Raw genomic sequence first — 57,671 nt, forward strand, 5'->3', positions numbered from 1 at the left:
TATGGTCAGCACTTCTTTCATGATGGTACGGTTTTATCCAATGATCATGGTTATAACCTTATGCGTTGCTTCTTTTTACTCACTTTTGCTGCGGCCATTCCTGCCATTATTTCTGGCGGTATTGCAGAACGCGCAAAAATGCGTTCACAAGCGATTGCCACACTCGCATTGGTTGCGCTGGTTTATCCGTTCTTCGAGGGAATGGTCTGGAATGGCAACTACGGTCTGCAAAAGTGGTTAGAAACAACTTTTGGCGCAGCTTTTCATGATTTTGCCGGTTCAGTCGTAGTACATGCTATGGGCGGTTGGATTGCACTTGCTGCTGTCATATTGTTGGGCGCACGTTCTGGCCGTTATAAGAAAGATGGTCGTGTAAGTGCTCACCCACCTTCTTCTATTCCATTTTTGGCACTTGGTTCATGGATTTTGATTGTAGGCTGGTTTGGCTTTAACGTCATGAGTGCTCAGCGTGTTGATGCAATCTCTGGTCTCGTTGCGATTAACTCACTTATGGCAATGGTCGGCGGAACGATTACAGCAAATGCGATTGGAAAAAATGACCCTGGTTTCTTACACAACGGTCCACTTGCGGGTTTAGTCGCTATTTGCGCAGGTTCTGACATTGTTCATCCAGTCAGTGCACTTGTGATTGGTGGTGCAGCGGGTGCCATGTTCGTGTATCTATTCACCTATACACAAAATAAACTCAAAGTTGATGACGTTCTTGGTGTCTGGCCGCTACATGGTGTATGCGGTGCATTTGGTGGTATTGCCGTAGGTATTTTTGGTCAAAAATGGCTAGGTGGTTTAGGCGGCGTATCATTCATCTCTCAGCTCATCGGTACAGCACTCGCGATTGCCATTGCACTGGCTGGCGGTTTCATTGTTTATGGCATCCTTAAAGCGACCATAGGCATTCGCCTATCTCAAGAAGATGAGTTCCGTGGTGCAGACTTATCTATTCATAAGATCTCAGCAAACTCTGAAGAAGGTATGTTTTAATACTTTCTAAAGTGCTTAAGGCGACGATACTATTCGTCGCTTTTTTATTTTTTATGGAAAATTGAACTTCTTTCACCAGTATAGTTTAAGAGCAATTTAAGGTTAATTTTATGTAATTAGTCATACCTATTGTCGATTGATATTGCATCAGAATGACTAATCAAAAACTTTTTTTCCAAATTAATATTCTCTTTCTTTTTTTCAGTTTTTTTATTCTTCTATTTGTATTTCCAGTCGGTGGGAAGATTGATATGTACCTCATCCAACCTTGGATTGATTCAACAGGTCATTTTTTCAATCGGGACAATTGGTATCTTGAAAGACTTAATCATGAAATTGTAAAACAAATCATCACCGCCGTTTATGTTATCTTTTTTGGTTTATGGCTTGCGTCATTTAAATTAAAAAAATTAAAACCTTATCGCTGGCAATATGGCTATATGTTTTTTGTCAGTATGCTCGGTAGCAGTATAGTTGGCCTAATAAAGTCACAATCTGCTCACGCCTGCCCTTGGAATATGGTTCATCCTAATACTTTAGGAAGCTATATTTGGGACTTTAGCGCTAAACATGGCCATTGTTTTCCAGGCGGTCATGCAAGTGCAGGTTTTATTTTAATGACAGGTTATTTTGTTTATCGTCTTGAACAACCTAAACGTGCTTACTTTTATTTATTCTCCGGTATTTTATTAGGTTTCATGATGGGTTGGGCGCAAATGATGCGAGGAGCACATTTCCTAAGCCATAACTTATGGACAGGTTGGGTCATTTGGGCAGTAAATATCTTATTTTATGCCGTTTGTATTCGCCGCTTTGAGTTTGAAAAACGAATCAAACAAGAACTTGTCTAACTCAAGTCCTTGTTTCGTGAACATGTAAAATCTTTGGAAGTTTAACCAAAACTGAAAGTCCACCAAGCTCTAAACTTCTGTCTAGTGTCAAAGTCCCACCTAAACGTTGAGTTGCTCGGTCAACAATGGATAGACCTAAACCACTCCCTACTTCAAGATGGTGATGTACACGGTAAAAACGTTTTAGAACTTTATCATAATGTTCTGGGTCTATTCCTGCACCGCTATCTTCAATTTGAATACATGCGTAGTGATCTGGATCGGTATAAACTGAAATATTAATAACACCCTGATGCGGGGTGTACTTAATTGCATTATCAATTAAATTAAAAATAATCGAATGTACAGTAGGTTCAATACTATGCATTTCGATGGGTTCATTTCTGACAAAACCTAAATCGATTTCTTTTTGCATAGCCAAGTTGACCAATTGCTCCACACAATTTAATGCCACATCATTGAGTTGAAAATATCCAGTAGGCTCGACCATACTTAAAGTTACATCTTGCTTTGCCAATGCTAAAAGCTGAGTCACCAAATGCTGAATACGTGCCAAACCCTTGCTTAAGTTTTGCAATGATTCATGCTCAGGGAACTGGCTTAGCAAAATCTTGGTTTGTAAGTTCAATGCAGTCACAGGTGTTCGTAGTTCATGAGCAGCATCGGCAATAAATTGCTTCTGTTCATTTTGAGCTTTAGAGATGCGCTCAAAAAGACGATTCATTTCGTCAATAGTAGGTAAAAGCTCTTGAGGATAATCATGTACTTCAATTGGGGTGAGTTCTTCGGAATCGCGTTCTTTTAACTCATTTTTAAAATCATCTATTGGTTTTAAACCACGACGAATAATGGCTGCTAAAGCAAATATTGCAAAAGGTAAAATAATTAAATATGGAATAAACATACTGCCCGCAAGCTCCCAAGCGAAAGCTTCACGAACCCTCTCTTGCTGACTGACCTGAATCTGGTAATCCTTCAAAGGTAAAACATAAGTTCTGACTATACCTTGAGCGGTTTTATGAGAATAAAATCCCGCTTGCTCAACAGGTGGAACCAGCAAATGTAAATGATGAGACAAATGGGCCTGATCCTTATAAGCCCAAATATCGATAAACAGATCTTCTTCGTGGTAAGTTTTATGAAAATCAAACTTACTGCTTACAGTTTTTAAAGGGTGCTCAGCTGTTCTTTCCGCTAAATACTTCATTTGAGTATCTAGAATTTCATCGACTTCTTGAAGTGCAACCTTATAAGCACTAAAAATTAAAATACAACCTAAGATGACACTGAAAATTGAGGTGCCCCAAATCAGTCGTTTTTTTAATGAATAATGCACTTTTATGAAGTCCCGAAATTTTAAATTATGATTGCCCCAAACGGTAGCCCAGTCCTCGGATGGTTCGGATAAAATCTTTACCCAGCTTCGCTCTTAAATGGTGAACATATACTTCAATAGTATTACTGGTCACATCACTATCAAAATCATATAACTTATCTTCTAAGTTGGCTTTAGAAAAGATTTTATTTGGGTGAGTCATAAGTGGAATTAAGATTGCCCATTCACGATTTGATAGATCAATGCGTTGACCTTTAAACGTCGCAATATGCTGTTCAACATTTAAAACCAGATCACCACTTTCTAATAGTTGATCTTGACTCGCAAGTTGAGCTTCTACTCCACTACGGCGTAGTAATGCATGAATACGGGCAAGCAACTCATCAAACTCATAAGGTTTAATTAAATAATCATCTGCACCCAAATTTAAACCATCGACACGGTTTTGTAATTGATCTCGAGCAGAAATAATTAATACTGGTGTTGCTGCTCTTTGACGGATCTGCTTTAAAACTTGCATACCATCCATCATAGGCAATCCTAAATCCAAAAGAATAAGATCAAATTTAGTCTTCGCCAATTGAGCCAAACCATCTAAACCGTTATTGACCCATTCCACCTCAAATTGATGATATTGCAGCAACGTGATCGTTGATTCTGCAATCATAAAATCATCTTCAATCATCAAGATTTTTGTCATGTTCTAGGCTCGCTTTAGTTTACATGGGCACAAGAGTGCAACATGTCCAGTTGAGGGTTGATGACCTGAGTTTTTACATCCAGCAAACTTAACAAACTTGGGAATAAATTATCCTGACTTAACTTTTGTTTAGTTTGTTGGCTTAAACAATTCACTTGAGCAAGATTATGTTGTTTCCAACTTTCAGAGAACCACATAATCATTGGTACATGTGTTTGTTGGCTCGGTGCGATTGCATAAGGTGAACCATGTAAATATAAACCATGTTCTCCGGTTGATTCGCCATGATCAGATAAATACCATAAACCTGTCTGATACTTTGATATTTCTTTTAGAGTATTAATCATTTGGCTTAATACATGGTCTGTATATACGATTGTATTATCATAACTATTTAGCAATTCGGTTTGCGAACAGCCCTGTATCGCATTCGTATCACAAGTGGGTTTAAAGGGTTGATATGCCTCAGGCGCACGCTTGTAATATGCAGGTCCATGACTACCCACCTGATGCAAAACAATCAAACGTGGGCGATCATCATCTTTGGCAATAGTAGCCAAATACTGCTTTAAGCTGTCAATGAGAATGTCATCATAACATTCGCCATCTTTACACCATTTTCTCTTTAAGTTTTCTGGAATCTGGTATTGTTCAACGCGATCACATGCACCTTTACAACCCGAGTTATTATCAATCCAAGTCACTTGGTAACCCGCACGTTTTGCAATATCTAATAAACCTTCGCGGTGACTAGCTAATTGCTCATCATAATCTACACGTGGCATACCCGAGAACATACATGGCACAGAAACTGCTGTCGCCGTACCGCATGAGCTCACTTGCGAAAAGTTGAAAATATCTTGTTTAGAAAGCTCCGGATTCGTATTTTTTGCATACCCATTTAGAGAGAAACTTTCGGCACGTGCCGTTTCACCCACAACAAGTATCATTAACTTAGGGAGGTTCTTTTGTACGCGCTGAACTTGATGAGCATCTTGTCCATATATCACAAGAGGCAGATTTTTCTTCGGAGCCTTCTTATGATAGTAAGACATAAGCGATGAAATACTATTTTGCGGTGAAATCATCCCTTTTAAATCACGATGCTCACGAAATATTGCAGCAAAATCGACATAGTAAGTAAAAAGTAAAACACCAACCACAGCAAATGAAGCTACCAGTGAAAATACTTTCTTCAATAACAACCGTGATACTTTTTCTTGTTTAAATTTAACCTGAGTAATTAAAAAAATGGGTAAAATAACAAAAAAAACTGTCCATAAAACAAAGCGTAAAGAGATTAAATCGGTAACTTCCGACACATCGGTCTGCACCATATTTTGAATTTGGTCGGGTGAAATAATGACACCCAATGTATTTACAAAATAAGAGCTAAAACCACCAATAAATATCAATAGAATTGCAAAGATTTTGGCAGTCCATTTCCAATTTAAGATTTGTAAAACCGCATAATAGGTAGCAACAAGAATGACGAGAGTAGCCGCTAAAAACAAAATAGCCTTTACTCCAAAATATGGAGTTAAAGTATGAACTTGATGATAAAAACCAATATTTAAAATTGCACCTAGCCAAATGGCTATAATGAGATTAAACATAAACAGGGAAATCTGTTTATTTCTTAAAGTTGAAAAAAAATTCAGCATCGTGAGTGACTACAATCTTTTTATGATGCTTTAATGTAGAAATTGAAACTTAAAAATGACTTAAATAAAAAATGATCTAATTCAAAGGCCTTAATACATCATTTTTTTTAAATTTAACAAATAAAAAGACGAGGTTAAGTTTAACCTCGTCTTTTCTATTTTTAGCTAAAAATCGTTCTTAGAAACTATATTTAGCCATTAAACCAACACGGTTATCTTTGTAAGACTTACCAGCAAAGGTATCACGCTTACCGTTTACATACTCAACGCCTAAATCAATTGGTTTAACTGGCGTATAGATAAAGTTGATCCACGCTTGTTGAACTTTTTCATTTCCATCTTTATATGCTGTTGCATAATCAGTGCCATCATCAGAGAACTGAGCACCATACGCTAAAGTAGAACGTAAGTTAGGCAGAATCTTATAAGTTCCACCCACTTGTACTGCTACAAATTCATTTTGCTCAATAGAATTCCCATCTACTGCGTAAGGAGAGTTACTACCATACAAGTAACTATTATCACCCACAACATATGATGCATCAGCAAAGAGTTTTAAAGGATCAGACACTTTAAAGTCAGTACCAACTGCAACGCCCCAACCAGTTTTATCATCATCAGCAAGTTGTGATTTATAATTTTCTACAAGAACACGAGCTGAAGCAGAACCTCTGCCTTCTGCATAGCCTTGAGTGATTTTAGCAGTTAATGCTGGTAGGCTATACTTAATACTATCACCTGTTACCGAAGTAGTACTATCACCTTTTTCAGCAGAAACAAATAATTGTGTAGTTGGGCCTAGTTTGTAGTTATAGCGTACTTGAGGTACACGTTTAGTACCACCACCAATGTTTGTCGAGAAGTCGATCATTTCTGGTGCATGGTTAGATAAGAAGTTTGAAGTCGTTTGACCAAACAACCAGTTGTTATAGGTTAAATAAGCATGGCGAATACGCAATGAGCCATTTGAATCTGTGGTTGAACCAGCAAAATCGACTTCGATTTTACCACCAACTTTGTCGTCTCCAACAGGTGTATTAAAATCTAAACCGAGGCGTGTTGTTTTAGCAGTCGCACGTAATTTATCATGTGTTTTACCGTCTGACTTACTTACATCACCAAAGTCGTTATCTGCACCTTCAATAATATAGTTAGCATCACCACGAACAAAACCATAAAGGTTCACATCAGCGCCAGCTTTAGATTTAAATCCTGCTAATGGAGACACTGGTGCTGCCACAGGTTGAGGTTGTGCTTTTACTTCAGCTAACTGTACTTGCTGTTGCTGCTGTACTTGTTGCTGTTGTTGCTGTACTTGACGTTGTTCTTGAACTAATGCTTTTAATGCTTCAACTTCTTGACGAAGCTTTCGAATTTCCTCTTTATCAGAAGTTGCCGCATTTGCCCCACTCATCATTAAAGCTGTTACTGTAATAGCTAAACTTTTAACAACAAACGATTTACGATTAAGGAATAGATCCATCAAAGACTCCTAAAAATATATTTTATGCTGCCTGTCCATGCCAAGTTGACTCGTGTGACCATTAAGCACTAAAGAATCAACCATCCTCCAAATTTGATTGCATTAATTTTATTACCGCAATCAAAACCAATTTTAACGCTGGGTAAGATTAAAAATTCCGGTCCAAAAGAATCAGCATTTACTTTTTGGTTTACAGAACCTTTACCTTAACTTCATGTTGTAACGAATCCTACACAACTCTCTTATCTTATAGAATGATTAAATCATTATTTCATTATTCTTTTTTAGACTTTAGGCTAATATCCAATCTAAATGAATATTTTTTTGCCAGTCTTATTTGATTCACATGATTTTTCTTGTTATTTGCATCCACTTCTCTCCTTGCAGCTTCCTTTTGCTTTCCAAACAAGATGGCACAATTAATAAGTCATTTAAATAGCCAAAAATATACATTTTTAAAAGATTGGCTAAAAATATAAGTATGATTTTTTAGTGCAGCTTAGTTATATTTAAGTCTCTTTATTTCATCTACTTAATATTATTTTTTATACAGTTTTGGCAGCTTTCCATAAGTAAATAGGAATTAAAAAGAGTACCGCAATACTGACAATAGCTATCAAATAATGGAAATAACCAAGCGCATCTGCAATGACTCCACTAAAGCTATAAAGCCCTCCGCTGACTGTCGCCATGACTGAAACCTGAAAAGTAAAATCGGTACCCGCATAGTTTTTTCGACTGTAATGCATAACCAAAGTTAACATCACGACCAGTAGCATGGCAGCAAAGGCATCTTCCAGGGCATTTACGGCATAGATAAGCCATACATTTATCTTTACCTTTTGTTCATAAGCATAAGCCAAATACACATAGCCCCCTAAACTCATAATTTTTAATATTGAAAAAGCCATTAATGCTGTAGACCTAGAAATATGTTTTAACATCCAGCCAGCACTAAGTGCTCCCAATAAAGCAGCAACAGCCCCAAGCATGGTGATGTAAATACCAATCTGAGTAAAACTTAAACCCATATCCACCATTAAAGGTTTAAGTAATGGCCCGGCTAAACCATCTGCAACCTTAAAAGTTATAAGGACGATTAACCAAGAACGAAGTTCCTTATTTTGAGAGAAGTACCCCAAGTAAGCTTTAATCTTTGTAACTAGACTTGGTTGGCTATATTGATGAGGTGAATGAGAAGTATGAGATGGCTCTTTAAATAGTAAAATAGGTAAGGTATTAATAAAGACTAAAGCGGCTAATAATAGAAAAGTCGGCTGCCATGATAACCAGTCTAGGCACCATAACACGGCTCCCCCGCCCACAATAAAACCAAGTCGTGAACCTACAACTTGAAAAGTATTTCCCCAATGTTGCTGATCGTGTTGCAATAAATTGACCGCTAAAGCATCGGTCGCGATATCTTGAGTTGCGCCTGTTAAGTTCATAAATAACAGCGTAATAAAAAATATAAAGAGATAAAGAGGCTGATCTAAAACTTGTATAGGGAAAAAAGATAAAATACAAAGTACACCCACCGTCAAAAACTGAGCAGGTAAAATCCAGCTACGATAGTGACCTAAATGCGAGATAGCATGTCGATCTACCCACGGCGCCCAAAATATTTTGATTGACCAAGGCAACATGAGCAGCCCAAAACCACCAATATGGGCAAGAGATACACCTTGAGCTCTTAATATGACAGGTAAGGCATGCGTCATAAAACCTACAGGCAAACCTTGTGCCCAATATAAGGAAAAGAGCAAAAGATAAAGATTTTGCTGTCGGAACATATATACCTACTTTTATTTATTTGTGCGGTAATAACATGAAATACCATGCGTGGTCTTACATTTTGCCAATGAAGCGCAGATTTCAAAAGATTAAGATAAAACAAAGGATGATTTAAAACTTAAAAATATGGAACAACATTTCCCTAATCTACCGTCTCAGGTTCCCCAACGTGGTAATGCTTTAAGTCGAGCATTATTTAAAAAACTCTTTTTGGCACAAGGCTGGACTATAGAAGGTGAAGTTCCCAACTTTCCTAAAGCTGTAGCCATTATTTCTCCCCACACCTCCAATATTGATGGCTGGTATGGTTTTCTTGCCATTTTTGGACTCGGTATTCAAATTACGGTGCTAGGTAAAGACAGTTTATTTAAGCCACCTTTTAAACGGGTTTTAGATTGGGCGGGCGTTATTCCTGTAAAACGTGACTCGGCCAATGGTCTGACTGAACAAGTCGTTGCGACTATTCAACAGTATGACAAGATCTGGATTGGAATGGCGCCAGAAGGCACACGTAAGAAAGCAAAAAAAATGAAGAGTGGTTTTTACCATATTGCTGCAAAAGCCAATATTCCTATTGTGATGTTTTCTTTTGATTATGACCGTAAGACTATTCACTGCTTAGGCTATTTAACTCCAAGCGGAAATTATGATGAAGATCTCGCCAAGATTTTTGAACGTTATGAAGGAAAAATATCACCGAAAAATCGTAATTGGCTTGCAGAGCCTTTACAAAATCTTGTGAAAAAAACCTAGCAAAAATTGAACGAATCTGGTCTGATGGGCCATCTTAATTTATCTTGCCATAGATTGTTTTTCAAAGATGAAAATTGCTCAATTTGCCAGTATCGGATTTATCTCTTTAGCCCTATTTGGCTGTGATAAGTTCAGCAAAACACCAACACCGACCACTTCAGTTAAAGCGCGCGAACCAGTGATTGCACTTGCATTGGGTGGCGGTGGAGCAAAAGGATTTTCACATATTGGTGTTATCAAGGTTTTAGAATCACATGGTATTAAACCGAAAATTGTTACGGGTACAAGTGCCGGTAGCTTTGTAGGCAGTATCTATGCCAGTGGACAAACGCCTTATCAACTCCAAAATCTTGCGCTTAAATTGCAAGAGTCTGATATTCGCGATTTAACCCTGAATCGCCAAGGTATTATTCTTGGGCAAAAGTTACAGGACTATGTTAACCGTAACGTAGGTAACAAGCCTATTGAGAAATTCCCAATTCGTTTTGCAGCGGTAGCAACCCGTCTTGATAATGGACAAAAAGCAGACTTTATTAAAGGTAATGCAGGACAAGCTGTTCGTGCATCATGCAGTATTCCCAATGTATTTGTACCAGCAACCATTGGTAAGCAGAAATATGTAGATGGCGGACTGGTTAGCCCAATTCCGGTCAAAACAGCACGTGATATGGGTGCTGATATTGTGATTGCAGTTGACATTTCTGCACGTCCGGCAGGAAACCGACCTGCGAATATGTGGGGATTGCTTGATCAAACTATTAATATTATGGGTCAACAAAGTATTAATGAAGAGTTAAAGCAAGCTAACGTGGTGATTCAGCCTAAAGTTGGGCATTTAGGTACACTCGATTTAAAATCAAGTAATGAAGCTATTTTAGAAGGCGAAAAAGCTGCTCAAGGTCAAATTCGCCAAATTGAAACTGCAATTGCAAATTTCAAAAAATCTCCAGCCGCATTTAAGCCTGCGCCACGTCCTAAATTTTAATTGAGGTGGTTTTTTTCTATCCACACTCTCCATCATCTGCTACAGTGGTAAAAGTGATATGAAATCACTTTTACCCATCATAAAGACATATAAAAGAGCAGATCTATGGAGTTTGTTGTAGAACCTTGGCACTGGTTTGTATTGGGTATCTTACTTATTCTTTCTGAGCTGATTCTCCCTGCCTTTGCCGCTCTCTGGTTTGGTATTGCAGCCATAATGGTTTGCTTTCTCTATTGGTTATTTCCAGATATCAGCCTTACTACTCAAATAGTGCTGTGGATTGTGTTATCGGTGCTATGTACCCTTCTCTGGTTTAAATTTATTAAGCCTTTATCTATTGATAAAACTAAAGCAGGTTTACCTCGAGAAGCGACTATTGGGCAAATTGGTATGGTGATTCAGACCGGACTTGCTCATGACCAAATTATTGTTCGTTTCCCTATGCCTATTTTAGGGGCCGATGAATGGAACTGCCGAAGCACCATCCCTGTTAAGGTCGGTGATCGGGTTCGAGTCATTGATATTTCGGGTAATGACTTAATTGTTCAGCCCCACAGCACTTCATAAACATTAAAGATAAAGAGAGGTTATTTTCATGCCAGTTGGTACTATTATTGTTTTAGCCTTTTTGGCTTTTGTTGCTGTTACCATTTTTAAAGGGGTACGTATTGTTCCTCAAGGCTATAAATGGATTGTTCAGCGTTTAGGAAAATATCATTCTACGCTTAACCCGGGGCTTAACTTCGTTATTCCTTATATTGATGATGTAGCATATAAAGTCACCACTAAAGATATTGTGCTTGATATTCCATCACAAGAAGTCATTACCCGTGACAATGCTGTATTACTCATGAATGCCGTGGCGTATATCAATCTGACTACACCTGAAAAAGCGGTGTACGGTATTGAAAACTATACATGGGCCATACAAAATCTTGTACAGACTTCACTACGTTCAATTGTCGGTGAAATGGATCTAGATGATGCCCTATCTTCACGAGATCACATTAAAGCTAAACTAAAAGCTGCGATTTCTGATGATATTTCAGATTGGGGGATCACCTTAAAAACAGTAGAAATTCAAGATATTCAGCCATCTTCCACCATGCAAGCTGCCATGGAAGCTCAAGCCGCTGCTGAACGTCAACGTCGTGCTACAGTTACCAAAGCTGATGGTGAGAAACAAGCTGCAATTTTAGAAGCAGATGGTCGTTTAGAAGCATCTCGCCGTGATGCCGAAGCGCAGGTTGTTTTAGCAGAAGCTTCTCAAAAAGCGATTGAAATGGTAACAAGTGCCGTAGGTGATAAAGAAATTCCTGTTGCTTATCTGTTAGGTGAACAGTACGTCAAAGCAATGCAAGAGATGGCGAAATCAAGCAATGCTAAAACTGTTGTGTTACCTGCAGATGTTTTAAATACAATTCGTGGCATTATGGGAAAGCATAATTAATTTAATTGCTTCAAATAAGCCATTGAAATCAAAACGGCGACAATCATGTCGCCGTTTTTCTTTTATATTATTGGTTGTTTAATCTTTTCTGATCTTTCAAAGGAAGCTTTTTTACGACCAAGTCATAAGAGTCGCCAATTAAATCTCGGAGAAAATCGCTTGTTAAATTTTTATGCGGTTTAATCGAAATCCAGTGTTTTTTATTCATGTGATAGCCGGGAATAATAAATGGATAGAGTTCCTGATATTCCTGACTTTTATAAGGGTCACATTTGACATTAATCATTTTTACGCCAGACACTTCCACTGTCAGCATAAACATTTTTTCTAAAATTTTAAAAACTTCATACTCTGGACCAAATGGATGAGTTTGCTCACTAAAAGGGAGATTACGCGCCGCCTCTATTGCGAGTTGATGAAGCTGTTCACCATTCATTCTTTTCTCCTGTATTCATTAAGTCTGAATAGAAGTAGGAAGATTGATTTATGTTTTTATTAATTAGTACGAGCTAACAGGAATTGTGAAATCTCAACTAATTCTTTTGCATTTTCACCGAAATGCGCTAAAGCTTCGAAAGCTTGATCATGCAATTCTTTAGCATAAATCTGTGCTTGCTCTAGTCCCATTAGAGCAGGATAAGTCGATTTTTGTACTTGTTCGTCTTTACCAGCGGTTTTGCCTAAAGTTTCAGTGCTTGACGTAATATCCAAAATATCATCTTGGACCTGAAAAGCCAGTCCAATCGCTTGTCCGTATTGACGTAGTTTTGGAATTGCCTGATCTGTACCCGAGAAAATTGTCACTGCACCCATCATAATGGCAGCCTGAATAAGCGCACCCGTTTTATTACGGTGAATATTCTCTAGTTCGTCTTGAGAAATTTGCTTAGCTTCGGCTTGTAAGTCTAAAACCTGTCCACAAACCATTTTAGAACTAGCGGTAGCTAAAATTTGAATTTGCTTTAAGACAATTGCAGCATCCGTTCCCTGCCCTTGTTCATCAAACAAACGGCTACCTAAAACTTCAAAAGCCATTGATTGTAAAATGTCACCCGCAAGTAACGCGGTATCTTCACCAAATGCAACATGACACGTTGGCTGACCACGGCGAAGCAAATCATTGTCCATACAAGGCAGGTCATCATGTGCTAAGGAATAACAATGGATGAGTTCAACAGCAACCGCAGCACGGCGAGCAGCCGCAAAATTTGGATTATCTTGTAAAGAAGCTGTAGCGTAACATAAAGCCGGACGCACACGTTTTCCACCGAGCATAACTGCATGGTGTACAGCACTTTTTAAAGGTTCGGGAATTGAGAATGCAGCCAGTGTCGTCAATAAATCTTGTTGAATACGTTGTTGAGCTTGTTTTAAAACATCCGCATTAACTTGAGAGAGTGATGACACAGTCGCCTCGATAAAATCAGTAGAGAAATTTTATTGAATGTGATGAAACATTCATGTGCTACATCATACACGATTCACTGTAAAAAGTGCGTGATGAGTTATGGATGTCAGAAGTAAAAAAGCCTCTCTAGGGTAGAGAGGCTTTCATTTAAATGGCTTTTAGAAACTGTCACCCGGAACGCGTACCCAACCTTCCATTAACACACGCGCACTACGACTCATAATGGCTTTTTTCACTACCCATTGGCCATTTGTAAGTTCAGCTTGGGCACCAACACGTAATGTTCCAGATGGATGTCCAAAACGCACTGCTTCACGTTCTCCACCACCAGCCGCTAAATTTACTAAAGTGCCTGGAATCGCAGCCGCTGTACCAATTGCTACCGCTGCTGTTCCCATCATGGCATGGTGAAGTTTGCCCATCGACAAAGCTCGAACGAGTAAGTCGACATCTTTCTCTGAAACGTTTTTACCGCTTGAAGCTGTGTAATTTTTTGGTTTAGAGACAAAAGCAATTTTTGGTGTGTGCTGACGTGCGGCTGCTTCTGAAATATCTTTAATTAAGCCCATCTGAACTGCACCATAGGCACGAATTTTTTCAAAACGTGCTAATGCTGCTGCATCACCATTAATATGATCTTGTAATTCAGTACCTTCGTAGCCTAAATCTTCTGCATTTAAGAAAATGGTTGGAATACCGGCATTAATAAATGTGGCTTGAAAACTACCAATCTCTGGAACATCTAATTGGTCAACAACATTCCCTGTCGGGAACATATCACCGCCCTCTTCACCATCATCGGCAGGGTCTAAAAACTCAATTTGAACTTCAGCGGCAGGGAAAGTTACCCCATCTAGTTCAAAGTCTCCGGTTTCTTGAACTTGGCCATTGGTGATAGGTACATGCGCAATAATAGTTTTTTGAATATTTTTTTGCCAAATTCGAACAGTACAGAGGCCATTTTCAGGAATACGATCGGCATCAACCAAACCATTTGAAATTGCAAATGAACCAACCGCAGCTGTCAAATTACCGCAGTTACCACTCCAATCTACAAAAGCTTGATCAATTGAAACCTGCCCAAACAAATAGTCGACATCATGGTCTGGCTGTGTACTTTTAGCGAGAATAACGGTTTTACTGGTACTCGAAGTCGCTCCACCCATTCCATCAATTTGTTTTCCATAAGGGTCTGGGCTACCAATGACACGTAGCAAGAGTTGATCTCTTGCTTGACCTGCAACTTGAGCTTTTTCCGGCAAATCATCAAGTTTAAAGAATACACCTTTACTGGTTCCACCACGCATGTAAGTTGCTGGAATTTTAATTTGCGGTACGAAGCTCATATCAACTGTTATCCTTACTATTGTGTTTTTATATCTCAAAACAAGCAGACTTGTTTAGTCATTCGCTTCATCTTAAATCGTTTTATGATCAAGAGATAGCACTGTACTTTTATACATCAATCGTATTGACGCAGGTTTATTTTGGAAATTTCAATTCATGCCTGCAATGACCGAATAAAGCAAAATCATAAGAAAAAAAGTCTATCAAAAAATATATTTTTGGAAGATTTTTCAACCAATTTAACACGATTAAAAGCAAGTTTATGATTTTAAATATTTTTTATAGTTACTTTACAGTCATCCCTTGTTCAATTGTAGTCTAGGCTAAAATAAATCCATCTATTAGAATAATTTACTTATTCATTGTGAGTGAAGACCTTTGACCAACGAATCTTCTACACTTCAACGAGGACTAAAAAATCGACATATCCAATTAATTGCTATGGGTGGAGCAATTGGTACCGGATTATTTTTAGGCTCGGCGCAAGTGATTCAATCTGCGGGACCATCCATTATTTTAGGATATGCCATTGGTGGCTTAATTGCTTTTTTAATTATGCGCCACCTGGGAGAAATGATTGTTGAAGAACCTGTTGCAGGATCGTTCAGCCATTTTGCGTATAAATACTGGGGGAAATTTCCCGGATTTTTAGCTGGATGGAATTATTGGATGCTCTATGTTCTGGTTGCGATGAGTGAACTCACCGCGGTAGCCAAATATATTAATTACTGGTGGCCTCATATTCCAGCATGGACTTCTGTCTTATTTTTCTTTGTCGTGATTACGGCAATTAACCTAACAAACGTCAAATTTTATGGTGAGTCCGAATTCTGGCTCGCTATTATTAAAGTTGCTGCGGTTATCTCTATGATTGTTTTTGGTCTTTATTTGCTATTTACAGCAGATGTAGGTTCAAGCATTTCGTTTAGTAACCTTTGGTCTCATGGTGGATTTTTTCCAAATGGCTTTAGTGGCCTCTTCTATATGTTGGCTTTCTTGATGTTCGCCTTTGGTGGTATTGAACTGATTGGTATGGCCGCGGCAGAAGCAAAAGATCCGAAAAAAACCATTCCAAAAGCAATTAACCAAGTTGTTTTCCGTATCTTGATTTTCTATATCGGTTCACTAGCGATCTTACTTTCATTAGTGCCGTGGAACCAATTAGATCTTGGCGGGCTCGATAAAAGTCCATTTGTTATGATTTTTAGTCAAATGGGTATTGGTTGGGCTGCACATTTACTGAACTTTATCATTTTAACCGCTGCTCTCTCTGTTTATAACAGTGGGATGTTTGCAAATAGCCGTATGCTTTACGGTTTAGCTCAACAAGGCAATGCACCAAAAATTTTCAAGAAAGTAAATAAACAAGGTGTACCTGTACCAGCAGTTTTGCTATCGGCATTACTCATTTTTGGCTGTGTTCTTTTAAATTACTTTGTACCAGAAGATGCTTTAAGCCACTTAATGTACATTGTTGTTGGAGCACTGGTATTGAACTGGGCGATGATCAGTATGACTCACCTTAAGTTTAAATCAGCAATGAAAAAACTCGGTCAAAAAACTCACTTTCCTGCACTTTGGGCACCGTTTAGTAACTATTTGGTTTTAGGTTTTATTGCTGTAGTACTCTACATTATGTGGAGTCAAGGCTTTAAAGAATCAGTGATGATGATTCCTATTTGGATCGTTCTCATGTTTATTTTGTTTAAAGTACTCAATGCCAAAGAACAGTAATCTAACAGCTTGTACTTAAAACTATAAAAAGTCATTGCCTCGGCAATGGCTTTTTTGTTTATAATCAGAAAATTATGCGCCCTTAGCTTAACTGGATAGAGCAGTTGCCTCCTAAGCGACCGACGTGGGTTCGAGTCCCGCAGGGCGCACAAACCTAATAGCAATATATAAAATAATTTAGTTAAAATTATTTTATATTCAATTATATAGATATTAATCATAGAAGAATATAGATAAATATATAAGGATATAGTTGCAATGTTTAAGGATATATGGAGTTCTACTCAATATGTATCCTTATTCTGCCATGGCTAAGAAAACTATTCCGCTATCCGACTCCAAATGCACTGGTGCAAAGCCGCAGGAAAAGGATTATTCCTTATACGATGGTCATGGGTTGATTCTATTCATTCGTAAAAGTGGCTCAAAAGTATGGCGATTTAAATATAAAAGAGCTAATGGTAAAGATGGCTTAATGACTTTGGGCAACTTCCCTGCTTTAAGTTTAAAAGCTGCCAGAGATAAGCGCCGTGAATTGGAGACACTATTAGCTAATGGAATAGATCCAATTGAATACAACGAAATACAAAAGGCTAAACTAGACAATAAATATAATTTTGAATCTATAGCTCGAGAATGGCATACAGCATATAAAAGTACTGGACGTTGGGGAACTGAAACAGCAGAAAGGGCTCTTAAGAATATGGAAGAGTATGTTTTCCCAAAACTTGGGAAAAAGCCTATTGATGCAATCAAGCCAAAAGAACTAATTCAAGTAATCAAAAGTATTGAAGACTTAGGTTATACCGAAGTTGTAAAAAAAAACCGGCAACGGCTAACAAGTATTTTTGCATTTGCAATGTCGAAAGGATTTATTGAAAATAATCCAGCCTATGGTCTTCAAGATATTTTCATCCTTTCAAAGAAAACCAAACATCATCCTCAATTACCATTAGAAAGATTGCCCGAGTTACAAGCTAAATTAGCTTCCGACACTGGTCATCCACTTACTCGGCTATGTGTTGAATTTGCCTTACATACTTTTGCTCGTTCAAGTGAAATCAGATTTGCAAGGTGGGAAGAGTTTGATTTTGAAAAAGCTATTTGGACCATTCCCCCAACTAGAGATTTTGTAGAAGGTTATAAATACTCTTATCGCGGTGCGAAAATGAAAACACCTCATTTAATTCCTCTATCAAACCAAGCACTAGCTATAATAAAAGAGGTCTACAAATACAGCGGACACACTCAAAATGTTTTTCCTAAAAACGGTGATCCGCATGGCTTTATGAGTGAATCAACTATCAATAAAACTCTACGCCGTCTCGGATATGATACAAATACAGAAGTTTGTGGGCACGGCTTTAGAGGTATGGCCTGTGCAGCCCTAATTCAAAGTAAACTATTCCAGAAAGATGCTGTTGAAAAACAAATGAGTCATCAAGAGCGTAATAATGTACGACTTGCATATACCCATAAAGCAGAGTTCTTAGAAGAAAGAAAAACAATGCTCAATTGGTGGAGTAGTTATTTAGATGTGACTAAAGAAACAAGTATTAGTCCATATGATTATACAGCACAGATTTTAGGTGAAGAGATCATACAATTTAAGTATGCAAAATTGATGAAATAATCAATTTTAACAGTTTGCTAAGCCTAGCTCGACGGAGCGAAAGTCAGATACCCAATCTGATTGGCTTAGCTCCTATTTTGGGATGCCTTGGGAGGCAGAATGAAGAATTTCTATACTTTAGAAGAGGTGTTATCTGCCTCAGATGAGCCATTATCTCTCTTAGATATTATTGATTATTGCCGAAGAAGCATGCTGCATCCGTGTGTATATCTTGATGGTAATTTAGTCTGTATAGAAGAAACTCGCGAACACCATAGTGAGGATAAAAGAGATTATCCTGAACATGTAGTGGAGGCTAAATGGCACGTACCATTTCAAGGATATGTTTTTAGTCAGGATCTGATTGAGCAATTACGATCAAAAAACCAAACTTTTAATCTATTAAAAATTGATCAAATTATATCTCAATATTCTGAAATACCACTTAATGAACCAGAACTTAACCAATCTCTTCACGTATATGAGCGTAGGTATGATGATGACGTTAAGGATTTTTTTTGGATTAGGGATATGAAGGATGAGGAATACAAAGGAATTGAATATTCTAAAAAAGAGATAGTGTTTCATATTGAAGAGTTAAAAAGAATAAATTTTAATGATCCTGATAAAAGAAAGTTTGACGCCTTACGGCGTGAATACAATCATGAAGAATATAAACATCTACTATTCTCAAAACCATCATTCTCAATTCATGAAGCAGCTTCAATTGTTTCTATGAATAATCCACTATTCGTAGAAGTTTATCGAGATCAACCGAATTTCGTTAAATACTTTCAGCATTATTTACATTCTTATAATTTAATTAGCTCATGGTCTGAAGATGGCATTTTAGGTGAATCAGAAATGATCCCTGCTGAATTATTAAAAGAGACTCTTAAGAAAAACAAAATTCTTATCCAGAGTTTTAATGCGCATCTAATAATAATGGAAGAAGGTAATCTCACTGTCGAGCACAAAAGAATTAATGAGCAAAATGAAGAAATAGAAAGACTGAGAGAAACTATTAAAAACTTAAATACACAAATTGAGCAATTACAGTCGGAACAATCATTAGAGCCAGTAAAGTCATATAACCTACTAGATTTAATTCTAGACAGCACTGACAATGAAAGATACGCGCCTGATCTAGCTTATGCTATTCAATTATGGGAATCAGTTTATGTTACTAACCCCAAATCAGGCAAACATAGTAATAAAGCAAATATTTGGATCAAAAATAATACACCCTATTCCGGCGATCGAGATGATACGTATACGCGCAGACTACGAGATATAACATCACCGTTAATTGGATGGCATGATGATAGAAAAAAATTATTAATCAATAATTAACTAAGCTATTGAATTTTAAAACCTTAAAACTACGTACGTAAAATTACGTCCGTAGTTTTTTGCATTTACGTGCTATGCGTCCGTACGATCAAAACTGTTTAGATACAACCAAGCGTTAGAAATATATGGTTGTAATTATGCTTCAAATAACTCCAATTCGAATTCAATTCAGTACTGTATGCCAATTACTTGATGTAACCCGTGAGTCTCTTCGACACACTATTCGTAAAGACCCCACGTTTCCAAAGCCAATGAAAATGGGGACCACAAAACAAGCTCCCGTTTTCTTTGACTATCAAGAGATTGTTGAATGGCATAACAGCAAAAAAACTGTTGCTGCAGAAATGGAGGCTTAAACCATGAATGCTCCTATTGGTTTAATTTTACCTTCTCAACAAATGTTGAGTTCAGATATCGCTCTCATTACCAATATACGTTTAGACTCCGTCAAAAGAACAATTGAACGTTTAGCAGAACGCCGTGTTATTACTTTACCACCAACGGTGGAAAAGCCTACAGCTGGACGCACAAGCACCGAATATGTATTTTCTGGTGAACAAGGTAAGGTGGATTCGATAACAGTAGTAGCTCAACTCTGCCCAGAATTTACTGCTGCGATTGTGAAACGTTGGTATGAACTTGAACAGCAAACACCAGCATTTGATATCAACAATCCACAGCACCTTTTACAGGCTATTGAAGTTCAAGCCAAACAGAATCTACGGCTAACAGCAGAAAACAAAACCTTGTCACAAGCAATAGAAACTATCACTCATACTGAACACGGCGTAAAATTCCAGCAAGCATGTAAAATTCTGAATGTTAAGCAGCAAGTGTTAGCTGAATGGCTTAGAAAACACAACTGGGATCGCTATCTAAATAATGCTAGGGCTTCAACTTATTACAGTGAAAGGCGAGGGTACTGTGAAACCAAATATTCACTTAAAGAAGGTGTAAAATCCTCTGGCCAACCATATAGTTATACTCAAACCGAGTTTTTCATTCTGCCAAAAGGTATGCAAATTTTGGCTAAAAGGTTTGGAGAATCTTTATGACATATCCAACTATTTTTAGCCTTGCCCTTTTCAAATTAATTTTATTCATCTATATTAAGTCTGTCTGGTGCAAAATCACTAGATTAGCTTTGGTCGGCTATAATTACACAAGCGCATACAGTCCGCTTTGGGCTTTTTTTATGCGTAAAATCTCTATGCTTCTGCATTTCTATGGTGAAGCTGGAGAGGGACATCTTCGGATGTGCGGGTCTCTTGTGTACCTGTCGACCAACCCTTTTCAGCTTTGCCACCCTCATTTGGTCGTGACTGGTAAAGCTCCTAAACAAACACAAGGAGTGCATTCATCATGAACGCAAAAATTAATATTCAATTACCAGGACAATCAGTTCCTTTTTATAATGCTTCTAATTTATTAAATGCATATAAACTTGCATATGAAACGGCTAACCAACTTCGCACCCTACTCAATCAAATAAGTAAGTCTGCAATCTTCATTAAAACATATGCTGAAGAGAATAATTTAGATAATTCAATCTTCACAGAGATTGAAAATTTAATCGCAATTTCGCTTCAACTTTCCAACTCCCATACCGATATATATAACGCTGAGATTAAAAGACATCGTCAAGAACCATATGATCAGTACGATGCTGACGATTTAAATGGAGCTTATGCACTTGCTCATGAAAATACGACTTGGTTAGAAACGTTAATCTCTAAAATTAGAATAGAAGTTAATTTGGTTAAAGAAGCAGTAAAGGATGTTATTCACGGCGCTGTCTTTGCGACACTTGAGCATTTAATTAATATTGCTGAGTATTTAGCTGAAACCAATGTTAATGCTTTTTCTATTGAAAGTGAAAAGTATGAAGCTGAACAGGAGGCATCTAAAAATGGATAAATCCCAAGTTCCAGTTAATAAAGATTCAGTTCAGCCAACTACAGAACCGAAACCAACTTCACAATCTTCTACATATGTAGAATCTGTCCGTATAACGCCAGATCGACTCATTAATGCCTTCATTAAAAATATTCGGCAAGGAGGATCTGATGAGCATTGATGCAACTCGTTGGTCCTGGACAGCTTCTGTTAAAACTTCTGCTCAACGTCTGGTTCTGCTTTCATTAGCAGACCGGGCTGGTGAAGAACATACCGCATGGCCCAGCATTGATCGCTTAGCTGCTGATACTATGCTAGACAAAAAGACAGTTCAAAAGGTTATATTAGAGCTCATAAAACTTGGGCTAGTAAGCGATACTGGCGAACGCGCGGGGCCAACGAAAAGAGTCCGCATACTTAAATTAAACGGCGTAAAAGGCCGTGAAGAATATAACCAAAATCTGGATAATTCAGGTTCAAAAAAAGATACTGAATTCAGAACAAATACATCCAAAAGTGGGAACATTAAACATTCCCAAAAACGGAATGATTCCGATAATGGAAATATCCCCGAAAACGGTGTTTTAAATAATCCCAAAAACGGGACTTTGAATATACCCAATTTTGGGATGCAGAACCAACCATTGAATCTATCAATGAATCTCTCTCAAGAGCATGACTGGATTCCTAATGTTGATCAGCTGATAACAAAGATAAAGATGGCAGGTCATGGCCAAAATATAGATCTGATCTTTGGCCTACCTAGTTTCGAATTTGAGCTGAGTGCATTCAACTCTTACTTTGAGAACAGTGGATTATCTGATAGCAAAAAGCTTCATAAGTTCACGGCTTGGATCGTAGATAAGTTTGAACGCTATAAAAAGCAAAATCCTGAATATGGCATTCATCCTTCTTTGGAAACTGGACAGCAAGCTATTACTGCTCGGCCATTTATCAATTTGCCGACTAAGCCTAAAAGCTTATTAGGAGATGCTCAATGAATACATCAATCCACAACTTACAAATTGAGCAAGCTGTTCTGGCAGCATTGATGACTGTAGCAAATTCATATAATCAGGTTGAAAGCTTGCTAACTGAAGAAGATTTTCATGCTACACGCCACAAAATGATTTTTAGCGCCATAGTTGATCTGGATTCAAAAAATTCGCCTTATGATGCCGTATTGGTAAACCAATGGCTAGAAATGCATGGATACTCAGAAGCTGCTGGTGGTGAGCAATACATCATGCAGCTTCTAGGTGATGCACCTTCAAGCTTTTATAACCTGATGTCGTATGCTGAGAAACTAAAAGATCTTACGACTTGCCGCAAAGTTGAAGCACAAGCCCATAAGGTCATTCAAAGTGCCCGTAGTTTGACCGTAAGTCGTGGTGATTTAGTTTTGAATGCACAGACAGCCTTTGCGGAAATAAGTACAGAACAAGGTAGTGAAAACCTTTTCCATATTCATGATGCCGCAAACAATACGTTTGTTGAGATGCACCGAAAAATGGAAGCTGCGATTGCTGGCAAAACACTAATTAATGGTATTCAGACTGGGATATATGACCTTGATAAAAAGCTTGGTGATGTTGAGCCCGGTTGCCTAATGGTAGTGGCTGCACGTCCAGCAATGGGTAAAACAACGATGCTTCAACTCATTGCAAATCATGTAGCAGTCATTCAGAAAAAGCCTACCCTTATCATGTCTGGTGAGATGCCAAAAGAACAAATTGCTATGCGTCTCTGTTGTGCCATTGCACCAGCAGATATTGGGATAGTACGCAACTCCCCTCACCTTTTGCCTAAAGACGAATTTACGGCGTATACCAATGCTGTTGTAATGCTTCAAAATGTACCGATGTATATCAATGATACGTCTCGCCCCTCGATAGCGAATATTAGGGAATCTATCCGTAAAGTAAAACATCAGTACGGCGCCGTTGGTGTGGTGCTGGTGGATTACCTTCAGATCATGAAGACTACAAAACAGTTTGCCCGAGAAGATTTAAAGATTGCATACTTCACTGGTGAACTTAAAGCCATGGCCAAAGAGTTTGATTGCGTCATAGTCCTATTATCTCAGCTCAACCGTGAACTAGAGAAGCGTCCAAACAAACGCCCAATGCTGTCGGATCTACGTGAATCCGGTGCAATTGAACAGGATGCAGACCAGATCGTTTTCTTATACCGAGATGAGATCTATAACAAGGAATCTCAATATCGAGGTATTGCTGAGGCCATAGTAGGGAAAAACCGCCACGGCGAACCGGGTACTGCGTACATGTATGCTCAATTGAAGTACTGCCAATTTACTAATTTAGATCATGAAGCACTTAATCAAATCCAAGGAGCAACAATATGATGTTTGTGGATAACAGTTGTATAGACTCAACTGTATTTAAGAAATCACCTGCTGAAAGATTTAAAAATCTTAAAACCCAAAAAAAAGTAAAAGAGTTCTTCATTAAGCGCCGAGGATATAAGCGCCCAGACTTCAACAGAATGATTGTAGATTTGCGCAACCTTGGATGGTCACATGAGAAAATAGCCTTTGTATTACCAATATCAGGTGCATCTACTGTTAGCGAATGGGCACGTGGTGGAGTACCTAACTATGAAAATGGTGAAGCATTTATTGAACTTTGGAAGAATGAAACCGGGATTGATAGATTCCCACGTGAAGGCGAATGGCAAACGTATAAATACGATATTGGTCAATTAGGGTTACTTTAAATATCATTTAAAAGCCCTAAATAGGGCTTTTAAAAATGTTAATAATAAGTAGTCATTATCCAGTATTTTTATCGTGTAACAGACAGTAGACTATCATGTAACACACTTTTTTTATCGTGTAACACCCCAAACAATTATCATGTAACACCCTTAAATTGTCCATTTTTTATCGTGTAACAGTAGATTTTCATAGTTTTTGATCAAACTAATACGTATTACTTAGCAACAATTTTCATAGGTTGAAAATCATCAATCATTACTTGCTTCGTTTTCAATAAGTCCTGACGTTTACCATCAACAACTAATACTGCACGCTTGACATGAATTGTCCAAGTACGATCTGCCTCACACATATCTTCAGACTCTATAAATACTTTACCAAATGCTTTACCAGAAAGGTTCTGAACATCATCATAAGTAATGATATTTACAGAGGTTCCTTTTATTTTCCCCGCTTTATCCTTTGCCACAAGATCCAGATAAAGCTTGTCATTGTTTCCAAGAAAATCATGAATCGTTATATCCACCACGGCGGAACAGATTCCTGAATTTACATAGCCGGTCTTGGCATGCTGCAAAGTAATTGGAGTCGCTAAAACTACTGAACTAATAAAAGATAATAGTGAACAGATTAATATTTTTTTCATAATTGAAAAGTTACCTTGTATTAAAGCCATAAAGGAATCTAAGTTATATCAATCAATTTTGGATATAATTTTCTATTATTATCCAGCTTTTCTTCTTACCATCATAAATAGGCTGTAACTTTGCAACAGTTACGTAATGCCAAAAGCCATGACGTTCATTATGAATTGGTAGAACAATTACAAAGTCACCCTTTTTAAATTCAGCTTTTAAATTACCACATGGCGCACTTACTTCTTGGAATCCATCTTGAGTAATAATATTCACTTTTACATCCACTGCAGAACGCCCTAAATCTCCCATAACGGATTCTTGAAGTGTTCTTTGTATTGAAGCATTCTCAAGAACAAATCCGTGGATAGGTTGATTATGCTTGATTTGAGAGCTATATTTTCTACGAATAAATGCCGTTAAATCTTTTGGCGTATCAAAAATCAAAACTTGTTTGCTTTTGGCTTTGTGGAAAATAAATATAGTAACTATTAAAACTAAAAGCACTGCAGCTAATAAGATGTATAACATTTAAATCTCTTTTTTAATATCTATCTATAGTGACTCATATATCAACTATAGCTGAAAATAAAATATACAGAGACACCTTTTATTTTAATCAAATTACTGCACTACCCTCTCAAAGTCAGGTGCTCTAATATCATTTATGTCATCACCCCAGAAGCGCTCGCGGTCTTGTTGTCGTTCTGCTTTACGCAAAGCCTTCTCACGATAGCCCGGTGCAATTGTGTCTTGCATTTCATCAAATACCATACGGTTAATGGCTGCTTTTGTATACCATAAATTTTGTGCTGGTATTTTGCCTTTCACGAATTTAAAAGCTTCATTTCCGAAATTGGTGTCCTTGCCTTCATTGTATTGTGTTATGTTGCCAACAGTCAGGCTTAATAGTGACTCAAAATCACTTCCTAGTGGACCAGCTACAAATGAGTGTGCATCTCGTCCCGAAGTATCAGTACCAGCAACTAAAATATCGCCTAAGAATGATAACCCGCCACCCTGTACGGCAGACCTAATAAAGAAGTTACTTGCTTTTTTAGGGTTGTCACTATCCCACATGGTTTGGGGGTCATTACCGTTAAGCAACTCTTTTAATTGAACTACCAACCCGCCAAGTAATGTAGTCATCACAAATAAAGGGATTGCATATGCTGCCTTACCTTTTAAGCCTTCTTGGGCCATTGTGCGGCTCCCATGACGCATTAAAAAGGCCACAGAGAAAGATTTAAACTGTACAATCCCTCTAAAGATCTCACCTGTAATCGTTCCTCTAGCACCTACATTTATTAGAGTCTTTTCACGAAGCCCTGCTTCAATTACTGCCATGCCCTGCTCATCTAGTAAATGTGCTTGAAGTTGTGAGGCAACTTGATCTTTCACCTGTTTTGGATCACCAAATGAAGTTAGTTTTTCATCTGGAATTTCATAGATAGAACGCGCTGACATGAGTTGATTGCCTTTGCGGTCCACGACTGGTTCAGCCAATTGGAAAACCTGCCATGCTCGCTCATCTAAGCCCGTATTTGAAAGTAATTCACGGTCTTGTACATCTAGGTCATTCCAAGCTTTAGAACGGCTTAAGCGGCCGTATTTCTCCATAAGGAGTTTAGTGAACCCAACTTTTGATGCTGCTGTAAGTGCATTTAGAAAAGATGCTCGCATAACCTGAGTCGCTATCCCACTAGAGATACGAGCCACTTTTGCAGTCATGCCATGCGTGGAAGTCAATCCATCATCTGACCATCGAGCAATCGATCCCAACATTTCCTCAGTCGCTAATCCTAAACTATGCGCTAGTTCCCGATCTGCTTTATTGGCTGGGTTAAGTTGTCTAATCAACTCTCCAAAAGCCTTACGATATGAAAGACCATGCACATGAGCTGTTTTAGCAATGGTTGCCTGATCAGTAGTCGATGCGATGGTAGTTCCTCCAAGCATAGAGAAAATATTCATTGAGCGATATGAAGTACCTAAATTTGCAAGAACTTGCGACTGTGGCGAGTTACCACCACTGAACTCATCAAACATAGTTTCAATCCGCTTGCGACTACTTTTGGTTTTATTCTCATCAATTCCCTTTTCCCAATCTTTTTTTGCAGCAGCATCCATCAAAATTTTTAAAGCGGTTTTCGGGTTACTTCCAAGGTTTTCGACCAATGCAATATCTTTTGATAAGCCTTTGATATGAGCATTTACCAAGTCTACAAACTGCATGCTGCCATATTTATTCTGATATCTTAACCATGCATCAGCATCCTTAAAATGTAAGATTCGACTTTCAGAATGTCGGTTAGTTACTTTTGAAGTTCCAGCACCTGTTGCTTGTTTACCAACCTCAATCTTGTTTGCACCATCACTAGATAACGTATCATATGCATATTCAAGCAATGAACGTATTTCTTGCTGTGAGTAGTAATCGCCGTTCTCATGCACAAACATTCTAGTATCTTGATCTGGAAGCACATCACTTACCCATTGCTCCTTCCCAGCCTTAGCAATTTTTTCTAGACCATGAGTCTGAGGCACAACCCAATTTTCTAGTCTTCCAATGTCACCACCGTTGCGGTTGAATCGCTCGCGCATGTCTTCAAAAACTTCACCCATCTTGTCACTGATCTTTTTTGCTAATGCATCACCAGTGTTTTCACCAAAACGCTCTCGGATGATATTTCTTACTAGCTTCGGATCTGTGTAAACCCCCAAGCCTCCTTTAATATTGGTATAGAATTCTGTTAAACGTCCTTCATAGATTGATGATATTGCACGAGCCAGAGAATCAACTGATGTGATACCTGACATATCACCATGAGCCGCAACCATACGGTCTATGACTTCCATTGATGAGAGCTTAGGGTGATCAAGCTTAGTGAAATTTTTTGACTGTGTAAGAATGTTATTCGCAGCAATTTTATGTTTGCGTTTTAATTGTTCTTGAATGTCAATTGCAACTTGCTTAGATGCTTCTGTGATTTTTTCAGAGTCAGAAAGATTGCGCCATTTATTAATATCTTTGCGTGCCATGTTGCGCATGGCTTCATTGATGCGTGATTCAATTTTTATTGCTTCTTGAGCTGATAGTGATTGCTTGCCAAGCGCTTTAGCTACTGCCTGTTTGCATTGTTCTTTCATTTTCATATTCCTATTTTCTAAAACTTGGAACAACACCAACGTTATCCACCCAATATTATTAATTTAGAACGATATTCATATTCAAAAAATGGGTAAATTCCGAAACAAAAAAGGAGGTTTTAAAGCCTCCTATTTACTCATTTATATAAAATCAAAAATTCATAGTGTTCAATGAATTCTCCTATTAACGGGATCTCCCTTACTTATACGTTCTAAAATTTGTTTTACAGAGTCCACTTTCTTTAAAATTAAATTTATTTCAAAACCAAACGAATGCTTGTTCAATAGACGCTTATATTTATTCTCAGGATCGAGATAATACCCCGTAATAATTAAAGCATTCGATATATTGTTGATCCAAGCTAATGCTGTCCTTAAAGAGGAGTAATATATATCTTTTGGCTTCGCCATAATTAATAGCAACTGATTTAATTCTTCAAGGTCATTTACTATAACTAATAACTGATGAATAAATTGCTTCTGAAAAAGCTGATTGGAATCTAGATAACGAATATCTTCCTGAAATTTTTTCAATTTTTCTGGAGTGCTTTTACATAGATCAATAGCTCGGTTAATATTGGTTCCTGTAATCGGTTCAAAAAACTTCTTTTTAGATCCCATGTGTAATCCTCCTAAGCTATAAGGTAACGATTAATTCGAGGTATTTCTTTTTCTGTTTTATTAGTCAAATGCATCCAAAGTTCAACAAAGGCAGCGCCGTTGTCATATTTCATGACACTTCCACAGATCCATTCTCTGACTGAGGAAGCCCCTGATATTGGCAATACATATGCAATCTTCTCAAGTGTCCAACCCAGATTTTTCAAATCTACAATCATTCTGTTGAAGTCTGGAGCTAAATAGTTTAGCAATCTCTTATTAAAAAAAAGATTTTTAGGTGTGGAGAAGCAGCATAACTCAGCAAATATATTCATAGTTCAGCCCTATCAATTTATCTAATTAGGACTTGGATTAGGTCCACAAAAAATGGGTATATTTTCAATAAAACGCGCGCGCGCGCGAGGGAGACTGTAAAACACCCTATTTCTCTTACTTTTCCTATCCATAAAAACCCCAACTCTGGCCAACAAATCTCAAACTAAATCACCAATTGATAAACGCTTTATTCGCCCTCCTAGGCTCTTAATAATTATTCATATACCTTGATTCATTTTTCTTTAAAAAAGCTAACAGAACTCAAACCAGTGAGAAATTGAGCTATTTTTTTTAATTGGTTTTTGAGAAGGAACAATTCAAATCTATTTATTTATATTATTTTGACTATCTCAAATGCTGTAATTTATTGAGCCAATATCTCGTTTAGAGTGAATGATCGATTCTATGATTGATTCATTGATAGGTTCTGCATCCCAAAATTGGGTTGATTCTACATCCCAATTTTGGGAGTATTCAAAATACCAATAATAGGAATATTACCGTTTTTGGAATAATCCCATTATTGGGTTAGTTATGGGCTAGAAATCAGAGTAGCCAATTTTGATTTAAAATTTTTGCTTTTAGCTTTTGATGTAGTAACAGCATTTTTTTGATGTAGTAACATAATCAGCGTATGTAAAATAATCAAAATTATGAACATTTGATATCCTCTAACGACCATTATTTTTATATCAAACAAGGCAAAAGTTTTACAAAAATATCTTATACTAAGCAATGAATATTAATAACAAATTTAATTATAGAGGTTGACTTGAACGATTTGAAATCCGTAGCAATGGGACTGTTATCAATCATAGATACTGATGATGCCTTTTCAGACTATGAAAACTTAAGATGTGACAAGGATTATTACTACATATACAAACATCTAAGCTTTGACCAATATTTTAAAGTATTAGAAATATTTACAGAATGTCATTTAAAGTTTACTCCTCCTGCTCGTTTCAATGATCCTTATGACTGCGTAGCAGTAACTGAAATTGAAGGTAACAAGCCTACTGAGTTACTTCAAAAAGCTCTCACTGAAAAATTAGCAGTTACATGCTTCAACAATAATCCTTTAAGTATTCTAATGTGGTCACATTATGCACAATCACATCAGGGATTCGTTATTGAATTTAGAATACCGCAACCTTTCATTTACGGTCCCGCTCCTGATGTCTTTACTCTATTAAAAGTCATATATACGGATAACTTTCCTAAAACAGTCTTACCACCTGCCCCAGTTACTCCATGGTCAGATGATTTCTATAGACTTATGCATACAATGGTAAAAAATCAATTCTTAACGAAATCTAGTGAGTGGGGATATGAAGAAGAATTTCGAGTGCTTAAACATGATTATGATCCCAACAATGAAAATTCATTGTTAGTAAAGTTTCCACCCTTAAGCATAGCGTCAGTAATTCTAGGAGCTAAACTAAATTCAGATGATGAAAAATATAACGCGCTCTTAAATGCTATAAATCAATATAATTTATCAAATAAATGTAATTTACCTGTGTACCAAGCCCAATTACAGCCAAATAGTTTCAAGTTAGCAGTTCCAGACCATCCACGCCTTAGTAAAGAAGCTTTTACTATTCGTCATTTCTATGAAAATTTAAAGGCACAAGAATGAAAATAGTAATGTTACATTATTTTATTTTCTCAGCCCTTAATAACCGCACCGCAACATATCCAAATGATATTATGGCTGGTTTTATCAAATCATAATGATTCCATCAGTTCGAATCCCAACTTAGGATTCGAACCAGCGTTCATAATAGTATTTTACTAAAATAAAGTACTTCATGAAATAAGGATACAAGTGGGGATATATTTAAAAATATATCACCACTTAAACCTTATATATAAATAATTGTAGACTATAGTTCGAGTCCCGCAGGGCGCACACTTTTAGTGAATTAATCCTTCACTTCAGCCAGCAATGTTTCAGCTGCAAGTTTGCCTAAATTATTAGAAGCAAGCGGACTATCGCCCGTTAACAATTTACGGTCTCGATGACATTGACCAGTAATGCCAGTGTTCAAAATCTTCACACCGAGTTTTTCAAGGTTTTCACCGACTAACCACGGTAAAGCTCCAGGCATGTAACCAATATCAATATTCGCTCCCTTATCTAACGAGTCAGGGAATACACAAATTTGATAATCTTTAAAAATATAATTCTCAGGCTGTTCATCTACTGCGGCAGCCAGTAACGAAGCTGGACCATGACATAACGTAATAATAAATTTGTCTTGCTCAACTGCCCATTTAAGAACTTTCTTCACTTCAAGGCTATGCGGAATCTTCGCTAACACACCATGCCCACCCGGAATAAATACAGCCGCATATGGAGAGTTTTCACCGACTACGTTTTCTAAAATATCGGCAAGTTTTAACGGATTTTTTAATTTATCTGCATATTTCTGGAAAGTATCTAATACCACCTGTTCTTGCTTTGGCATTGCCCACATTTCAAGTTTGGCTGGATTACCTGAAAGTGTCGCAACATCAATTTCAAATCCGGCATTATCTAAATGGAACATTGGCAAAAGCATTTCTACTGGATGGTTTCCGGTAGAAAAGAACTTACCGTTTTGCATCTGGATATAACGTTCATCAGTTGCAATCATTAAAACCTTTTTATTGCCCGCATACGGCGTTGGATAGGTTGTGCCATCGTAATCTGTTTTAGGAGAAGTATATTGACTCAGTGAATATGGTGATGGGAAGAACGCATTATCTTCAGCTAAATCTGGAGTTGGATTTTTATCATTTGTTGCTGGGGTATTCATGGTTACCATCCTTTAGAATTGAAGAGCGAAATAACAGCTTTAAGACAGTTATTATTTCTTAGTAAATGTATATTCAGATCAAGAAACAGGTGCAACAAGCCAATAGAATTTGGCAATTTTTATATAGAAATAGGCACAATTAATAATTATAAAATTTCAGTTTAGGCAAACATGTCATTCACCTAAACTGTCACAGATAAGATTAAGCATTCATCTCTAAAACGATCTTTCCAATATGGTCGCCCTGCTCCATACATGCATGAGCACTTTGTACATCTGAAAAAGCATAGGTTTTATAGATTTGTGGTAAACACTTGCCTTGCTCCAATAACGGCCATACATGTTCATGTAATGACTGAGCGATCTGTGCTTTTTCTTGGCTATTACGCGCTCGCATCGTTGAGCCTGTAATCGTTGCGCGTTTTAAAATCAGTTTTTGTAAATCAAATTCTTTTGCAATTCGACCTCCCATAAAGCCAATAATGACAAGTCGGCCATCACGTTTTAATAGATTTAAGTTTTTCTGAAAATAAGAGCCACCCACAATGTCCAAAATAACATCAACACCTTGTTCTTGAGTATGGTTCAAAATTTCCTGCTCAAAATCTTGGGTTTTATAATTAATTGCTGTGGTTAAATCAGAGAGTGCTTCAACTTTATCTTCACTACCAACAGTAGCAAAAGTTTTAATACCTAAAGCATGGCAAATCGCTAAAGCAGTGGTTCCGATCCCACTTGCACCGCCATGAATCAGGGCAGTTTCATCTTTCTTTAAACGGCCAATATCAAAAAGATTTGCCCAAACCGTAAAGAATGTTTCTGGAATCGCAGCAGCTTGAGTAAATGATAAATTCTCAGGTATTGGCAATACTTGAGTTGCAGTTACCGCACAGTATTCTGCATACCCGCCACCATTGGTTAAAGCACAAACCTTGTCCCCGACTTTAAACTGTTGCACTTGCTCACCCACAGCAACCACTACTCCAGCGACTTCAAGTCCAGGGATTTGAGTAACCCCTTTAGGCATTGGATATAACCCCATACGCTGTAAGACGTCAGGGCGGTTAATTCCAGCAGCTTTAACCTCAATTAAAACTTCATCAGCTTGAGGTACCGGAACATTTGAATCTTGAAGTTTTAAAACCTCAGGTCCGCCAGGAACCGTAATTTCAACAATTTTCATGGTTGTCGGAAGATTCATTGATATGCTCCATGTTTGGTTTATATTTAAGACGTGTTGATTTACTTTAGTTTGTTGATAATTTAGGTGGAACTCCAAACAGCCGCTTAAACTCTCGACTAAACTGTGAGGCACTCACATATCCTACCTCATAGGCAGCTTCTGCAACGCCCATTTGGTTATTTAGGATTAGATCACGAGCCTTATGTAATCGAGTAATTTTGATGTACTGTAATGGAGAATAGTTGGTAACTTTCTTAAAAGCTTGATGAAAAAGCGAAACGCTCATTCCTGCCTGTTTAGCCAACTCCTGAACCGTTAAGTTACGATAATAATCTCTTTGAATAATTTCACAAATCGTATAAATCACTCCACTTCGGCTCATAATAGCCGAAAGGTTCTGGATAAAATCACCACCGCCAGCTTGTAAAACCCGATAAATAAGTTCGCGTTTCACCTGCTCTCCTAAGATTGCAGTATCTTGCTTGGAACGAAGTAAGTTCAACAAGCGTAAAGCAACATCAGATATAACCGAGTTCATTTCAATAATATTTAAACCACAGCTCAGTTTTATCTCTTTGTTATCAAAATCTTCTATAAGTGGTCGCTGCTCTTTATCCATTTTAGTCGCCAGCTCAGCCATCATTTGAGGTTCAAATTTAATCGCAATTGCAAGCATTGGTTCACGCTCAACCAACGTATCGCAATCAAAAGGGATAGCAATTGAGATAAATAAACACTGTCCTTGTTGAAACTTAAAAATATCTTTTCCGATATAAGCCCGTTTTACACCCTGAATGACTAGAACGATGGAAGGCTCTTGCAATACAGCAACCGGCTGTGTGGAATGATCTACCCTCATCAGGGTGATATTTGAAATATGAGTGGGATATAGCCCTTCTTGAGGAGCCAAATACAAAAAAGCCTCTACCAAACTTTTCGTCAAGTCATTCTGTTGCATTGCTTTATTTTTTACGGGCTATTTAAGATTTACTATATCAATCAAACTAAAAGGAAAAAGTATTTCTTGGTAGTACTTTGTATAAATAAGCAAGTTAAAGCTATTTTTAGGCATAAAAAAACCTAGATTTCTCTAGGTTTTTTATTCTTAATCTGACTATTAAGCAGATAAGTTAAAGAACATAGCAGCAATTAGGATAATCACACCTAATACAATTCGATACCACGCAAATACACGTAATGTATGACGCTCAACGAAGAGTACGAGTGCTTTTACAACCAATAAAGCAGCAATAAATGCCGCAACAAAACCCACTCCAATATTAACCATATTGTCTGAAGTCAACACATCAGCATTTTTAATTAGGTCAAAAGTTGCTGCACCTAGCATGGTCGGCATTGCAAGGAAAAAAGAAAACTCTGTTGCAGCTTTACGAGACAAGCCTGCAAACATCCCGCCTACAATTGTCGCACCTGAACGAGAAGTCCCAGGAATCATCGCAACACATTGAGCCAGACCAACTAAAAGCGCCTGTTTAAACGTGATCTTGGTCGCATCATCCGTTTTATGTTCAAATTGTTTAGATTCAACCCAGAAAATAATAAGCGCGCCGACAATCAGAGCAATCGCAACTACAATTGGGCTAAATAAAACACTTTTAATAAAATCTACAGCTAAAACGCCAATAATCACTGCCGGGAAAAAAGCAATTAAGACACTAATGGCAAAATGGCGTGACTCGACATCACCACTAAAAAAACCTTTGATTAAGTTAATGATTTTCTGACGATATAACCAACACACTGCCAGAATAGCACCTAACTGGATCACTACTTCAAAGACACGACCACCATCTGAATGGAAATCGATAATATGACCAAATAAAATTAAATGACCAGTACTCGAAATAGGTAAAAATTCAGTTAAGCCTTCAACAAAGCCTAGAAACAGTGCTTTTATAACTTCAAAATTTTCCATAACTTGCTCAAAGAAAGTTAGTTAATCACTAGAACGATCTAAAATTTATTTTATTGCCACAGTTAGCCTTTTATTTAGCTCAACATGTGTTCAATATCAGATCATTTCTAGCATTTGTGGTTATTGCCTCTAGTGAAAGGCAGTTTATTTAAAGTGCGATAATGTATCACATCATAATGACAAACTTAGGTTAACTATCGTAAAAAGATAAAACTTGGTTAAAAATGGCCAAATTTTCTTTTGTTATAGATAAGTTTTTTACAATAGATGAGTTTAGAAAATCATCTTAAAAAGTCCTTAAAAAAACATGTTATTATTCCAATTAAATACAACTCATATCAAAAATTCAGACTGAATGAAAAATACCAAAATTAACGCACGTCATCTTATTATCGACCTCTTTCTTTCTTCCGCTTATCCTCAGCTCAGTATCAAGCAAATTTTGGTTGCAGCTAAACTTTTTAACTTAAGTGAAAATGGTATTCGAGTTGCGACAACACGCTTGTTAAATGAAGGTATGATCCAGAGCGTAGAACGCGGAATCTATCAACTTTCTCCGTCTGCAAAAGATTGGGCGAAAGTTATTCTCAATCGTAAAAATGGAATTAAACAAACTAAAGAATGGCAGCAGCATTATCTCGCCGTGTTTACAGGAACCTTAGGCCGTATAGACCGAACAGCACTAAAAAAACGGGAACGTGCACTTCGTCAATTTGGTTTTAAAGAGCTGGAAACTGGTATTTACATCCGCCCAGACAATTTAGCTTATAGCTTTGAAAAAACCTGTGATGAGCTTGTTTTAGCAGGGTTAGAGAAAGAAGCAAAAATTTGTATTATTCAATATGTCGACTCAACAACGCTTAAGCAAATTTTTTCTTTATGGGATACCAAACAACTCGAAAAAAATTATGAAATGTATAGCCGAGATATTACGCACTGGCTTGAAAATTATGCTCACTCCCCTTTAAACGATGCAGCAGTCAAGGCACTTCTTTTAGGAAGGGAAACAATTGCCTTACTCATGAATGACCCATTATTACCCGCACCATTTGTAAATGAATCTGCTCGTAATCAATTTGCTCAAGATGTACAGCAACTAGATGCAATTGGCCAGAAACTTTGGAAAAAAATATATGAACAGGAATTAAATTTATAGACATCTGATTTATTTTTTTACAAACAAATATTTCACTTTTTAAGTTTTTATGACTATATTTGTAATATAAAATATGGATACCAAACTCTAATTTGGGAGAATAAAAATGAATGCACAGGTGAGTGTTACCGATCTATTTAGCAGAGAAGAAATACAAGAGCTTACAGAACCTTCAGATGCATATGGCGCTTGGGCCGTTGCTAGCACATGGGCTGTTATTGGAGGAACATTTGCCAGCTTAATTATGATGTGGGATTACTTACCGAGTTGGGGGAAATTATTAGCATGTATGCTTGCTCTAGCTGTTTTAGCTGGCCGTCAGTTATGCCTCGCAATTTTAATGCACGATGCATCCCATAAAAGTTTATTCAAAAATAAGAAAATAAATGATTTCGTTGGAGATTGGTTATGTGCTCGCCCAATCTGGAACGACCTACAAAAATATCGTGTACACCATGTTCGTCATCACGCCAAAACATCTACACCGGATGACCCAGATCTTTCTTTAGTTGCAGGCTTTCCTGTCAGTAAAAAATCTCTTACTCGTAAATTCTTACGCGACTTAACCGGTATAACAGGATTAAAGTTTAGCTTAGGCCGTGTGTTGATGGACCTTGATGTCATGAAATGGACTGTAGCCAATGATCAAATCTGGTTAGACCGTAGTGATAAAAATTTCGTTGACTATGCAAAGAGTATTGCAAAAAACAGTACAGGCGCTATTGCAACCAACCTATTACTTTATGGTGTTTTAAAAGCATGTGGTCAACAACGTTTTTATTGGTTATGGCCTTTGGCTTATTTGACTCCATTTCCATTATTTTTAAGAATTCGTTCAATGGCAGAACATGCAGGTATGCAAACCAGCAATACTGCTTTAACTAACACTCGTACCACACGTGCAGGTTGGATTGCGAGAAGCTTTGTGGCCCCCATTCATGTCAATTACCATATGGAACATCATTTAATGGCGTCTGTTCCATATTTTAAATTACCGCGTATGCATAAAATATTAAAAGAACGTGGGCATGTGCCCACTCCACCGAGCTATTTTGAAGTAATTCATACACTTTCATCAAAACAAGATTTAACAAATTAAGATAGGGTTAGAAGACCACTTTCAAATTTGTGGTCTTCTTGATTATTCACGTATCTCTAAATTTTTTAGTTTTAATTGAGTTTGATAATACTTCGGTGTTACACCCATCCAGCGTTTAAAAGCGCGGGTGAAATGGGGGGTATCGGCATAGCCTAATCTTAAAGCCACAGCTTCAATTGACATTGAACTATTTTGCAAAAGATCTTGTGCATATTGCTTTCGAGTTAAATCAACTAATGCTGAGAAACTTGTATTCTCTATTGCCAAATACCGCTGTAGGCTACGTTCTGACATATTCATCATTTGGGCAACTTGCTTAACTTTTAATATTTCCCCCTGACTATTGATCAATAATTTTTTTATTACTTGGCTAATTTCTGCTTTCCATCCACTTCGTAACTTCAATTTATCAATATCTTTTTTACACTGGGCTTTCAGCAAAGGTGCCAGCATAGGGTCAGCCGTGAGTATAGGCTGCATTAAATATTCTTTTGGAAAAATCCAAATATTATGTTTTTGCTCAAATAAACAACTTACCCCTAATTTATCTTTTATTTTTGAAAAACCTAGTGGTTCGGGCATATTCAATTGCACTGTACCTAAAGCAGATAACCCTGTTAGATGTTTTGCGATGTGAATAAAACCTAACAACAAAAAAATAGTCGCATCTGAACTTAATTGAAAACTTTTTAATGGTTGATGAATAGACCAGTAAACATCGTCTTGCTCTTGCTTTAACTCGGGTTTAAAGGCATCACAACGCGAACCAATAAATTGTTCAAGTATTTTTAAAGCCTCTCCAAGATTTGCAGACACCATGGCTGCCATACCGACAGAACCATAACAAGAAGCTTTCATTTCCAACGCCAGATAACCCGCTAATGCTGGCTCATGAGTGAGTTGAATCGCATGCTCAAGTAAGTTATTTAAGGTATTAAACTCAACATACCAATACGGTTTTTTTAATTGTTCCGGTGTTACTCCACTACCCTCTAAAAACTGCTCACAAGAGATACCTCTGCGCTTAACGATGTCAGCTAATAAATTAATATAAGTTCCGGGTAATTCTGGAGTCATGAGCGGCCCATTAGAAAGCGTAATTGTGGCGTTAAATGGTAAAAACTGTCAGTTCTTGAACTATGCCATGCTTTTAAATTCAGGCATAGTCACTTAAGACAAACTGACTTAACTCTCCGACATTCCACTAAAAACTAATCTTTTCTTTAAGAGTAAAGACACTATGAATATCCTGATTGTTCATGCTCATCCAGAACCTCTGTCTTTTACAACTTCCCTAAAAACGACAGCACAGCAAACCTTAAAAAAATTGGGCCATCAAGTAGAAATTTCCGATTTATATGCAATGCAGTTTAATCCTGTTGCCTCTAAGGAAGATTTTTTAGAACTCAATCAACCTGATTATTTTAACTATGCATTAGAACAGCGAAATGCCACAAAACAACAACTTTTGGCTCCTGATATTCAAGTAGAAATTGACAAAGTAAAACGTGCCGATCTAGTAATCTTGAACTTTCCGCTTTATTGGACTTCTGTTCCAGCAATTTTAAAAGGCTGGATTGATCGTGTATTTGTCTCTGGACTTTTTTATGGGGGTAAGCGGTTTTACAACCATGGTGGCATGGCAGGTAAAAAAGCAATGCTCTGTTTAACACTCGGTGGTAGAACACATATGTTTGGGGAAAATTCTATTCACGGACCAATTGAACATTATCTATCACCGATTCAACGCGGTACTTTGGCTTATACTGGCTTTGAAGTTCTTCCCCCATTCATTGCCTACCATGTACCTTACATTAGCCAAGAAGCACGTGAAACTATTCTTGAGGACTATGTCACTTATCTCGCTCACCTTGACCAACTTGAACCCTTAAAATTTCCTAAACTTGAAGAATTTGATGAAAAGTTATATCCCCTCTAATACTATGTTTTAAATCTAAAAGGCGCGATAACCGAATTCTTTTCTATTTCGGTTATCCCTTAAATAAAGCAAGCTTAAATCCAGCAATTAATTCCTCAAAAAATTTGACCAAATAGTAAAGAAAATACTCTCAATTTTTATCTAATAAATAACAATATAAAACTGAATCAATAATATACATGTGTAGAGAAACTAGACTTATCCATTAAAAATGATGACTAATACTCATTTCATAATCAATCAATTCATATTTTTACAAAAAAATCTTTGACCATTTTTCTTGGATTTATGACAAAAATGTCATAAAAACAAGCAACTTTAATAATAGATAAAAAATATAAATATCAATTATTTAAATTAATTAAACAACAAAAATATTCCTTCATATTTCATTCATTATTGCCATTTTTTGTATAAAAAGTGAGTACTCTGCAGTTCATAGAACAGATTTACTCTTAGTGTAATTATGCTATTTTTGTTACATGGAGTTATCAATGCTTTGAAACTTGTAATTCAAAGCACTGAAGGCAACACAGTTTAAACGGTTTAACTCTGTTACTTTTAAAAAAATGTCTTGAAGTTCAAGGAAAGATTAAAAATGAAATTAAAACATCTGAGCACTGCAATGATTTTAGCAACGCTGCCTGCAACTGGGGTTTTTGCAGCAGCTTTAGATCGCTCTGGACAGTCAATGTCTGCGTTCTTCCAACCTGGTAATTACTTTGAAGCAGGTATTTCTGTTCTAGATCCTGATGTAGCTGGTAAAGAAGCTGGATCTAGTGCCACACGTCGTGATATTGGCGATATGGCGAATGACTACTACTTCCCAAGTGCTGCATTAAAATTACAAATTAATGACCAATTTTCTTTCGGTCTACTCTACGATCAACCATTTGGAGCAGATGCAGAATATTCAGGTAATAACGTATTCGTTTCGAATCCAGGCAGTGATACTATTTTAAGTCAAAAGGCATTAGGTGACTTAGCAACCAGCTCAATTCAGAAGTTAGTTCAAGCATCTGGATCAGCATTTACACCAGCTCTTATAGAGGTGACGAAGGTTACTGGCGGTGACCCTACAAAACCAACTCAAACAGAGATTTTAGGTGCATTACAACAAGTTGCTGCCGGAGGAAATACAACTGTAGGTGCAGGACTGACAGCACTACAAAAAACCCAAGCTGCTATTAACGCAGCAAATAATTATTTAGGTACTGGTGGAACTAAAGTTAAAGTTGATACACAAAACTTATCTTTTGTATTTGGTTATCAACCAACTAAAAACTTCAATTTCTACGCAGGTCCTGTATTACAAACAGTTAAAGGTAATGTAAGTTTACGAGGTCAAGCTTATAGTCTTTATAATGGTTATGATGCAAGTATTAAAGAAACTACAGGTGCTGGTTGGTTAGCAGGTGCTGCTTATCAGATTCCTGAAATCGCACTTAGAGCATCTGTAACTTATCGTTCTGAAATTGATCACAAAGTAAATATTGATGAAAATTTATCTATATTAAATTTCCCTGGTCTTACTTCAGTATTGGCTGGTTTAGACGTTCCAGCATCTAAACTTCAAGCAATTAATTCATCTGGTAAAACTACAATCACAACACCACAGTCTGTTAACCTTGATTTTCAGACAGGTATCATGGCGGATACAGTTGCGTTTGCCAATGTACGCTGGGTGAATTGGAAAGATTTCTCAATTCAACCATATAAATTTGGCAAAGTTTCAGAAGCTGTAGGTGGTCTTGTTGGGCGTCCAAATGGCTTCAACCTAGTTGAATATTCTGATGACCAATGGTCTGTGAACGCTGGTGTAGGCCGTAAGCTTAATGATAAATGGGCTGGTAATGTTTCTGTAGGTTGGGACTCTGGTGCAGGTAATCCTGTAACAACATTAGGACCAACAGAAGGTTACTGGAACGTAGGTTTAGGTGTTCAATATAGCCCTACTCCACAAACTTTCATCGCTGGTGGCGTAAAATACTTCTGGTTGGGTGATGCCAAAGCTCAAACAGGCGCGCAAGCAGGTAGCGATGAATATGTTGCAGATTTCTCTGATAACAACGCTATCGCTTACGGTTTAAAACTTGGTTATAAATTCTAAGTTTCAAAAACTAATCTAAATAAAAAAGGCGCTATAAGCGCCTTTTTTATTGTCCATTTGTTCTTTCTTAAGCAGGAATATTGCGCTGTGAAACTGAACGGATTGCTTCTTTTAATGCATCATAACCATTGATTGCAGGAAACTGCGGAAACTCTGCAATAACATTTGCAGGCGCATCAAACAAGAAACCATGGTCGGCTTCACCAAGCATCGTTGTATCGTTATATGAATCACCTGCTGCAATCACACGGAAATTCAAACCATGTAGTGCTTTAACCGACTCACGTTTTTGGTCAGGTTGGCGAAGTTTATAAGCTGTAATCATACCATTTTCATCTGTCTCTAATTTATGACAGAAAATTGTTGGCCAGCCTAATTGCTTCATTAAAGGATGAGCAAACTCATAAAAAGTATCCGACAAAATGACCAGTTGAAAATGATTGCTCACCCATTCAACAAACTCTTTTGCACCTGGTAGTGGCCCCATCTCGGCAATAACTTCTTGGATGTCTTTTAAGCCTAAACCGTGTTGTTTTAGAATATTCAGACGCTGAGTCATTAAAACATCATAATCCGGAATATCACGAGTTGTTGCTTCTAGTTCTTTAATCCCTGTTTTTTTTGCGAAATTGATCCAAATTTCAGGAACTAAAACTCCTTCAAGATCTAGGCATACGATTTCCATGAATGCTTCCAACGTTGGTTAAAAATTGCTGTATCATACCACTAAGATTTTCAGTTTTGCGTTGTTATTGATCAAATCAATTTTATTCATAAGGATCGAAATTAAAGTGCTAAGCAATTTATTCACTATCCTTTAGAATATTTTTCATAACTCAATGCGCCCAAGCCTTTTGCCAGGAACACCCATGACCGTTATTCCGACTATTGATATCGTTGATGCTCTCGCGGCTGAATATGCAGCTAAAAGTCCGCGCGAGATTCTAGAACTTGCATTAAGCCAACAAGGTGAGATCGCAATTTCGTTCTCTGGAGCAGAAGATGTAGTCTTAATTGATATGGCTTCACGTTTAGGTAAACCTTTCCGTGTTTTTAGTCTTGATACAGGCCGTCTACACCCTGAAACTTATCAATTTATTGAAACTGTTCGTAAGCACTACAATATTAATATCGAGATTTGTTTCCCTGATGCGGAAGCTGTGCAAAGCATGGTGAATGAAAAAGGCTTATTTAGTTTCTTTAAAGATGGACATCAAGAATGCTGTGGCATTCGAAAAGTTCAACCTTTACGTAAGAAACTAGCGACCTTAGATGGCTGGATTACAGGTCAGCGTAAAGATCAGAGCCCTGGTACACGTACTGAAATTCCAGTGGTACAAGCTGATGCAGGCTTCTCTGGTCCGGGTAAGCAACTCATTAAATATAATCCGCTTGCCAACTGGTCTAGCGCCGATGTGTGGAGTTATATCCGCATGATGGAAATTCCATATAACCCTCTACACGAGCGTGGTTTTGTTTCGATTGGATGTGAGCCATGTACACGTCCAGTACTTCCAAATCAACATGAACGTGAAGGTCGTTGGTGGTGGGAAGAAGCAACACAAAAAGAATGTGGCTTACATGCAGGTAACTTGAAAAAATAGTTCGGTATAAAAAAACCACTGATGAATCAGTGGTTTTTTTTACAGTTATATCTCGTACACAAAGTCATATTTAATCTGTAATAAACGCTATATACTAAATTTACGGTTCTATAATTCTAATAAGAGCTCAGTTAAGGGCTTCTTAGAAAAAAGCATGAGGCACAACGAGTTATGCGTCCATTACACCCTATTGATTTTATTTTTCTATCACTAGAAAAAAGACAACAACCGATGCATGTTGGCGGATTGTTTTTATTTGAAATACCTGAAAATGCCCCTGAAACTTTCGTTCACGATTTAGTAGAAGAAATACGCCAATCTAAAAGTATTCCTGTTCCACCCTTCAATAACCGTTTAAATGGTCTATTTTGGGATGAAGATGAAGAGTTCGATATCGACCACCATTTTCGCCATATTGCCTTGCCTCATCCTGGCCGAATTCGTGAATTACTGGTTTATATTTCCCAGCAGCACAGCTCTTTAATTGATCGTGCAAAACCACTTTGGACGTGTGACATTATTGAAGGGATCGAAGGCAATCGTTTCGCGATGTACTTTAAGATTCATCATGCCATGGTTGATGGTGTTGCAGGCATGCGCTTAATTGAGAAGTCGCTGTCAAAAACGCCGGAAGAAAAACATGTGGTTCCACTTTGGTGTGTAGAAAGTAAAAGAACAAAACGCTTAAAAGTACCAAAACCAAGCACAAGTAAGATCAAAAGTATTTTAGGTGGTATCAAATCACAGCTTGAGGTGACCCCTAAAGTCATGCAGGAATTATCGCAAACCATTTTTAAAGAAATGGGTAAAAATCCTGATTATGTCTCCACCTTTCAGGCTCCGGTTTCAATTTTAAATCAACGTGTAAGTGCTTCACGTCGGTTTGCAGCCCAATCTTTTGAATTAAGCCGTCTTAGAAAAATTTCTAAAGCACTTGGTGTAACGATCAATGACGTCGTACTTGCTGTGTGTTCTGGGGCATTACGTGAATATCTGATTAGTCACAACAGCCTGCCTAAAAAGCCTCTCATTGCCATGGTTCCTGCTTCCCTACGCACAGATGACTCTGACGTGAGCAATCGTATTACCATGATTTTGGCAAATTTAGGAACCCATAAAGATCAGCCTCTAGAGCGGCTCGAGATCATTCGTCGTAGTATGCAAAATTCAAAGCAACGCTTTAGCCGCATGACCGCGAATGAGATTTTAAACTATAGCGCTGTTGTTTATGGTCCAGCTGGACTTAACATTATGTCTGGGATGCTTCCTAAGCGTCAGGCATTCAATTTAGTGATTTCCAATGTACCTGGCCCACGTGAGCCGCTTTATTGGAATGGTGCGAAACTAGATGCACTCTACCCTGCTTCTATTGTCATGGACGGACAAGCGCTCAATATTACAATGACAAGCTATCTGGATAAGCTTGAAGTAGGTTTAACAGCATGTCGAAATGCTTTGCCTAAAATGCAAAACCTTTTAACGCATCTTGAAGATGAGATTCAACGGTTCGAAGAAATTATTGAAGAGAAACAGCTGAAACATCATTCAGCGAGTTAGGAAAAATTAAGGGGCTTTAAAATGGCCCCTTATTTTTTAATTGCGCGGCACTGGTTAAGCAACTGATGACATACTGAACGAATCATTGCAGTTGTGATTGGTACTTCTTTACCTTGGTCATTCAACATATAGCAGCTATTGACTGGCGTGCTTTCTAAAACATGTTTAAGACCGTTGCTAATTAAGTTTTCACTTACATTCATGGGTTATACCTCTTATTGTTTGCTAAGACGTTTAATAGGGAGAACGTCTAGGGCTACTGTATGTAAGTAGTATTTAAAATTCATGAATGAAAGTAAAATTTCAGTTGTAACAAGGATTAAGCGATATCTTGTTACAACTTTAACTTAAAATGATATCGTATTGCTCTTGCGTATATAAATTTTCGACCTGAAATTTAATAACTCTGTTGATAAAATGCTCTAAATCCGCCACTGCAGGTGCTTCTGCTGTTAATAATCGGTCAATCACGGATGGATGAGCAACGACAGTAAAGCCACTCGTAGACTCAAATGCACGGGTGTAGCGCAATATCTCTCGAAATATTTCGTAACACACTGTCTCTGCAGTTTTGACAAAACCACGCCCCTGACACGTTGGACACGATTCACATAACAAGTGTTCTAATGATTCACGTGTACGTTTACGTGTCATTTCTACCAGACCAAGTTCAGAAACCTGTGTGATTTTGGTCTTGGCATGATCACGTTCAAGCATTTTTTCAAATTGACGCATCACTTCTTCACGATGAATCGCTTCTTGCATGTCAATAAAATCAATAATGATAATGCCACCTAGATTTCGTAGTCTAAGCTGACGCGCAATCACCTGAGTCGCTTCCATGTTAGTCTTAAAGACAGTGTCTTCAAGGCTACGGCCACCAACATAAGAGCCTGTATTGACATCTATTGTGGTCATCGCCTCAGTCTGGTCAATCATTAAATAACCGCCAGACTTTAAAGCAACGCGTGTTTGCAGTGCTTTTTGGATATCTTCTTCAACGTTGTAAAGATCAAATAATGGACGCTCACCCGGGTAATGAATCAGGCGACTTTGCATATTCGGAACAAACTCATCTACAAACTCACGCAGTTTTCCATGAATCTCTCTCGAATCGACATAAATCTTTGCGGTTTCTTCACTTGCCAGATCACGGATAATTCGTTGCGGTAGCGGTAGTTCCTCAAAAATTAAGGAAGGTACTGCCACATCAACTTGCTTACGCTGAATATATTCCCATAACTTACTGAGGTAGCACATATCTTGTGCAATTTCGGCTTCATCTACCCCTTCAGCAGCAGTACGAACAATTACGCTACCGGGTAAATTATGCTCCGCCTGAATGCTCTCAATAATATTACGTAGCCGATCACGCTCTTCTTCAGACTCAATGCGCTGAGAAACACCAATATGGTTACCATATGGCATAAGAACTAAATAGCGAGAAGGAATTGAAAGATCTGTGCTCAGGCGAGCGCCTTTAGTACCGAGCATATCCTTCATCACCTGAACGGTAAGAATCTGCCCTGGATGAAGTAGTTCAAACACATTTGGAGTTGGCTGTGAACGTGGCCAAACCATATCATTAATATGCAAAAAGGCCGTTCTGGATAAACCGATATCAACAAAGGCTGCTTGCATACCCGGAAGCACACGTACAACTTTACCTTTGTAGATATTGCCGACAAGTCCACGTTTAACTGTACGTTCAACATACAGCTCATTAACAGTTCCATTTTCGATTAATGCCACCCGACACTCCATAGGTGTGACATTAATAAGTAGTTCTTCTGACATACATAAACTCAAAGCATTATAAAATTTTTATTAAAGAGTCAGAGGGACTGTTAATGTAGCTTTGTCCATTGTTCATCGACAATGCAATTCAATCAAGAATTATCAACAACCCCTTATGTCTTCACTCTTTTGAATAACTGTGAAAATTCGTACAAAGGAAGCCCTACCACATTACTATAACTTCCTTGAATTTTGGGAATATATTGTGAAGCAATTCCTTGAATTGCATATGCACCGGCCTTCCCTACAGGTTCTCCTGTGGCCCAGTAATCTTCCATATCTTGCGTAGTTAGAGATGCAAACTCAACTTGGGTCTGCACCACCTGACTTAAGATTTGTTGCTGTGTTGCAATACAAATTCCGGAAAATACATCATGCCAACGACCAGATAATTGTTTCCAGATGTCAAAGGCATGCTGCTTTGAGTCAGGTTTACCAATAATCTGACCATCCAGACCAAGGCTCGTATCTGCTGCAATAATCACTGAATCTGGAAAAATGTTTAATACAGCTTGGGCTTTTTCTCTCGCTAACCGCTCTACATATTGGTGAACCAGCTCACCTTCATGAACAGATTCATCAATATCAGGGCTATAGATTTCAAAATTTAAGCCCAGTTGTTGCAACAACTCTCTCCGACGCGGAGAACTAGAAGCTAAAACTAAATGCGCCATTTTGCTAAACAATAATAGACAACAGGCCAGGTTAAGATACTTGTCATCAATGGTTGCCAATGTCGAGCAATCGAAAAATGAATGCCCCCCATCGTTTGAGTCACCCACATAAACGCTAAGTGAGCAATAATCACCAATGTAGCAATTGTCCATAAATTACCAAAAGTCAAAATACGGCGTTCGCGTATTAAAAATCGGGTAATAAACGTGACAATAACAAAACTCAGTGCATTTAATCCTAAAGGTGCATCAAGCAATAGATCTGTAAAAATCCCCATTCCAAATGCGAACCACACCCCACACCATGTTGGCTGGCAAACAACCCAAAACAACATGATCATAAGCATGAACAATGGTCGCCAGCCCGAGATGTCGTAAGATAGTGGATAGATCATGAGGACAGACCCCACGATTATAGAGAGAATAATTCCCCATAATGGATCTTTACGCTTCTCACGTTTCAACTTAGCGATCGGCATATGGTTGCTCCTTCGCTAATGAGTCAGAGAAAAGTACAACAACATGATGACCAGTTGCTAATTGTGCTGCTGGTGTAACATCAATTTCAGCAAACTCACCTGAATTATGGCGACGGATTTTAGCCACCGTACCCACGGCATAACCTGCTGGAAAATGCTCACCTAAGCCTGAACTTAATACTTTATCGCCGACCTGAATATTTGCACTCGTTGGCACATATTCCATTTTTAAACGGCCTAAATCACCAGTACCCGAGACAATTGCACGCATACCTGTACGCTCTAAACGAACAGATAGAGAATGCTCTTTGTCAGAAAGCAGCATCACACGTGAACTATGAGGATATACATTGATAATTTGCCCCATAATCCCTTTATCATCCAGAACCGTTTGACCAACTTTAAGATGATCCATTGCACCACGGTTGATAATGATAATGTGACGAAGCGGATCGGCATCTGTCCCAATCACTTCCGCAATTTCCATACGACCATCAATAATTAATGGTGTATCGAGTAAACCACGTAAGCGGGTATTTTCAGCAGATAATTCAGACAGCTTCTGCAAGCGGACCTGAGCCTGTAATAGCTCAGCCTGCATTGCAGTGTTTTCACGGCGCAGTTGTGTTTCAGATTTAGTTTGTTGATTCAGCCATTCTCTCGACAGTACCGGATAACTTGCAAGTGCATAAATTGGATTATATGCAGCGTACAAGACATCCCTTGCTGGCTGAATTACATAAGGCATGCGCCAATCAAAGAACAGCACCACCAAGCATGTAATGACCGCAATAATGAACGAGCGGAAAGATGGCGGCTGTCTTGAAAAAATATTCGGTTGCACCGCCTAATCCTTAAACTTAACCGACGAAAAGCATGTCATGGTTCGGGTTGTCGAAGAATTCCAATACTTTACCACCACCACGGGTTACACAAGTAAGAGGGTCTTCAGCAACAACAACTGGCAAACCAGTTTCTTGAGCTAATAATTTATCAAGGTTACGAAGTAACGCTCCACCACCTGTCAACACAATACCGCGCTCAGCAATATCAGAAGAAAGTTCAGGAGGAGTTTGTTCAAGTGCAGATTTCACCGCGCTTACGATACTTTGTAACGGGTCAGAAATTGCTTGAGTAATTTCGTCAGAAGTTACAGTAATCGCACGAGGTACACCTTCTGCAAGGTTACGGCCACGTACTTCAATTTCTAATGTCGTACCATCAGAAACAGCCATACCAACTTCTTTTTTAATAATTTCAGCTGTGGTTTCACCAATTACGCAACCGTGAGCTTTACGAACATAATTGATAATTTGCTCATCAAATACATCGCCACCAATACGTAAAGAATCAGCATAGACACAACCTTGCAATGAAATAATTGCAATTTCAGTTGTACCACCACCAACATCCACAACCATAGAACCACATGCTTGTTCAACTGGCATGCCAGCACCAATTGCAGCAGCCATTGGCTCTTCAATTAGGCGTACATCACGGGCACCCGCATTAAATACGGCTTCGCGAATTGCACGGCGCTCGACCAAAGTTGATTTACATGGTACACATACAACTACACGAGGTGCAGGTGGGAACAAACGTTTTTCGTGAACTTTACCAATAAACTGATTCAACATGGTTTCAGTCACTTCAAAATCTGCAATTACACCGTCTTTCATTGGACGAATTGCAGAAATATTCGCAGGTGTACGGCCTAGCATTTGCTTAGCATCTAGCCCTACAGCAGCAACAATTTTTTGTGAACCACTGTGACGAATTGCCACAACTGTTGGTTCATTTAATATAATGCCGCGGCCTGGTGCATAAATAAGTGTATTTGCTGTACCTAAATCAATGGCTAGATCCGGCGAAAACAAGCCAATTAGTCGTTTTAGAATCACGGTTCGTTCTCAGTTAAACTTTCATGTGGATGCAAGGTGGCAACTTTAAACTAAATGTGATGATTTGAACAAGTCAATCGCTTATTATAACGCACGATATTTTGAAAATTTTTAATACTGATTAGGTGATGTTATGTCTACATCGGATGCACAGCATTCAGCAGATTTAAATGCACAAACAGTTTCAGCAATCGCCAATCTTGCTCGATTGTCGCTCAATGATACGCAATCTGCTGAATATGCTCAAAGTCTAAATAAAATTTTAGGCATGATGGAAACCTTAAAAGGCATTGATACGGAAGGCGTAGAACCTTTAAAGAGTCCTTTTGACAATCCTCAACCTTTACGTGCTGATGTGGTAACTGAAAGCAATCATCGGGACGAATACCAAGCAGTTGCACCTGCAACTCAAGATGGTTTGTATCTTGTTCCTCGCGTGATTGAATAACTTTTAATCAATTAACCCATCTTCCCTATTTTGAATGTAAAGAAATTTTACTCATGACTGATTTACATCGCTTATCAATTCGCGAACTTGCTGAAGGCTTAAGCCAAGCGAAGTTTTCATCTCGCGAATTGACTGAACATTATTTAAAACGTATTGCTAAAATTGACCCGCAAGTTAAGAGCTATGTGACGGTTACTCCGGAACAGGCACTTCGTGAAGCCGATGCTGCCGATGCCGCATTAAAAGCTGGCAATGCAACTGCTTTAACGGGTATTCCTCTTGCCCACAAAGACATCTTTTGTACCAAAGGTATTAAAACCACTGCTGGTTCAAAAATGCTCGATAACTTCATTTCACCTTACGATGCAACCGTTGTTGAAAAAACTAAAGCAGCTGGTCTGGTTACTTTAGGTAAAGTGAACATGGATGAGTTTGCGATGGGCTCAACTTCTGAGAGTTCATATGTAGGTGCAACGAGTAACCCTTGGGCACTTGACCATGTTCCTGGCGGTTCATCTGGTGGTTCTGCTGCGGCTGTAGCGGCTGATTTAGCACCATTTGCTACAGGTACCGATACAGGTGGCTCAATTCGCCAACCTGCTTCTTTCTGTGGTTTAACAGGCTTAAAACCAACTTATGGTCGTGTATCTCGTTTCGGGATCATTGCTTATGCATCATCATTAGACCAAGCAGGTCCAATGGCACGCTCTGCTGAAGACTGTGCTTACCTGATGAATGTAATTGCAGGTCACGATGCTAAAGACTCAACTTCAGTTAAAAAAGAAGTCGATGATTACGTTGCAAACCTAAATAACACATCTGTAAAAGGCTTACGCATTGGTATTCCTAAACAATACTTTAACGTTGCAGGTTTAGATGCGGACGTAAAAGCACGTGTTGAAGAGTCTTTGAAAAAGCTTGAAGAAATGGGCGCAACGCTTGTTGAAATCGACCTCAACATGACTGAAGCATATGTACCAACGTATTACCTCATCGCGCCAGCGGAAGCATCTTCTAACTTGTCACGTTATGACGGTGTTCGCTACGGTTACCGCTGTGAGAACCCAGCTGACTTGATGGATCTTTACAAACGTTCGCGTTCAGAAGGCTTCGGTCCAGAAGTTCAACGCCGTATTTTAATTGGTACATACGCGCTTTCTGCGGGTTATTACGATGCTTACTATGTAAAAGCACAAAAAGTACGTCGTTTAATTCAACAAGACTTCTTAAAAGCTTTTGAAAATGTAGATGTAATTGCAGCACCTGCTGCACCAACAACTGCCTACAAAATCGGTGCATCTTTAGACCCTGTTGAAATGTACTTAGGCGATATCTATACCATCGCAGTGAACTTAGCAGGCTTGCCAGCGATTAATGCTCCTGTTGGTTTTGATAAAGACAACTTACCAGTAGGTTTACAGTTAATCGGTAATTACTGGTCAGAATCACAATTGTTGTCGATTGTTCACCAATACCAACAAAACACTGACTGGCACACCAAACGTGCGGCAATTGCTGAGGAGAATGCATAATGGCTGAAGCTCAAAAGTTGAAATTGATTGACGGTTGGGAAGTCGTTATTGGTATTGAGATTCATACTCAGCTTGCAACCAATTCTAAAATTTTCTCAGGTTCATCAACTGAATTTGGTCAAGACCCAAATACACAAGCGAGCCTTGTAGACTTGGCGATGCCGGGTGTATTGCCGGTTTTAAATGAAAAAGTGGTTGAACTCGCAATTCGCTTTGGTTTAGGGATTGATGCTTACATCGACCAAGCTTCAGTCTTTGCACGTAAAAACTACTTCTATCCTGACTCTCCAAAAGGCTATCAAATTAGCCAAATGGACAATCCGATTGTGGGCTTGGGCCATATCGACATTCAGCTTGAAGATGGAACGACTAAACGCATTGGCGTAACTCGTGCTCACCTTGAAGAAGATGCGGGTAAGTCTGTGCACGACCAATTTGAAGGTATGTCTGGCATTGACTTAAACCGTGCTGGTACGCCTTTGCTTGAAATCGTTTCTGAACCAGACATGCGTTCGGTTGAAGAAGCAGTTGCCTACATCAAAGCAATTCACACACTAGTACGTTGGTTAGGTATTTCTGACGGTAACATGGCTGAAGGTTCATTCCGTGCGGACTGTAACGTGTCTTTACGTCGTCCGGGACAACCATTTGGCACACGCTGTGAGCTTAAAAACCTCAACTCATTCCGTTTCATTGAGCAAGCGATCAATGTTGAAATTGAACGCCAAATGGAAATTTTGGAATGGGGCGGCGAAATTGATCAAGAAACTCGTTTGTTCGATCCAAATAAAATGGAAACGCGTTCTATGCGTTCTAAAGAAGAAGCGAATGACTACCGCTACTTCCCTGATCCAGACTTGTTACCAGTAATTATTCCAGATGAGCAAATTGAGGCCATCAAAGCAACTATGCCTGAGTTGCCAGCAGCACGCCGTGCACGCTTTATTGCAGACTTTGGCGTAACTGAATACGACGCACACGTACTTACGCTCTCACGCGAAATGGCGGACTTCTATGAAGCTGTTGTGGCTGCTGCTGGAGGTGCGAAGCAAGGTAAAGTATCGGCAAACTGGGTGATGGGTGAATTCTCAGGTGCGTTAAACAAAGCAGGCCTAGACTTAGCAGACTCTCCTGTTTCTGCTGAACAACTTGGCGGCATGATTGCACGTATTGTTGACAACACCATTAGCGGTAAAATTGCGAAACAAGTCTTTGGCTTTATGTGGGAATCGGAAGGTAAATCTGCCGATGACATTATTGCGGAAAAAGGCTTAAAGCAAGAAACTGACACAGGTGCAATTGAAGCGATCATTAAAGAAGTGCTTGCAGCCAATGAAAAAATGGTTGAAGAGTACAAGTCTGGTAAAGAAAAAGCCTTTAACGGTCTTGTTGGTCAAGTCATGAAAGCCTCTAAGGGTAAAGCTAACCCTGCTCAAGTAAATGAATTAATGAAGAAATTGATTGGTTAAACTAATCTTTTTTTAGAAAAACCCGCTTTAGAGCGGGTTTTCTTTTATTTCATATTCGTAAAGGATTATCAGACACACAAATTTTTACTTCTTTTTTTCTTTTCTTTAAAAGAGAAGTTTTAAAATAAGTTAAATATTTCGCGGAAGCTGGACCTATATATATATTTACCAATGATTCTTTAAGGTCAGCAGGGTATTCAATATATGTAAAAGTTTGACCGTCAGCATTTAGTTCATTTTTTATACTCTTATCATTTAAATTCGTAACTTTTATAATTCTACATTCCTCTTCTTCCTTAAATGCTGAATGTTTAAATAAATAATTAATTGGTTTCATAAAGTCATCAATAATATTCCAAACCCTCTCATCACCTGTATAGTAAAGTTTTTTCAGATCATTAATTACTATTTTCAAATAATTTAGATTGTTCCGAATATCACTCTCAATTGGTTTTATTAAGCCCATATAATCAGTCCAAATTTTTTCTATTTCATCCGCACTTTTCTGTCCTTTAAATTCCTGAAAGAAAGAAAATTTTGAACGTTTAGCAATCGAAATATATTCTGATTTAGGATCAAAATAACAACATCTAAAAAGAGGTAATTTATTATTTTCTCCGATATGTAAATCTAATTCCACCTCATCATCATTAAAATAAAAACGATTCAATTTATCAAAAAAACTTTCATTAAGAACTAAACTAACACCTGTTCCATCTAAACCTTTGGTTCTACCGTATAGTCGAAATTGATTTAAATAATTATGATTAAAGGTAAAACATGATAAAAAATTATGCTGATAAATATATGAATCTAATGTCTTTAGTGACAAAAACTCCTTAACTAATAACCCTTCTGTTGGATCATTCATAAATTCAGTAGAGTTCATTCTAAAAAATTTATCATCATTAATAATAAAATTTGCTACATCTACTCTTGTATAATGTGCAACCTTTCTCTCAAAGGTATTAAATCTAACATTTAAACTTTTCAATACCATAATAACTAAAAGTCTTGCTGTACCTAACAAGAACAATGTTTCGGTTCTTTTGTAATTATGCTTTTTAACTTTATAATCGAAAAAATACTGTAAACCCATAAAATCTGCTATAAACACATTTTCAACTATATCTTTATATTTTCTATAAAAAGCCTTCTCTTTAAACAATTCATTTTTATAAATCCATAATTGTAATAAATTTTTAAATATATTTGACTTAAATTGAGATTGTATAAAGTTTTGATTTAAAAAAGGATTAACAGTTTCCTTACAAATCACATATAAATATTTGTAATATTCTAAGAAAAAATTTTTTTCATCTTTACCTTTTTGATCATCTTTTTTAACTTCAACTTCATTTATTACAAAATCAGACGAGATTTTGTAACTTTTCTCCACCTCATCTAAATTAAAGTCTTTATTACCTTTTATACTTAAAAAATATGCAGAAAGTAATTTTTTTAAATTCTCTTTAAAATCCTGATCCATAAATTCAGCCAAAACCCTTTTTCACATATTTAATACTAAAAACCCATAGTTTTTACAAGCATTTTTTTTGCACAATATATAATAATACTTCTTAATTTCCTTTTCAGAAAGGAATTTTTTTAGTTAGTAATCCCCCTCTCCTTTAGAAAAGGTCTGGAGAGATAAAACCACCTCACTATTCTCAACTTATTCTAAGTCTGTAATATTAGAAACAACGTCACCAATTTATTTAAATCAATATAACGCAATGTACCTTGCAACGGTTGTTTAACTGCAGGGTCTTTAACAATACCTTCAACCATGCTTTGACTTTGCCGAAAAGCATCTCCAACCGTCTTAATTCCTACCTCTGAATCACGGTTTTGGACAAAATTAATTGATTAATTTTCTTAGCCAATTTAAAAAAAGCCTCGATTTATCGGGGCTTTTTTATATCACTTATGAAATTCTTCGACTAAAGAATTTGCTTTTTGCTAAAAATCATACTTTCATTGTGCTAATTTAAATTAAGAATTGAAATCACATATATTTTAAATAAGAGAGATAAATCATGTCTAAAAAGATTCTAATGTTGGTCGGTGACTATGCCGAAGACTATGAAACTATGGTTCCTTTTCAGTTCTTAACAGGTTTAGGTTATACCGTGCATGCGGTTTGCCCGAATAAAAAGAATGGTGACCATATTGCAACAGCTATTCATGATTTTGAAGGTGAGCAAACTTATAGCGAAAAACGTGGCCACAACTTCGCGATTAACTATGATTTCGATGCCGTTAATACCGAAGACTATGTAGGTTTAGTCATCCCAGGTGGCCGTGCGCCAGAGTATTTACGCATGAATGAACGTGTTATCGAAATTGTACGTGAATTTGATAGAGTAAAAAAACCAATTGCAGCCGTATGCCACGGTGCTCAGTTACTCGCTGCGGCAGATGTGTTGAAAGACCGCCTCTGCTCGGCTTATCCAGCATGTGCAGCCGAAGTAAAATTAGCAGGTGGGCAATATGCAGACATTGCTGTAACTGATGCCGTTACCGATGGGCATTTGGTGACTGCTCCAGCTTGGCCTGCACATCCAGCTTGGTTAGCACAATTTGTGAAAGTTTTAGGCGCTAAGATTAGTATCTAAATAAGATTCTTCATCCCAAATACAATAAAGCCTGCATTTAGATAGCAGGCCTTATTACTAAAATAGGAAACTAGATTTTTATCTTGTAATTCCTAATTTATTCCAAATTTCTGGTGTCAAAAACGTTGTCACCAATTTATTTAAATCGATATAGCGTAATGTGCCCTGCAACTGCTGTTTAACGGCTGGGTCTTTAACAATATCTTCACCCGCACTTTGGCCTAACTGCTGGAAAGCCTCCCCAACTGCCTTCACACCTTCAGCCTGAATTACAGCTTTGGTCTGAGCAGAACATTGTTCTACAATTATCCGCTGTAAAACCTGAGCCAGTTTTTGATCTAACTGGTCTTTTTGCTCAGGCGTTACATTACTAAATGCTTTTAAATCTGGATGAGCCGCTAAAGCTGTAAATGTCCATTGGAGCACCGTAGTTTTATCTGAAGCTGTTGTTGCTTTAACTAAACAATCACTGAGCTGATCAACTGTTGGACCAGCCATCGCAATTTGTGTTGCGCCCAGTACAGTCGCCGCCACACATATTGAACGGCTCAGATGTGAAAACTTACGGCGAGCAATAGCATAAAGATGACGTGACATAAGTCTAGCTCCAATAAACAATCTGTTCTTTTTATCACAGAGTCACTAAAGTTACCTGTTATGACTCTGTAACCACAAAGTAGTCATTTCACCACAGACTCTATTCGATCAAGCTCCCACACTCCACCTGCTGCCAAGCCTTTACACATACCCGTCCACATATCCTTAGTATGCACAAAACTCTTGCCGTCCCATACCCATTCTTCACTTGCCCAGCAATCTCCAATGCCTCGTCCCTTTTGAGCACTACTAATAATACCGCTATCAAAATCTGAGGCGGACTCAGTTACAAACGCGGCCTTACCGTTTAAAGGCTCATCGAGCACCCATGCCCCATACCCTTCGTTATAAGCCCCTCTCCAACATAATGTAGTCGCCAGAACTTTCTTATTGGTTAGTTTATATAGCTCAATTTTCTGTGGTTCAGCCCCATCACTGTTACCACTATAAATACCTTCACAAAAGCCATCTTCTTTCGGATTCGGTTTAGCAGCTATCAAACTACGGTGTATTGCTTGGTACTGTTTATTTTTAGGCTGTAAAGTTAAATAAGGTTTGGTTGAAGTCTTAATACGCTTCACAACTAGTTTTGGTTCAGGCATAAGCACTTGATTTTCATTGGCACTGCCCTTTTTGACCAAAGCACCCATAGTCCCTATACGCTTCTGAAAATCATCCATCTTTAATAATACGGCAGTCATTCCAGCATCGGAAATTTTCCATTTATGCTGCGCATTTTTAAATACTATTTCAGTCTTCTGTTTGGACTGCTGTAGTAGAGTATTGACTTGCGAGCTGTTTAGCTTACCCATAATTGGCAGCTCAGTACCATCTACCCCCACCATACCTAAATCTTTGCCATTTATATAAAAATGGATATTTTTAAGCTGGTTTGCAGGTATGCTTTGTTCATAGTCAGACAAAGCAAATTCAATCTGTACAGGTTGTTTTGGGCCTGCTTTACGTGTTAATAAAATTGAAGCGGGATTATCACCATTTTCTTCATTTTGATATCCTGCGGCCTTACAGGTGCCCGTATTACTGCAAGAGATTTCCCACTCTTGGTGAGAAAATGAAATACCTTTTACATCTTGAGCAAAACTATAAGAACTTATTACTGCCAAACAACAAATTGAAAGTATATTTTTCATTTTTTCATGTCTCTACACGTCTGTTTTATTATGAAGTTAACAACGGTGTTAAATTTTGAGTTACCGTCTAGTTTAAAAGAATATGTTAGATTTATATAAGATTTAAATTGATTACTTTCTAAAAATGAAAAAACTAAATTTTTTATTATGGGCAACATTAGTCAGCCTAAATTCAACTGCTTATGCAGAAGTAAAAAGCTTTACTCCTCATTTCCCCAAATTTTATAACTCTGCTGCAACCCGCAAAGCAGACAATCAATTCTATGCTCTTGGAGAGGCAAAATTTTTAAACGGCGTTGTAGTCCCTTTTTATGGCGTTACGGCACAAAACCCAATAGAAGATGGTTTACTTAAAAATTTTGAAAAATGTACGCTTAAAAGCTGTAGTTTTAATTTTAAACTTGATGCTCAACATGCCAAGCAATTAAAGCTTCTTGCATTACCTGAAGTAGGTGTAGTACTTGTTCCACGTAACTGGCAAGATATTCAAGCAAATGCAGGCGCAAATGGAACTGGTTTTGCTCTAATCATGAGTCCAGATCAAAAGCAAGCGATAAAGCTTTATGACTCTTCATTTTGCGTTGGATGTGGATTACCCAATGCAACGCTTTATTTTCCTGAACTATTAAAAGAAAGTCTTGAAAATGAATATGGTGGTTTTAAAGACCCTAAAAACCTTATCAATATTGTTCATCCCTCTAAAAAAGTCGCTTTTTTTAGCTACCAAATTCCTCAAGTGAACAATAAAACCCATGGTATTGCCAAGTATGATGATGAAGACACTTTTAACT

General features: G+C 37.8%; 56 protein-coding genes, 1 tRNA gene and 1 pseudogene (2 of these 58 cut by a window edge). 29 read left to right on the forward strand and 29 right to left on the reverse strand.

The features are described from left to right. Both KNQ97_RS07075 and KNQ97_RS07080 read left to right on the forward strand, forming a co-directional pair. Nucleotides 1-1,002 carry the 3' portion of an ammonium transporter gene (locus KNQ97_RS07075; RefSeq protein WP_002001094.1) on the forward strand. 186 nt of this gene lie to the left of the window's left edge, so only the last 1,002 of its 1,188 coding nucleotides appear in the window; its start codon lies beyond the left edge, outside the window; it ends in the stop codon at nt 1,000-1,002. Nucleotides 1,003-1,154: 152 nt separating this feature from the next. Beyond that, nucleotides 1,155-1,853 (forward strand): phosphatase PAP2 family protein, encoded by a 699-nt coding sequence (locus KNQ97_RS07080; RefSeq protein ID WP_253612010.1) that lies wholly within the window; start codon nt 1,155-1,157, stop codon nt 1,851-1,853. Between the two features lies 1 nt (nt 1,854). On the opposite strand, the gene KNQ97_RS07085 is transcribed toward KNQ97_RS07080, so the two are convergent. From KNQ97_RS07085 to KNQ97_RS07105, 5 genes are all read right to left on the reverse strand, one after another. Continuing rightward, nucleotides 1,855-3,189 (reverse strand): ATP-binding protein, encoded by a 1,335-nt coding sequence (locus KNQ97_RS07085; RefSeq protein WP_097355389.1) that lies wholly within the window; start codon nt 3,187-3,189, stop codon nt 1,855-1,857. Nucleotides 3,190-3,214: 25 nt separating this feature from the next. Next, nucleotides 3,215-3,889 (reverse strand): response regulator transcription factor, encoded by a 675-nt coding sequence (locus KNQ97_RS07090; protein WP_000161505.1) that lies wholly within the window; start codon nt 3,887-3,889, stop codon nt 3,215-3,217. 14 nt (nt 3,890-3,903) lie between these two features. Beyond that, complete coding sequence (locus KNQ97_RS07095) at nt 3,904-5,553, reverse strand: phosphoethanolamine transferase (RefSeq protein WP_253612011.1); 1,650 nt, start codon at nt 5,551-5,553, stop codon at nt 3,904-3,906. A 178-nt stretch (nt 5,554-5,731) separates the two neighbouring features. Then, nucleotides 5,732-7,036, reverse strand: a complete 1,305-nt coding sequence (locus tag KNQ97_RS07100) for a DcaP family trimeric outer membrane transporter (RefSeq protein ID WP_253612012.1) — start codon at nt 7,034-7,036, stop codon at nt 5,732-5,734. A gap of 545 nt (nt 7,037-7,581) precedes the next feature. Continuing rightward, a complete protein-coding gene (locus KNQ97_RS07105) occupies nt 7,582-8,829 on the reverse strand; it encodes an MFS transporter (protein WP_253612013.1) in 1,248 nt (415 codons plus the stop codon). Between the two features lie 127 nt (nt 8,830-8,956). On the opposite strand from KNQ97_RS07105, the gene KNQ97_RS07110 reads away from it, so the two are divergent. From KNQ97_RS07110 to KNQ97_RS07125, 4 genes are all read left to right on the forward strand, one after another. Next, a complete protein-coding gene (locus KNQ97_RS07110) occupies nt 8,957-9,583 on the forward strand; it encodes a lysophospholipid acyltransferase family protein (RefSeq protein WP_000434847.1) in 627 nt (208 codons plus the stop codon). Nucleotides 9,584-9,650: 67 nt separating this feature from the next. Continuing rightward, a complete protein-coding gene (locus KNQ97_RS07115) occupies nt 9,651-10,568 on the forward strand; it encodes a patatin-like phospholipase family protein (protein WP_000684973.1) in 918 nt (305 codons plus the stop codon). A gap of 105 nt (nt 10,569-10,673) precedes the next feature. Next, complete coding sequence (locus tag KNQ97_RS07120) at nt 10,674-11,135, forward strand: NfeD family protein (RefSeq protein WP_024436816.1); 462 nt, start codon at nt 10,674-10,676, stop codon at nt 11,133-11,135. 28 nt (nt 11,136-11,163) lie between these two features. After that, nucleotides 11,164-12,018, forward strand: coding sequence for an SPFH domain-containing protein (locus KNQ97_RS07125; RefSeq protein ID WP_001143942.1), 855 nt, complete (start codon nt 11,164-11,166; stop codon nt 12,016-12,018). Between the two features lie 67 nt (nt 12,019-12,085). Here the strand turns inward: KNQ97_RS07125 and KNQ97_RS07130 are convergent, their stop codons facing one another. The 3 genes from KNQ97_RS07130 to prpF form a co-directional block, all read right to left on the reverse strand. After that, nucleotides 12,086-12,454: an MmcQ/YjbR family DNA-binding protein gene (locus KNQ97_RS07130; protein WP_071243882.1), complete on the reverse strand. Its 369-nt coding sequence runs from the start codon at nt 12,452-12,454 to the stop codon at nt 12,086-12,088. Nucleotides 12,455-12,513: 59 nt separating this feature from the next. Continuing rightward, entirely contained in the window at nt 12,514-13,425 is a 912-nt protein-coding gene (locus KNQ97_RS07135; protein WP_000097113.1) for a polyprenyl synthetase family protein, read from the reverse strand. Nucleotides 13,426-13,584: 159 nt separating this feature from the next. Next, nucleotides 13,585-14,772 (reverse strand): 2-methylaconitate cis-trans isomerase PrpF, encoded by a 1,188-nt coding sequence (gene prpF, locus KNQ97_RS07140; RefSeq protein ID WP_024432715.1) that lies wholly within the window; start codon nt 14,770-14,772, stop codon nt 13,585-13,587. Between the two features lie 379 nt (nt 14,773-15,151). Here prpF and KNQ97_RS07145 point away from each other — a divergent pair, with 379 nt between their 5' ends. From KNQ97_RS07145 to KNQ97_RS07195, 11 genes are all read left to right on the forward strand, one after another. After that, the gene (locus KNQ97_RS07145) at nt 15,152-16,507 is read left to right on the forward strand and encodes an amino acid permease (RefSeq protein WP_002016863.1); all 1,356 of its coding nucleotides are present in this window, start codon (nt 15,152-15,154) and stop codon (nt 16,505-16,507) included. A gap of 76 nt (nt 16,508-16,583) precedes the next feature. Then, nucleotides 16,584-16,656 (forward strand) — tRNA-Arg (locus KNQ97_RS07150). Between the two features lie 140 nt (nt 16,657-16,796). Next, nucleotides 16,797-18,140 carry an integrase arm-type DNA-binding domain-containing protein gene (locus KNQ97_RS07155; protein WP_253612014.1) on the forward strand — a complete coding sequence of 448 codons (1,344 nt, stop codon included), beginning with the start codon at nt 16,797-16,799 and terminating at the stop codon, nt 18,138-18,140. 99 nt (nt 18,141-18,239) lie between these two features. Next, on the forward strand, nt 18,240-19,472 hold the full coding sequence (locus tag KNQ97_RS07160) for a hypothetical protein (protein ID WP_000788310.1): 1,233 nt from the start codon (nt 18,240-18,242) through the stop codon (nt 19,470-19,472). 137 nt (nt 19,473-19,609) lie between these two features. Beyond that, on the forward strand, nt 19,610-19,828 hold the full coding sequence (locus KNQ97_RS07165; RefSeq protein ID WP_002013272.1) for a hypothetical protein: 219 nt from the start codon (nt 19,610-19,612) through the stop codon (nt 19,826-19,828). A gap of 3 nt (nt 19,829-19,831) precedes the next feature. Beyond that, on the forward strand, nt 19,832-20,527 hold the full coding sequence (locus KNQ97_RS07170; protein ID WP_253612015.1) for a phage antirepressor KilAC domain-containing protein: 696 nt from the start codon (nt 19,832-19,834) through the stop codon (nt 20,525-20,527). A gap of 307 nt (nt 20,528-20,834) precedes the next feature. Continuing rightward, complete coding sequence (locus KNQ97_RS07175) at nt 20,835-21,389, forward strand: hypothetical protein (RefSeq protein ID WP_253612016.1); 555 nt, start codon at nt 20,835-20,837, stop codon at nt 21,387-21,389. Then, entirely contained in the window at nt 21,382-21,549 is a 168-nt protein-coding gene (locus KNQ97_RS07180; RefSeq protein ID WP_253612017.1) for a hypothetical protein, read from the forward strand. Before KNQ97_RS07175 ends, KNQ97_RS07180 begins: the two co-directional genes overlap by 8 nt. Further along, a complete protein-coding gene (locus KNQ97_RS07185; RefSeq protein WP_253612018.1) occupies nt 21,539-22,369 on the forward strand; it encodes a helix-turn-helix domain-containing protein in 831 nt (276 codons plus the stop codon). The genes KNQ97_RS07180 and KNQ97_RS07185 overlap by 11 nt, the downstream gene beginning before the upstream one ends. Then, nucleotides 22,366-23,733 (forward strand): replicative DNA helicase, encoded by a 1,368-nt coding sequence (locus KNQ97_RS07190; RefSeq protein WP_086262188.1) that lies wholly within the window; start codon nt 22,366-22,368, stop codon nt 23,731-23,733. The genes KNQ97_RS07185 and KNQ97_RS07190 overlap by 4 nt, the downstream gene beginning before the upstream one ends. Continuing rightward, a complete protein-coding gene (locus tag KNQ97_RS07195) occupies nt 23,730-24,104 on the forward strand; it encodes a hypothetical protein (RefSeq protein ID WP_016653606.1) in 375 nt (124 codons plus the stop codon). The genes KNQ97_RS07190 and KNQ97_RS07195 overlap by 4 nt, the downstream gene beginning before the upstream one ends. A gap of 215 nt (nt 24,105-24,319) precedes the next feature. On the opposite strand, the gene KNQ97_RS07200 is transcribed toward KNQ97_RS07195, so the two are convergent. From KNQ97_RS07200 to KNQ97_RS07220, 5 genes are all read right to left on the reverse strand, one after another. Beyond that, nucleotides 24,320-24,751 carry a hypothetical protein gene (locus KNQ97_RS07200; RefSeq protein WP_065724931.1) on the reverse strand — a complete coding sequence of 144 codons (432 nt, stop codon included), beginning with the start codon at nt 24,749-24,751 and terminating at the stop codon, nt 24,320-24,322. Nucleotides 24,752-24,803: 52 nt separating this feature from the next. Then, nucleotides 24,804-25,271 carry a hypothetical protein gene (locus tag KNQ97_RS07205; RefSeq protein ID WP_032047839.1) on the reverse strand — a complete coding sequence of 156 codons (468 nt, stop codon included), beginning with the start codon at nt 25,269-25,271 and terminating at the stop codon, nt 24,804-24,806. A 93-nt stretch (nt 25,272-25,364) separates the two neighbouring features. Further along, on the reverse strand, nt 25,365-27,890 hold the full coding sequence (locus KNQ97_RS07210) for a hypothetical protein (protein WP_253612019.1): 2,526 nt from the start codon (nt 27,888-27,890) through the stop codon (nt 25,365-25,367). Between the two features lie 168 nt (nt 27,891-28,058). Next, nucleotides 28,059-28,511: a hypothetical protein gene (locus KNQ97_RS07215; RefSeq protein WP_005064446.1), complete on the reverse strand. Its 453-nt coding sequence runs from the start codon at nt 28,509-28,511 to the stop codon at nt 28,059-28,061. Between the two features lie 11 nt (nt 28,512-28,522). Beyond that, the gene (locus KNQ97_RS07220; RefSeq protein WP_001019821.1) at nt 28,523-28,825 is read right to left on the reverse strand and encodes a hypothetical protein; all 303 of its coding nucleotides are present in this window, start codon (nt 28,823-28,825) and stop codon (nt 28,523-28,525) included. A 773-nt stretch (nt 28,826-29,598) separates the two neighbouring features. Here KNQ97_RS07220 and KNQ97_RS07225 point away from each other — a divergent pair. Next, nucleotides 29,599-30,468: a DUF2971 domain-containing protein gene (locus tag KNQ97_RS07225; RefSeq protein ID WP_253612020.1), complete on the forward strand. Its 870-nt coding sequence runs from the start codon at nt 29,599-29,601 to the stop codon at nt 30,466-30,468. 286 nt (nt 30,469-30,754) lie between these two features. On the opposite strand, the gene hchA is transcribed toward KNQ97_RS07225, so the two are convergent. The 4 genes from hchA to KNQ97_RS07245 all read right to left on the reverse strand — a co-directional run bounded on the left by hchA (nt 30,755) and on the right by KNQ97_RS07245 (nt 34,749). Beyond that, a complete protein-coding gene (hchA, locus tag KNQ97_RS07230) occupies nt 30,755-31,630 on the reverse strand; it encodes a glyoxalase III HchA (RefSeq protein ID WP_001095773.1) in 876 nt (291 codons plus the stop codon). A 202-nt stretch (nt 31,631-31,832) separates the two neighbouring features. Then, the gene (locus tag KNQ97_RS07235; RefSeq protein ID WP_001053074.1) at nt 31,833-32,831 is read right to left on the reverse strand and encodes an NAD(P)H-quinone oxidoreductase; all 999 of its coding nucleotides are present in this window, start codon (nt 32,829-32,831) and stop codon (nt 31,833-31,835) included. A 46-nt stretch (nt 32,832-32,877) separates the two neighbouring features. Continuing rightward, the gene (locus tag KNQ97_RS07240) at nt 32,878-33,771 is read right to left on the reverse strand and encodes an AraC family transcriptional regulator (RefSeq protein ID WP_001186876.1); all 894 of its coding nucleotides are present in this window, start codon (nt 33,769-33,771) and stop codon (nt 32,878-32,880) included. Nucleotides 33,772-33,930: 159 nt separating this feature from the next. After that, nucleotides 33,931-34,749 carry an undecaprenyl-diphosphate phosphatase gene (locus KNQ97_RS07245; RefSeq protein ID WP_000426931.1) on the reverse strand — a complete coding sequence of 273 codons (819 nt, stop codon included), beginning with the start codon at nt 34,747-34,749 and terminating at the stop codon, nt 33,931-33,933. A 355-nt stretch (nt 34,750-35,104) separates the two neighbouring features. On the opposite strand from KNQ97_RS07245, the gene KNQ97_RS07250 reads away from it, so the two are divergent. Then, entirely contained in the window at nt 35,105-35,905 is an 801-nt protein-coding gene (locus KNQ97_RS07250; protein ID WP_031961232.1) for a PaaX family transcriptional regulator C-terminal domain-containing protein, read from the forward strand. Between the two features lie 106 nt (nt 35,906-36,011). Then, nucleotides 36,012-37,004 (forward strand): fatty acid desaturase family protein, encoded by a 993-nt coding sequence (locus tag KNQ97_RS07255; protein WP_032046921.1) that lies wholly within the window; start codon nt 36,012-36,014, stop codon nt 37,002-37,004. A gap of 42 nt (nt 37,005-37,046) precedes the next feature. Here the strand turns inward: KNQ97_RS07255 and KNQ97_RS07260 are convergent, their stop codons facing one another. Next, the gene (locus KNQ97_RS07260) at nt 37,047-38,081 is read right to left on the reverse strand and encodes an AraC family transcriptional regulator (protein WP_103236571.1); all 1,035 of its coding nucleotides are present in this window, start codon (nt 38,079-38,081) and stop codon (nt 37,047-37,049) included. 163 nt (nt 38,082-38,244) lie between these two features. Here KNQ97_RS07260 and KNQ97_RS07265 point away from each other — a divergent pair, with 163 nt between their 5' ends. Both KNQ97_RS07265 and KNQ97_RS07270 read left to right on the forward strand, forming a co-directional pair. Next, the gene (locus KNQ97_RS07265) at nt 38,245-38,943 is read left to right on the forward strand and encodes an NAD(P)H-dependent oxidoreductase (protein WP_103236570.1); all 699 of its coding nucleotides are present in this window, start codon (nt 38,245-38,247) and stop codon (nt 38,941-38,943) included. 598 nt (nt 38,944-39,541) lie between these two features. Beyond that, the gene (locus KNQ97_RS07270; protein WP_009519746.1) at nt 39,542-41,053 is read left to right on the forward strand and encodes an OmpP1/FadL family transporter; all 1,512 of its coding nucleotides are present in this window, start codon (nt 39,542-39,544) and stop codon (nt 41,051-41,053) included. 67 nt (nt 41,054-41,120) lie between these two features. Here the strand turns inward: KNQ97_RS07270 and thrH are convergent, their stop codons facing one another. After that, nucleotides 41,121-41,738: a bifunctional phosphoserine phosphatase/homoserine phosphotransferase ThrH gene (gene thrH, locus KNQ97_RS07275; protein ID WP_000406996.1), complete on the reverse strand. Its 618-nt coding sequence runs from the start codon at nt 41,736-41,738 to the stop codon at nt 41,121-41,123. A gap of 184 nt (nt 41,739-41,922) precedes the next feature. Between thrH and KNQ97_RS07280 the strand changes: the two genes are divergently transcribed. Both KNQ97_RS07280 and KNQ97_RS07285 read left to right on the forward strand, forming a co-directional pair. Continuing rightward, on the forward strand, nt 41,923-42,657 hold the full coding sequence (locus KNQ97_RS07280; RefSeq protein ID WP_000216076.1) for a phosphoadenylyl-sulfate reductase: 735 nt from the start codon (nt 41,923-41,925) through the stop codon (nt 42,655-42,657). A gap of 171 nt (nt 42,658-42,828) precedes the next feature. Continuing rightward, the gene (locus KNQ97_RS07285) at nt 42,829-44,214 is read left to right on the forward strand and encodes a wax ester/triacylglycerol synthase family O-acyltransferase (protein WP_001247579.1); all 1,386 of its coding nucleotides are present in this window, start codon (nt 42,829-42,831) and stop codon (nt 44,212-44,214) included. A gap of 29 nt (nt 44,215-44,243) precedes the next feature. Here KNQ97_RS07285 and KNQ97_RS07290 read toward each other — a convergent pair whose 3' ends face one another. The 6 genes from KNQ97_RS07290 to KNQ97_RS07315 all read right to left on the reverse strand — a co-directional run bounded on the left by KNQ97_RS07290 (nt 44,244) and on the right by KNQ97_RS07315 (nt 49,065). After that, nucleotides 44,244-44,417, reverse strand: coding sequence for a PA1571 family protein (locus KNQ97_RS07290; protein ID WP_001103036.1), 174 nt, complete (start codon nt 44,415-44,417; stop codon nt 44,244-44,246). A 139-nt stretch (nt 44,418-44,556) separates the two neighbouring features. Beyond that, the gene (rng, locus tag KNQ97_RS07295) at nt 44,557-46,011 is read right to left on the reverse strand and encodes a ribonuclease G (RefSeq protein WP_001288187.1); all 1,455 of its coding nucleotides are present in this window, start codon (nt 46,009-46,011) and stop codon (nt 44,557-44,559) included. Nucleotides 46,012-46,124: 113 nt separating this feature from the next. Next, nucleotides 46,125-46,685 (reverse strand): Maf-like protein, encoded by a 561-nt coding sequence (locus KNQ97_RS07300; RefSeq protein ID WP_000940845.1) that lies wholly within the window; start codon nt 46,683-46,685, stop codon nt 46,125-46,127. Next, nucleotides 46,673-47,164 (reverse strand): rod shape-determining protein MreD, encoded by a 492-nt coding sequence (mreD, locus tag KNQ97_RS07305; protein ID WP_001121008.1) that lies wholly within the window; start codon nt 47,162-47,164, stop codon nt 46,673-46,675. Before mreD ends, KNQ97_RS07300 begins: the two co-directional genes overlap by 13 nt. Continuing rightward, the gene (gene mreC, locus KNQ97_RS07310; RefSeq protein WP_001182997.1) at nt 47,151-48,008 is read right to left on the reverse strand and encodes a rod shape-determining protein MreC; all 858 of its coding nucleotides are present in this window, start codon (nt 48,006-48,008) and stop codon (nt 47,151-47,153) included. Before mreC ends, mreD begins: the two co-directional genes overlap by 14 nt. A gap of 16 nt (nt 48,009-48,024) precedes the next feature. Further along, nucleotides 48,025-49,065, reverse strand: coding sequence for a rod shape-determining protein (locus tag KNQ97_RS07315; protein ID WP_000601379.1), 1,041 nt, complete (start codon nt 49,063-49,065; stop codon nt 48,025-48,027). Nucleotides 49,066-49,198: 133 nt separating this feature from the next. Here KNQ97_RS07315 and gatC point away from each other — a divergent pair, with 133 nt between their 5' ends. From gatC to gatB, 3 genes are read left to right on the forward strand one after another with little or no spacing between them, the layout of a single operon-like run. Beyond that, the gene (gene gatC, locus KNQ97_RS07320) at nt 49,199-49,513 is read left to right on the forward strand and encodes an Asp-tRNA(Asn)/Glu-tRNA(Gln) amidotransferase subunit GatC (RefSeq protein WP_000107699.1); all 315 of its coding nucleotides are present in this window, start codon (nt 49,199-49,201) and stop codon (nt 49,511-49,513) included. A gap of 53 nt (nt 49,514-49,566) precedes the next feature. Beyond that, complete coding sequence (gatA, locus tag KNQ97_RS07325; protein ID WP_000130660.1) at nt 49,567-51,045, forward strand: Asp-tRNA(Asn)/Glu-tRNA(Gln) amidotransferase subunit GatA; 1,479 nt, start codon at nt 49,567-49,569, stop codon at nt 51,043-51,045. Beyond that, complete coding sequence (gene gatB / locus KNQ97_RS07330) at nt 51,045-52,514, forward strand: Asp-tRNA(Asn)/Glu-tRNA(Gln) amidotransferase subunit GatB (protein ID WP_125267869.1); 1,470 nt, start codon at nt 51,045-51,047, stop codon at nt 52,512-52,514. Before gatA ends, gatB begins: the two co-directional genes overlap by 1 nt. A 49-nt stretch (nt 52,515-52,563) precedes the next feature. Here the strand turns inward: gatB and KNQ97_RS07335 are convergent, their stop codons facing one another. Continuing rightward, nucleotides 52,564-54,003, reverse strand: a complete 1,440-nt coding sequence (locus tag KNQ97_RS07335) for a DUF2971 domain-containing protein (RefSeq protein ID WP_253612021.1) — start codon at nt 54,001-54,003, stop codon at nt 52,564-52,566. A gap of 191 nt (nt 54,004-54,194) precedes the next feature. Beyond that, a pseudogene (locus KNQ97_RS07340) lies at nt 54,195-54,403 on the reverse strand (hypothetical protein); the annotation flags it as partial. 150 nt (nt 54,404-54,553) lie between these two features. On the opposite strand from KNQ97_RS07340, the gene KNQ97_RS07345 reads away from it, so the two are divergent. Further along, entirely contained in the window at nt 54,554-55,132 is a 579-nt protein-coding gene (locus tag KNQ97_RS07345; RefSeq protein WP_000037730.1) for a DJ-1/PfpI family protein, read from the forward strand. Nucleotides 55,133-55,210: 78 nt separating this feature from the next. Here KNQ97_RS07345 and KNQ97_RS07350 read toward each other — a convergent pair whose 3' ends face one another. Continuing rightward, nucleotides 55,211-55,729 (reverse strand): hypothetical protein, encoded by a 519-nt coding sequence (locus KNQ97_RS07350; RefSeq protein WP_000086443.1) that lies wholly within the window; start codon nt 55,727-55,729, stop codon nt 55,211-55,213. 83 nt (nt 55,730-55,812) lie between these two features. Continuing rightward, nucleotides 55,813-56,880 (reverse strand): DUF1176 domain-containing protein, encoded by a 1,068-nt coding sequence (locus KNQ97_RS07355; RefSeq protein ID WP_253612022.1) that lies wholly within the window; start codon nt 56,878-56,880, stop codon nt 55,813-55,815. A 124-nt stretch (nt 56,881-57,004) separates the two neighbouring features. Here KNQ97_RS07355 and KNQ97_RS07360 point away from each other — a divergent pair, with 124 nt between their 5' ends. Beyond that, nucleotides 57,005-57,671, forward strand: partial view of a DUF4850 domain-containing protein gene (locus tag KNQ97_RS07360; protein WP_000735826.1) — the 5' portion only. The gene runs 83 nt beyond the window's last position; 667 of the gene's 750 nt are visible here — the first part of the coding sequence; the start codon lies at nt 57,005-57,007; its stop codon lies beyond the right edge, outside the window.

Source organism: Acinetobacter sp. UC24323 (assembly GCF_024151445.1).
GTDB classification, from domain to species: domain Bacteria; phylum Pseudomonadota; class Gammaproteobacteria; order Pseudomonadales; family Moraxellaceae; genus Acinetobacter; species Acinetobacter baumannii.

Coding starts and splice junctions, on each gene's coding strand:
- KNQ97_RS07080 (WP_253612010.1), top strand. CDS start 1,155: ATGACTAATCAAAAACTTTTTTTCCAAATTAATATTCTCTTTCTTTTT.
- KNQ97_RS07090 (WP_000161505.1), bottom strand. CDS start 3,889: ATGACAAAAATCTTGATGATTGAAGATGATTTTATGATTGCAGAATCA.
- KNQ97_RS07095 (WP_253612011.1), bottom strand. CDS start 5,553: ATGCTGAATTTTTTTTCAACTTTAAGAAATAAACAGATTTCCCTGTTT.
- KNQ97_RS07100 (WP_253612012.1), bottom strand. CDS start 7,036: ATGGATCTATTCCTTAATCGTAAATCGTTTGTTGTTAAAAGTTTAGCT.
- KNQ97_RS07105 (WP_253612013.1), bottom strand. CDS start 8,829: ATGTTCCGACAGCAAAATCTTTATCTTTTGCTCTTTTCCTTATATTGG.
- KNQ97_RS07110 (WP_000434847.1), top strand. CDS start 8,957: ATGGAACAACATTTCCCTAATCTACCGTCTCAGGTTCCCCAACGTGGT.
- KNQ97_RS07115 (WP_000684973.1), top strand. CDS start 9,651: ATGAAAATTGCTCAATTTGCCAGTATCGGATTTATCTCTTTAGCCCTA.
- KNQ97_RS07120 (WP_024436816.1), top strand. CDS start 10,674: ATGGAGTTTGTTGTAGAACCTTGGCACTGGTTTGTATTGGGTATCTTA.
- KNQ97_RS07125 (WP_001143942.1), top strand. CDS start 11,164: ATGCCAGTTGGTACTATTATTGTTTTAGCCTTTTTGGCTTTTGTTGCT.
- KNQ97_RS07130 (WP_071243882.1), bottom strand. CDS start 12,454: ATGAATGGTGAACAGCTTCATCAACTCGCAATAGAGGCGGCGCGTAAT.
- prpF (WP_024432715.1), bottom strand. CDS start 14,772: ATGAGCTTCGTACCGCAAATTAAAATTCCAGCAACTTACATGCGTGGT.
- KNQ97_RS07155 (WP_253612014.1), top strand. CDS start 16,797: ATGTATCCTTATTCTGCCATGGCTAAGAAAACTATTCCGCTATCCGAC.
- KNQ97_RS07160 (WP_000788310.1), top strand. CDS start 18,240: ATGAAGAATTTCTATACTTTAGAAGAGGTGTTATCTGCCTCAGATGAG.
- KNQ97_RS07165 (WP_002013272.1), top strand. CDS start 19,610: ATGCTTCAAATAACTCCAATTCGAATTCAATTCAGTACTGTATGCCAA.
- KNQ97_RS07170 (WP_253612015.1), top strand. CDS start 19,832: ATGAATGCTCCTATTGGTTTAATTTTACCTTCTCAACAAATGTTGAGT.
- KNQ97_RS07175 (WP_253612016.1), top strand. CDS start 20,835: ATGAACGCAAAAATTAATATTCAATTACCAGGACAATCAGTTCCTTTT.
- KNQ97_RS07180 (WP_253612017.1), top strand. CDS start 21,382: ATGGATAAATCCCAAGTTCCAGTTAATAAAGATTCAGTTCAGCCAACT.
- KNQ97_RS07185 (WP_253612018.1), top strand. CDS start 21,539: ATGAGCATTGATGCAACTCGTTGGTCCTGGACAGCTTCTGTTAAAACT.
- KNQ97_RS07190 (WP_086262188.1), top strand. CDS start 22,366: ATGAATACATCAATCCACAACTTACAAATTGAGCAAGCTGTTCTGGCA.
- KNQ97_RS07195 (WP_016653606.1), top strand. CDS start 23,730: ATGATGTTTGTGGATAACAGTTGTATAGACTCAACTGTATTTAAGAAA.
- KNQ97_RS07200 (WP_065724931.1), bottom strand. CDS start 24,751: ATGAAAAAAATATTAATCTGTTCACTATTATCTTTTATTAGTTCAGTA.
- KNQ97_RS07205 (WP_032047839.1), bottom strand. CDS start 25,271: ATGTTATACATCTTATTAGCTGCAGTGCTTTTAGTTTTAATAGTTACT.
- KNQ97_RS07210 (WP_253612019.1), bottom strand. CDS start 27,890: ATGAAAGAACAATGCAAACAGGCAGTAGCTAAAGCGCTTGGCAAGCAA.
- KNQ97_RS07215 (WP_005064446.1), bottom strand. CDS start 28,511: ATGGGATCTAAAAAGAAGTTTTTTGAACCGATTACAGGAACCAATATT.
- KNQ97_RS07220 (WP_001019821.1), bottom strand. CDS start 28,825: ATGAATATATTTGCTGAGTTATGCTGCTTCTCCACACCTAAAAATCTT.
- hchA (WP_001095773.1), bottom strand. CDS start 31,630: ATGAATACCCCAGCAACAAATGATAAAAATCCAACTCCAGATTTAGCT.
- KNQ97_RS07235 (WP_001053074.1), bottom strand. CDS start 32,831: ATGAATCTTCCGACAACCATGAAAATTGTTGAAATTACGGTTCCTGGC.
- KNQ97_RS07240 (WP_001186876.1), bottom strand. CDS start 33,771: ATGCAACAGAATGACTTGACGAAAAGTTTGGTAGAGGCTTTTTTGTAT.
- KNQ97_RS07245 (WP_000426931.1), bottom strand. CDS start 34,749: ATGGAAAATTTTGAAGTTATAAAAGCACTGTTTCTAGGCTTTGTTGAA.
- KNQ97_RS07250 (WP_031961232.1), top strand. CDS start 35,105: ATGAAAAATACCAAAATTAACGCACGTCATCTTATTATCGACCTCTTT.
- KNQ97_RS07255 (WP_032046921.1), top strand. CDS start 36,012: ATGAATGCACAGGTGAGTGTTACCGATCTATTTAGCAGAGAAGAAATA.
- KNQ97_RS07260 (WP_103236571.1), bottom strand. CDS start 38,081: ATGACTCCAGAATTACCCGGAACTTATATTAATTTATTAGCTGACATC.
- KNQ97_RS07265 (WP_103236570.1), top strand. CDS start 38,245: ATGAATATCCTGATTGTTCATGCTCATCCAGAACCTCTGTCTTTTACA.
- KNQ97_RS07270 (WP_009519746.1), top strand. CDS start 39,542: ATGAAATTAAAACATCTGAGCACTGCAATGATTTTAGCAACGCTGCCT.
- thrH (WP_000406996.1), bottom strand. CDS start 41,738: ATGGAAATCGTATGCCTAGATCTTGAAGGAGTTTTAGTTCCTGAAATT.
- KNQ97_RS07280 (WP_000216076.1), top strand. CDS start 41,923: ATGACCGTTATTCCGACTATTGATATCGTTGATGCTCTCGCGGCTGAA.
- KNQ97_RS07285 (WP_001247579.1), top strand. CDS start 42,829: ATGCGTCCATTACACCCTATTGATTTTATTTTTCTATCACTAGAAAAA.
- KNQ97_RS07290 (WP_001103036.1), bottom strand. CDS start 44,417: ATGAATGTAAGTGAAAACTTAATTAGCAACGGTCTTAAACATGTTTTA.
- rng (WP_001288187.1), bottom strand. CDS start 46,011: ATGTCAGAAGAACTACTTATTAATGTCACACCTATGGAGTGTCGGGTG.
- KNQ97_RS07300 (WP_000940845.1), bottom strand. CDS start 46,685: ATGGCGCATTTAGTTTTAGCTTCTAGTTCTCCGCGTCGGAGAGAGTTG.
- mreD (WP_001121008.1), bottom strand. CDS start 47,164: ATGCCGATCGCTAAGTTGAAACGTGAGAAGCGTAAAGATCCATTATGG.
- gatC (WP_000107699.1), top strand. CDS start 49,199: ATGTCTACATCGGATGCACAGCATTCAGCAGATTTAAATGCACAAACA.
- gatA (WP_000130660.1), top strand. CDS start 49,567: ATGACTGATTTACATCGCTTATCAATTCGCGAACTTGCTGAAGGCTTA.
- gatB (WP_125267869.1), top strand. CDS start 51,045: ATGGCTGAAGCTCAAAAGTTGAAATTGATTGACGGTTGGGAAGTCGTT.
- KNQ97_RS07335 (WP_253612021.1), bottom strand. CDS start 54,003: ATGGATCAGGATTTTAAAGAGAATTTAAAAAAATTACTTTCTGCATAT.
- KNQ97_RS07345 (WP_000037730.1), top strand. CDS start 54,554: ATGTCTAAAAAGATTCTAATGTTGGTCGGTGACTATGCCGAAGACTAT.
- KNQ97_RS07350 (WP_000086443.1), bottom strand. CDS start 55,729: ATGTCACGTCATCTTTATGCTATTGCTCGCCGTAAGTTTTCACATCTG.
- KNQ97_RS07355 (WP_253612022.1), bottom strand. CDS start 56,880: ATGAAAAATATACTTTCAATTTGTTGTTTGGCAGTAATAAGTTCTTAT.